Source organism: Yersinia vastinensis (assembly GCF_044905075.1).
Classification (GTDB): Bacteria; Pseudomonadota; Gammaproteobacteria; order Enterobacterales; family Enterobacteriaceae; genus Yersinia; species Yersinia vastinensis.
The window spans coordinates 4,549,541-4,607,211 of the sequence record NZ_CP173260.1; the positions used below are offsets into that span (position 1 = coordinate 4,549,541).

The following is a 57,671-nucleotide window of genomic DNA, read 5'->3' on the forward strand; positions in this document are numbered from 1 at the left end:
ACCCATCTTTTGGGCATCAGCTGTATCAATAGGGCGAATGGCCACACCATCTAAATAAACTTCACCAGCGGACCGCTTATAGACCCCAGTTAATGCTTTGATTAAAGTGGATTTCCCTGCGCCATTTTCTCCCAGCAAAGCCATAACCTCACCGCGATGCAGAGAAAAGTCCACAGAGTCCAATGCCTTAACACCAGGAAATTCAACCGACAAGCCACGGACTTTTAGCAGTGTTTCCATCAGATGTACCCACGTTCAAAAACGACTCAGATATTGTCCAAATACAGGTGACGAAAGCAGGCGGGGCAAGCCCCGCCCTTTGAATCAATAACCAAGGCTCTTCTTGGATTCATATTCCTGTTTAGCCGTATCTGGCTGTAGCAGGCGGGATTCTGTCTGGATAAATTTAGGAGGTTGGGTTCCATCTTTCTTCAGCGCAATTAAGGCATCAAAAGCAGGGCCAGCCATATTTGGCGTCAATTCAACAGTTGCATTTGCTTCGCCACTGCTCATTGCTTTGAAAATATCAGGTACACCATCTATGGAAACAATTTTGATTTCTGTACCCGGTTTTAGACCCGCTTCTTTGATTGCCTGGATGGCACCAATTGCCATGTCATCGTTATGCGCATAGACCGCACAGATATTTTTGCCATTTTGCTCCGCTTTAATGAAGCTCTCCATGACCTCTTTGCCTTTACTACGTGTGAAGTCCCCTGATTGTGAACGAATTATTTTTACATTAGGTGCAGAGGCAATCCCATCAGCGAAACCTTTTTTGCGGTTAATCGCCACACTGGAACCGACCGTGCCTTGTAGTTCAACAACATTACAAGGTTTGCCTGCGACATCTTTCAACAGCCATTCACCTGCAACTTTGCCTTCATACACGCTATCCGAAGCCACTGCTGCGGTATATAAAGAGGGATCATTCACCTCAATCATACGGTCCAGCAGAAACACCGGGATCTTGGCTTCTTTCGCTTCCTGCAAAACTGGCGTCCAACCAGTAGCAACCACGGGAGCAATAAAAATGGCATCAACGCCCTGAGCAATAAACGATCTCACCGCTTTGATTTGGTTTTCTTGTTTTTGTTGGGCATCCGCGATTTTTAGTGTTATTCCGCGTTTTTCAGCTTCTTGTTTAGAAACCTTGGTTTCCGCAGAACGCCAACCGGATTCTGAACCAATTTGAGAAAAACCCACGACTAACGGAGCCGCCTGGACTGCACTACACATTGCTGCTGTTACAGCTGCTGCTAACAGTAAACGCCTGTACATATTTCTCTCCTCACTTGCCATCGTCGAGCCGTTGACTCACTACCATTCCGAAGAACAGTTAAGATGATCATTCAGGCCATGTACTGCCCTGAACTTCGGCCAATTTGCAGATAATGTTGTTCTAAAAGCATATGATGTTTTTTAAGGTGAGCTTCCTGATAGCTAAAATGTTAATTAGTTTTAGTACATTTTGTGAAAGTAATAATGAGCAACATCACACCATAGAATAACAATCGTTTTGTACATAAATTCAGCTAAATAGGTATGAGTTGGGAACGTTACCTTTGAAAATTTTGTGGGGATTTAGAAGAAAGATAAGTAGTAGAGGTGGTTAATGAGACGAGGAATAATGTGTAAATTCACAAAATAGTTAGGAATATCCACACTATAAATATGTTCAAGAAGAGAGCAAAAGCTAGAGGAGGTTGGCTCAAAAGGATGGAGGGAAGAACAAAAAGCAGACTAAATGACTATTTTGAGCATAAAAAAAACCCTTCGCTTTAATGAAGGGTGTCTAATATGGCAGGGGCGGAGAGACTCGAACTCGCGACACCCGGTTTTGGAGACCGGTGCTCTACCAACTGAGCTACGCCCCTAAATTACGCTTAACATTATGCCTGCTAAAGTTAGCAGGCATAATTTAAATAAGTGGCGGAACGGACGGGGCTCGAACCCGCGACCCCCTGCGTGACAGGCAGGTATTCTAACCAACTGAACTACCGCTCCACCGATTCTTTTACGTGTATCTTCCTGATACTTACCCTTAACAGGGCCAGCGCTTCTCGCTGTGCAAAACCGCTTATCGCGATTTTGTCAGTTACCAGATGTCACTCTGATAACTCGTGTTTGATGCCTGGCAGTGTCCTACTCTCGCATGGGGAGACCCCACACTACCATCGGCGCTACGGCGTTTCACTTCTGAGTTCGGCATGGGATCAGGTGGGACCACCGCGCTATGGCCGCCAGGCAAATTCTGTTTTCATCAACTCGCTACACAATCACTCTCATGCAGCCAGCCAATTCAATCTGTAAACTTCGCTGAAAATCTCTCAAACACAAAACACCTTCGGTGTTGTAAGGTTAAGCCTCACGGATCATTAGTACTGGTTAGCTCAATGCATCGCTGCACTTACACACCCAGCCTATCAACGTCATAGTCTTTAACGTTCCTTCAGGGGGCTTAAAGCCCCAGGGAAGACTCATCTCGAGGCAAGTTTCCCGCTTAGATGCTTTCAGCGGTTATCTCTTCCGAATTTAGCTACCGGGCAGTGCCATTGGCATGACAACCCGAACACCAGTGATTCGTCCACTCCGGTCCTCTCGTACTAGGAGCAGCCCCTCTCAATCTTCCAACGCCCACGGCAGATAGGGACCGAACTGTCTCACGACGTTCTAAACCCAGCTCGCGTACCACTTTAAATGGCGAACAGCCATACCCTTGGGACCTACTTCAGCCCCAGGATGTGATGAGCCGACATCGAGGTGCCAAACACCGCCGTCGATATGAACTCTTGGGCGGTATCAGCCTGTTATCCCCGGAGTACCTTTTATCCGTTGAGCGATGGCCCTTCCATTCAGAACCACCGGATCACTAAGACCTACTTTCGTACCTGCTCGAGCCGTCACTCTCGCAGTCAAGCTAGCTTATGCCTTTGCACTAACCTCACGATGTCCGACCGTGATTAGCTAACCTTCGTGCTCCTCCGTTACTCTTTGGGAGGAGACCGCCCCAGTCAAACTACCCACCAGACACTGTCCTCACCCCAGATTATGGGGCCGAGTTAGAACATCAAACATTAAAGGGTGGTATTTCAAGGTTGGCTCCACGCAGACTGGCGTCCACGCTTCGATGCCTCCCACCTATCCTACACATCAAGGCTCAATGTTCAGTGTCAAGCTATAGTAAAGGTTCACGGGGTCTTTCCGTCTTGCCGCGGGTACACTGCATCTTCACAGCGAGTTCAATTTCACTGAGTCTCGGGTGGAGACAGCCTGGCCATCATTACGCCATTCGTGCAGGTCGGAACTTACCCGACAAGGAATTTCGCTACCTTAGGACCGTTATAGTTACGGCCGCCGTTTACTGGGGCTTCGATCAAGAGCTTCGCCTTGCGGCTGACCCCATCAATTAACCTTCCAGCACCGGGCAGGCGTCACACCGTATACGTCCACTTTCGTGTTTGCACAGTGCTGTGTTTTTATTAAACAGTTGCAGCCAGCTGGTATCTGCGACTGGCTTCGGCTACGAGAGCAAGTCTCTTCACCTAATGCCAGCGTGCCTTCTCCCGAAGTTACGGCACCATTTTGCCTAGTTCCTTCACCCGAGTTCTCTCAAGCGCCTGAGTATTCTCTACCTGACCACCTGTGTCGGTTTGGGGTACGATTTAATGTTACCTGATGCTTAGAGGCTTTTCCTGGAAGCTTGGCATCAACTACTTCTGCACCGTAGTGCATCGTCATCACACCTCAGCGTTGATAAGCAACCGGATTTGACCTGGTCACTCCGCCTACATGCTTAAACCGGGACAACCGTCGCCCGGCTAGCCTAGCCTTCTCCGTCCCCCCTTCGCAGTAACACCAAGTACAGGAATATTAACCTGTTTCCCATCGACTACGCTTTTCAGCCTCGCCTTAGGGGTCGACTCACCCTGCCCCGATTAACGTTGGACAGGAACCCTTGGTCTTCCGGCGTGCGGGCTTTTCACCCGCATTATCGTTACTTATGTCAGCATTCGCACTTCTGATACCTCCAGCAAACCTCACAGTTCACCTTCAACGGCTTACAGAACGCTCCCCTACCCAACAACACCTAAGTGTCGCTGCCGCAGCTTCGGTGCATGGTTTAGCCCCGTTACATCTTCCGCGCAGGCCGACTCGACCAGTGAGCTATTACGCTTTCTTTAAATGATGGCTGCTTCTAAGCCAACATCCTGGCTGTCTATGCCTTCCCACATCGTTTCCCACTTAACCATGACTTTGGGACCTTAGCTGGCGGTCTGGGTTGTTTCCCTCTTCACGACGGACGTTAGCACCCGCCGTGTGTCTCCCGTGATAACATTCTTCGGTATTCGGAGTTTGCATCGGTTTGGTAAGCCGGGGTGGCCCCCTAGCCGAAACAGTGCTCTACCCCCGAAGATGAGTTCACGAGGCGCTACCTAAATAGCTTTCGGGGAGAACCAGCTATCTCCCGGTTTGATTGGCCTTTCACCCCCAGCCACAAGTCATCCGCTAATTTTTCAACATTAGTCGGTTCGGTCCTCCAGTTAGTGTTACCCAACCTTCAACCTGCCCATGGCTAGATCACCGGGTTTCGGGTCTATACCTTGCAACTAGACGCCCAGTTAAGACTCGGTTTCCCTACGGCTCCCCTATTCGGTTAACCTTGCTACAAAATATAAGTCGCTGACCCATTATACAAAAGGTACGCAGTCACACCACGAAGGTGCTCCCACTGCTTGTACGTACACGGTTTCAGGTTCTATTTCACTCCCCTCGCCGGGGTTCTTTTCGCCTTTCCCTCACGGTACTGGTTCACTATCGGTCAGTCAGGAGTATTTAGCCTTGGAGGATGGTCCCCCCATATTCAGACAGGATGTCACGTGTCCCGCCCTACTCATCGAGTTCACAGCAAGTGTATTTTTGTGTACGGGACTATCACCCTGTACCGTGCGACTTTCCAGACGCTTCCACTAACACACAAACTGATTCAGACTCTGGGCTCCTCCCCGTTCGCTCGCCGCTACTGGGGGAATCTCGGTTGATTTCTTTTCCTCGGGGTACTTAGATGTTTCAGTTCCCCCGGTTCGCCTCGTTAGACTATGTATTCATCTAACGATAGTGCAACGAATTGCACTGGGTTTCCCCATTCGGGTATCGTCGGTTGTAACGCTTCATATCAGCTTACCGACGCTTTTCGCAGATTAGCACGCCCTTCATCGCCTCTGACTGCCTAGGCATCCACCGTGTACGCTTAGTCGCTTAACCTCACAACCCGAAGGTGTCTTTCGACCACTTGCGTTGTGATTATTTGAGAGACTCTAATACAGGTTACTTATTATCTCAGTACATCTACGGAGAGATAATGTTCAGCTGTATTGTTTCAATTTTCAGCTTGTTCCAGATTGTTAAAGAGCAATATTTCACAACCCACTGTGTCTTGCGACCTCAGTGCGTTTTGAAATAGTTTTTTTATATGGTGGAGCTAAGCGGGATCGAACCGCTGACCTCCTGCGTGCAAGGCAGGCGCTCTCCCAGCTGAGCTATAGCCCCATATAAAAAGCAAAATCACCTTATTGCTGCAACTCAACAGGGAATGGTGAGTTGGTGGGTCTGAGTGGACTTGAACCACCGACCTCACCCTTATCAGGGGTGCGCTCTAACCACCTGAGCTACAGACCCAACAAGGTACTAAAGCCCGACCAATTTCTCAGTCCGGCTTTATTTGCTCGTTACTTTCTATCAGACAATCTGTGTGGACACTGCGCAATGCGTATCGTTAGGTAAGGAGGTGATCCAACCGCAGGTTCCCCTACGGTTACCTTGTTACGACTTCACCCCAGTCATGAATCACAAAGTGGTAAGCGCCCTCCCGAAGGTTAAGCTACCTACTTCTTTTGCAACCCACTCCCATGGTGTGACGGGCGGTGTGTACAAGGCCCGGGAACGTATTCACCGTAGCATTCTGATCTACGATTACTAGCGATTCCGACTTCATGGAGTCGAGTTGCAGACTCCAATCCGGACTACGACAGACTTTATGTGGTCCGCTTGCTCTCGCGAGTTCGCTTCACTTTGTATCTGCCATTGTAGCACGTGTGTAGCCCTACTCGTAAGGGCCATGATGACTTGACGTCATCCCCACCTTCCTCCGGTTTATCACCGGCAGTCTCCTTTGAGTTCCCACCATTACGTGCTGGCAACAAAGGATAAGGGTTGCGCTCGTTGCGGGACTTAACCCAACATTTCACAACACGAGCTGACGACAGCCATGCAGCACCTGTCTCACAGTTCCCGAAGGCACCTAAGCATCTCTGCTCAGTTCTGTGGATGTCAAGAGTAGGTAAGGTTCTTCGCGTTGCATCGAATTAAACCACATGCTCCACCGCTTGTGCGGGCCCCCGTCAATTCATTTGAGTTTTAACCTTGCGGCCGTACTCCCCAGGCGGTCGACTTAACGCGTTAGCTCCGGAAGCCACGCCTCAAGGGCACAACCTCCAAGTCGACATCGTTTACAGCGTGGACTACCAGGGTATCTAATCCTGTTTGCTCCCCACGCTTTCGCACCTGAGCGTCAGTCTTTGTCCAGGGGGCCGCCTTCGCCACCGGTATTCCTCCAGATCTCTACGCATTTCACCGCTACACCTGGAATTCTACCCCCCTCTACAAGACTCTAGCTTGCCAGTTTCAAATGCAGTTCCCAAGTTAAGCTCGGGGATTTCACATCTGACTTAACAAACCGCCTGCGTGCGCTTTACGCCCAGTAATTCCGATTAACGCTTGCACCCTCCGTATTACCGCGGCTGCTGGCACGGAGTTAGCCGGTGCTTCTTCTGCGAGTAACGTCAATCACTTCACGTATTAAGTGAAATGCCTTCCTCCTCGCTGAAAGTGCTTTACAACCCGAAGGCCTTCTTCACACACGCGGCATGGCTGCATCAGGCTTGCGCCCATTGTGCAATATTCCCCACTGCTGCCTCCCGTAGGAGTCTGGACCGTGTCTCAGTTCCAGTGTGGCTGGTCATCCTCTCAGACCAGCTAGGGATCGTCGCCTAGGTGAGCCATTACCTCACCTACTAGCTAATCCCATCTGGGCACATCCGATGGCGTGAGGCCCGAAGGTCCCCCACTTTGCTCTTTCGAGGTCATGCGGTATTAGCTACCGTTTCCAGTAGTTATCCCCCTCCATCAGGCAGTTTCCCAGACATTACTCACCCGTCCGCCGCTCGCCGGCAAAGTAGCAAGCTACTTTCCGCTGCCGCTCGACTTGCATGTGTTAGGCCTGCCGCCAGCGTTCAATCTGAGCCATGATCAAACTCTTCAATTTAAGATTTGTTTGATTTGCTACCGAGGTAGCGATGCTCAAAGATTACTTTCTGCAAATATGCATTCGAACCGAAGTTCAAATGTTTACTGCTTTGGTCACTCTTCAAGACTTTGATATTTCTTCTGCCTGCCGAAACAGGCTTCGATATCGTCTTGCGAGTGCCCACACAGATTGTCTGATAAATTGTTAAAGAGCGTTCGTTACCTGTTTGCCTTGCGGCGAATCTTACGGTAACGCGGGAGGCAGATAATACGCTTTCCCGCTGAAGAGTCAAGGTTTTCTTTTGTTTCTTTCGAAGTCAAAATCATTCTTTTCTCTTCCTGACCCGGCGAAGTGTGTTTCGTTGTTCCCGGTCAGTGGAGGCGCATTATAGGGAGTTCCTGACAGCCTGCAACCCCTAATTTAAAAAAACTTTTCAACCGCTGAATCTTTAGTCAAAACGCTGCTAAATTGGCAGTTTTTCCAGTGTTGGGAAGCCATAACCCTGTAAAACGGGTAATAAAGCATCAGTGTCCGCATTCAAAGCCATGCAATACGCAATATTTTCATCCGAAGAAGAAACAACATTTTCCTGAGAAGAAATAAGCCAAGCGGTACGCCGCGCAATTGCAGCACCAGAATCAACCATCCGCGTTCCTTCCGGTAGCACTTGCGCTAATTCTTCTTCGAGCAGAGGGAAATGAGTGCAACCCAAGACAATGGTATCGGGGGGTTCACGCATCATTAACCATGGATGAAGGATTTTCTTTAATGCCTCTGCGGGAACCACACCGCCATGCAACTTAGTTTCTGCCAGTTCCACCAGCTCGGAGGAACCCAGTAACTCAATTTTGCAATCAGTGGCAAATCGCTCAATCAAATCCAAGGTATAAGAAGCATGAACTGTGCCGCGAGTCGCCAATAAGCCAACAACGCCATTACGGGTTAACCGCACTGCAGGTTTGATAGCAGGTACAACACCGACGACCGGGAAGGCAAAACGTTCACGTAAAGCAGTAAGACAGACCGTGCTGGCGGTGTTACAGGCGATGACCACTATTGCTAATGGATGACGCTGTTGTACCGCAGTGACAATTTCCAGCACGCGTTCAACAATAAACTCGCCTGATTTCTCCCCATAAGGGAAAGCGACGTTGTCGAAAGCATATATATAGTGGAGATCCGGCAACAATTGCCGAATCTCTTGATAGACAGATAGCCCGCCAACACCTGAATCAAAAATCAGCGCTGTCGGGCGAGGAGAAGAATCAGCCTTAGAAGTTATAACTTCCTGTGAGGTAATACTCTCGTCCAGCGGTTTTATAGCCATAAGCCGTTTCGTATTCTTTATCGAACAGGTTAGCAATTCTACCACGAACTGTTAGATGAGCAGTAACCGGATAAGCAGCAGAAACGTCAACAGTGCTGTAACTCGATAATTCACGCTGAGTCGAGTTATACATCGAGGTGCTATTATCATAGCGTTTGCTGTAATACTGATAAGAAACATCCATATCAACATTGAACATCGTCCAATCCAACTGGTACTTAGCCTGATGTTTCGAACGGCGAGCTAACACTTCATTATTCAGATCATTACGTGGGTCAATGTATTGCAATGTCACCTGGTGGTTAAATATGCCGGTATCAAAGTTTCCCGTCCATTCAACACCTTTTATGGTTGCAGAGTTCACATTGTAGTATTGACCTCTATACGTCACCGAGTCATAAGTGTAATCAATCAGGTTTTCAATTTTGTTGTGGTATGCAGATAAACGCCAGTCAATAGGCCCTGTCAGCCCTTCAAGGCCAGCTTCCCATTGGCGGGACTCCTCAGGTTTCAGATCACTATTTGATAAGATATCGAAGCGCTGCGAACCATATTGCTGACCCAATGACGGCGCCAAGAAGCCGGTGCCGTAAGATAAAGTCACACGGTAATCAGGAACAAACTCCCAACCCGCAGCGGTTTGCCAAGTTTCATGCCAGCCAAACTGCTCATCTTTATCTTCACGGCCAGAAGCTTCTAATGTCACATTACCGATTTTCTGCTGCCCACTTAGATATAAACCGGTGTTATCTCTTTTATAGGTATCAGAGATGATTTGGCTTGATGAAGTTAAACGCTGTTGCTGCCAGTCTACACCCGCGCTCAGCGTCGCACTTTCAAAGCTGTAGGTATTACCCCACTGCACATTGCGCTGATCCATATTGTCCAGCGTGGTTGCCACCCCATAGCGGCCATACTGGCTACTGAAGTTATAATCTTTATATTTCTGATAGCTCCCGATTAATTGGGAAGAATAGGCACCCGAGACATAGCGTAGCCCGGCATCATAAGTATGGTTATAAAGCCGTTCGACATCGCCACTGTATGCCGGAGAAGAGAGGCTACCCACATCGTAATCTGTGTTATTGGTATAACCATATCCCCTGACGAAGCCAGATATCTCTTGGTTGAATTGGTGCTCCAGACCCGCCCAGAAATTTTTATTACGGAAACCGTCGCGATCACTGTCGATTGGGTTAGGTGAGTTGGGTCTGATGTTATAGCCGTTCGTGGTTTGATATCCACCCGCCAGCGTTGCCAAAGTATCACCAAAACGTTGGCGAACACTGCCATCATATTGTTGGTAACCTTTAGAACCGACCCCGGCATTAATCTGCGCGCCTTCCTGATCAGATTGAGTAATCACGTTGATAACACCGCCAATCGCCCCAGAGCCATAGACGGCAGAGCGTGGTCCGCGGATATATTCCACACGTTGTACCAGAGATATTGGTATCTGATTAAAATCGACACTGTTGACAATCCCCGTGCGCGCAAGAGGAATGCCGTCAATTAATACCAGAACATGTCGGGCTTCAGTACCACGGATGTACATGGAAGAACCCTGACCTAACCCCCCAGTTTGCGAAATATCCACGCCTGGTAACCGGCGCATAACTTCATTGAGGCTTTTTGCTTGCCAACGCTCGATATCATCGCGAGTAACGACATCAGTAGGAGCCAAGACAGTGGAGACGGGTTGTTTGAAACGGCTGGCGGTGACAACCATTTCATCTTTATTACCTGTTGTGGTGTTGCCCTGCGCCCATCCAGAAAATGCCGTCACAGAAAGGGTTGTGAGCAGCGTATATTTTTTAATTGTCATGAAAAAGCATCCAAACTCAAATAGCGGATGCCGCAGTGCCATGGCCGGTAGTACGCGACGACCACGAATATTGCGACGTATACCGGCAGGTCTTCGGGCTTGGGATCTCTGATACTAAATTTAATAACCACAATAAATCATACTGAGGTGAATAAATGGCATGAAACAGAGCGGGCGATGACTTCCCATCCTTGCGGACAGTGTCTGGATGAAACCTATCGCCGTGACTTCCCCTTACCGCTGCGCGTCAGCTCCGGATTTACACCGGATTCCCTTTTAACTCTTAGGTGTTTAAGTAACAGCATGAGGCCGGACCGCAATGCTACGATCAAGTAAAATGGATGTCTAGACTTCTACTCATATCACGAGAGATATAACCAATAAATTTCATGGCGCAAGAAGAGGTTAAATACGACAAAACTGGACATCACTTCCACTTTCCCTACAATCCGCAGGAATAAACCTCTTTTATATTGTCCAGACGAGAAGAAACATGACTCCCGACATCCTGCCGACTGACGGCTATGACCACCAACTGGCGGAAAAATCTGCCCGCCTTCAGGCGATGATGTCGCCGTTTCAGGCACCCGCTCCAGAAATATTCCGTTCTCCTGCTGAACATTACCGCATGAGAGCTGAGTTTCGCGTTTGGCACGATGAAGACGACTTGTACCACATCATGTTTGACCAACAGACCAAGCAGCGCATCCGAGTTGAACAATTTCCGGTCGCCAGTCTGTTAATTAATCGATTGATGAGTGTGCTGATGACCGCCATCAGGGCCGAGCCAATTTTGCGGCGTAAGTTATTCCAAATTGATTATTTGTCTACTTTGAGTGGCAAGTTAATAGCTTCTTTGTTGTATCACCGCCCATTAGATGAAGAATGGCAACAGAAAGCGCTGGAGCTACGTGACCAGCTACGCGAGCAAGGTTTTGATCTGCAATTGATTGGACGAGCAGCGAAAACGAAAATCATGTTGGACCACGACTTTATTGACGAAGTCTTGCCTGTCGCTGGGCGCGAGATGATTTATCGTCAAGTTGAGAACAGTTTCACCCAACCGAATGCTGCGGTGAATATTCATATGTTGGAATGGGCCATTGATGTCACCCAACACGCCAGTGGTGATTTGCTGGAGCTGTACTGCGGCAATGGTAATTTCTCACTGGCGTTGGCGCGTAACTTCAATCGCGTGCTGGCAACAGAGATTGCCAAACCATCAGTGGCTGCCGCGCAATATAATATTGCCGCAAACAACATTGATAATGTGCAAATTATCCGTATGTCTGCAGAAGAGTTTACTCAGGCAATGCAAGGTGTGCGTGAATTTAATCGCCTGAAGGGCATTGATTTAAGCAGCTATAATTGCGAAACCATTTTTGTTGACCCGCCACGCAGTGGGCTAGATGATGAAACCGTCAAGCTGGTACAGGCTTACCCGCGTATCCTTTACATCTCTTGTAACCCGGAGACGCTGTGCGCCAATCTCGAACAGCTTAAGCATACTCATAAAATCAGTCGATTAGCGCTATTTGATCAATTCCCCTATACCCATCATATGGAGTGCGGGGTTCTACTGGAAAAACGCGGCTAACGAAAAACACAATTGATAGACAGACAAAAGGGCAACACAATGTTGCCCTTTCTCTATTTATTCCCGACAGCCTGACCGCTATTGCGGCTGCTGGTTATCATCGGTGTCGGTATCTGCTTCAGTCTGAGCCGACGACTTTCGTGTTTTCAGCTTGAATAAGATCCAGAACACCAACACCACACTCAGAATCGAAGGGACAAAATTAGAGCCAATCGACGGATGCTCAACTCGCACAATCGCGCTATACAATAAAATACCAAGTAAGAAACACGCGGAAGCCAACACTGGCAAACCTTGTGGCATAGCAAAATTAAGGTAGCGCTGGTGCAAACAATACACTGCCAAGATAAGCGTCAGTAGCGGAAAGACCGAAAAAGACACAAACGCGCTGAATACCGCGTTAAATGAACCATTTATTGCCAAACCTGTAATTAGTGCCAGCAGCAGGGTACCGGTTTCACGGTTGGTTTGTTTTTCACGGTGAAATTGTTCCATCATTTTCCTTACTTTTATTAAGCGCGGGACACTGCAAGCCTTTCCTGCTCACGACGATACCAATAATAAGCGCCCTTGGAGATCATCCGCAGCTGTAAGACCAAACGTTCTTCTAACTGTCGCCGCTGTTCAATATCTACGTCCAGCACTTCCGCACCTGCACTGAAGACAATTGTGACCATGGCCTCAGCTTGGGCTTCGGTGAAACTGCGCGGCATGTGATTTTCCAGCTCAAGATAATCGGCCAGCTCGGCAATAAAATGCTGAATTTCGCGCGCGACGGCGGCACGGAATGCCGCGGAAGTCCCGGAGCGCTCCCGCAATAATAAGCGGAATGCATTAGGGTTATTGCCGATGAATTCCATAAATGTAGAAACAGACGTGCGGATAACACTGCCGCCCTTGGCAATCCGCTGACGCGCCTGACGCATAAGTTGGCGCAACATCAGGCCGCTTTCATCGACCATGGTCAGGCCAAGTTCGTCTACATCACGGAAATGCCGGTAAAAAGAAGTCGGTGCGATACCAGCTTCACGGGAGACCTCCCGCAAACTCAGGCTCGCAAAACTCCGTTCAGCACTCAGTTGACTGAACGCCGCTTCGATAAGGGAACGACGAGTCCGCTCTTTTTGTTGTGCTCTGACGCCCATAATCGTACCCAAGGGATATCCAAATTCTCAATCTAAGACATATAGTCAGCAATATACCAAACTTTATAGTAACAGCTGTTATACAAACGTATCATCCCAATACGGAATTGCTGCTTTACAGCACACATCCCGATGATTTACCCATTGTTTATTGGGTTATACGCGGGATGATGTTAATGTAGCGTTGTAATTTTGTATAATAATAGGTCTCTCCTACATGCAACAGCACTTCCATTTTGATGCCATTGTTATTGGCTCGGGTCCTGGCGGTGAAGGTGCCGCTATGGGGTTGGTCAAGCAAGGCGCCCGAGTTGCCGTTATAGAACGGTACAACAATGTGGGCGGTGGATGTACCCATTGGGGCACTATCCCTTCCAAAGCTTTGCGCCACGCCGTTAGCCGTATTATCGAATTCAACCAAAATCCACTCTATAGCGACAATGCCAGAACCATCAGCTCTTCTTTTGCTGATATCTTAAACCATGCGGATCGCGTTATTAACCAGCAGACCCGTATGCGTCAAGGCTTTTATGATCGCAATCACTGTCAGATGTTTTCAGGTGATGCTAGTTTCATTGATGCCAATACTATCAATGTGCGTTATGCCGATGGCACTTCAGATCAATTGACGGCTGACAATATTGTCATTGCGACGGGCTCCCGCCCCTATCGCCCTGCAAACGTCGATTTTACCCATGAGCGTATTTACGACAGTGATACCATTTTACAGCTCAGTCATGAACCACAGCACGTCATTATCTATGGTGCCGGAGTTATTGGCTGCGAATATGCTTCAATCTTCCGTGGGTTGAGTGTCAAAGTTGATTTGATCAACACCCGCGACCGGCTGCTGGCTTTCCTTGATCAGGAAATGTCAGATGCCCTCTCTTACCACTTCTGGAATAACGGCGTGGTGATCCGCCACAACGAAGAGTTTGAGCAGATTGAGGGGACCGTGGATGGGGTTATCGTCCACCTGAAATCAGGCAAAAAAGTCAAAGCTGATTGTTTGCTGTATGCCAATGGCCGTACCGGTAATACCAGTGGTTTAGGGCTGGAAAACATTGGGCTGGAAGCTGATAGCCGTGGTCTGTTGAAGGTCAACAGCATGTATCAGACAGCGCTGCCTCATGTGTATGCGGTCGGGGATGTGATTGGTTATCCGAGTCTGGCCTCAGCGGCTTATGATCAGGGGCGAATTGCCGCGCAAGCGATGATCAAAGGTGAAGCACAGGTTCACCTGATCGAAGATATTCCCACCGGCATTTACACCATCCCAGAAATCAGCTCTGTGGGTAAAACTGAGCAAGATTTGACTGCGATGAAAGTCCCTTACGAAGTGGGGCGGGCGCAATTTAAGCACCTCGCCCGCGCACAAATCGTCGGGATGAACACAGGTAGCTTAAAAATCCTGTTCCATCGGGAAACCAAGCAAATTTTGGGAATCCATTGCTTTGGTGAACGTGCGGCTGAAATTATCCACATCGGTCAGGCCATCATGGAGCAGAAAGGAGAAGGCAATACTATCGAATATTTCGTTAATACAACCTTCAACTATCCAACCATGGCTGAAGCCTATCGCGTGGCAGCACTCAATGGTTTAAACCGCCTGTTCTGACTTTTCGTTTATCACTTCTGGGCTCATACGTGGTTGCATGTGCTCACGTATTGCCTCGGCAAGTTGCTCATAGCGGCCACGCAATGGGGAACCGGGGCGATACACCAACGCAATGGTGCGTTTGGGGACGGGTTTATAGCATTCGAGATAACATACGCCGTCACGATTTCTTTCATTTGGCACGGCCAGTGAAGGCAAGAGCGTAATGCCGCTACCCGCAGCGACCATGTTGCGCAGTGTTTCCAAACTGGTAGCACGGAAATGCGTATCTTCTTCGGCTCCCGCTTGGAAGCAAAAGCCCATCGCTTGATCACGTAAGCAGTGACCATCTTCTAGCATCAGCAATTTCTCACCTGCCAGTTCATGCATTTGAACTTTTTCACGTGAAGCCCACGGATGGTCGCTATAAATCGCCAATTGCATCGGCTCATCAAAAAGTGGGACTTCAATAAACGCTTCGGTTTCTTTGACCAACGCCAGAATCGCACAATCCAATTTGCCGCTATCCAATTGAGCCAAAAGATTTTGGGTCTGCGCTTCATGCAGGTACATTTCCAGTTTTGGGAATGTCTGATGCAACATCGGAATGATTTGTGGCAATAAATAAGGCCCAACAGTAGGAATAAGCCCAATATGTAACGGGCCAGACATACTTTCACCCTGCAAACTGGCCATCTCTTTGAGAACTTTGACTTCTCGCAATACTGTTCTGGCCTGCTCCACTAGCAATAACCCAGCCTGTGTAAACAGCACTTTACGGCTGGTGCGCTCCAACAACATCACGCCCAACTCATCTTCCAACTTACGAATCTGGCCACTTAACGTGGGTTGACTGACATGACAAGAGTCGGCGGCCCGCCTGAAATGCCTGAATTCAGCCAGCGCCACTAGGTATTCCAAATCACGAATATTCATCGGTGCTCCGCTTTATGATAGCCATTGACGATAGATAAGATAGCAACCAGTGATTAGAACTATCAAGTGATAAAATGAATAATGTGTCCCAACGAAAAGATACCTAGAAAAATTAAAATATTTCATTTTTTTATTAAGGAGTTACACATGTTTACTAGCCAAGAAGGTAAAAAAATTCCACAGGTGACTTTCCATACCCGTCAGGGTGACCAGTGGATTGATGTGACCACCGACGAGCTATTCAATAACAAAACCGTCATCGTATTTTCACTGCCGGGCGCGTTTACCCCGACATGTTCTTCAAGCCACCTGCCACGTTATAACGAATTAGCCAGTGTATTTAAACAACACGGTGTTGATAGCATTTTGTGTGTATCCGTCAATGACACCTTTGTCATGAATGCCTGGAAAGCTGATCAGAATGCCGAAAATATTACGTTCATTCCCGATGGTAACGGCGAATTTACCCAAGGCATGAATATGCTGGTTGAAAAGACCGATGTGGGCTTTGGGCCACGTTCATGGCGTTATTCCATGCTGGTGCGTAACGGCGTGGTAGAAAAAATGTTTGTCGAGCCAAACAAACCGGGCGACCCGTTTGAAGTGTCTGACGCCGACACCATGCTGAAGTATCTGGCTCCTGATTTTAAAGTCCAAGAGTCTGTTTCTGTCTTTACTAAACCGGGCTGCCCATTCTGCGCCAAAGCAAAACAAATGCTGCAAGAACGCGGTATTCAGTATGAAGAAATCGTACTGGGCAAAGATGCAACGACCGTTAGCCTGCGTGCTGTGACTGGCCGAGGGACAGTACCACAAGTGTTTATTGGTGGTCGTCATATCGGTGGCAGTGATGATTTAGAGAATTATCTGTCTGCTTAATGCCATGAAAAATATGTACATCAATAAAAATGAAGATCGTATGAAGTAACTTGGTAGGCTTCGGCCTACCCTTTTTTTCTGTTAGGAGCAGACATGAAAACCTTAAACGTTGATGTCGCCGTTATTGGCGGCGGTACTGCCGGGCTTGGCGCTTATCGCGCAGCCAAACTGTCGACCCCGAACGTGGTGATGATCGAAGGTGGTGAATACGGTACTACCTGTGCACGTGTCGGTTGCATGCCATCCAAACTGCTGATTGCGGCGGCTGAAGCTGTGCATCAGATTGAAAAAGCACCCGGATTTGGAATCCACCCACAAGGCGAGATTCTAATTAATGGTCGTGAAGTTATGGATCGCGTAAAACGTGAGCGTGACCGTTTTGTCGGTTTTGTTTTGGAAGGCGTAGAGAGTATTCCAGCAACGGATAAAATTCAGGGTTATGCACGTTTTATTGATGACAACACTCTTCAAGTTGATGATCATACTAGAATTATTGCACAACGCATCGTAATTGCCACAGGCTCTCGTCCAACTTGGCCTGCGCCTTGGAATGCTCTGGGTGACCGGCTGATTGTTAACGATGATGTTTTTAACTGGGATGATTTACCAGAATCAGTCGCGGTATTTGGCCCTGGCGTTATCGGGCTAGAACTTGGTCAGGCACTACACCGGTTGGGTGTTCAGGTCAAAATGTTTGGCGTTGGCGGCGGTGTCGGACCGCTAACTGACAGCATTGTGCGCAGTTACGCCGCGAAAACATTGGGTGAAGAGTTCTATCTGAATCCTGATGTGAAAGTTGAAGTGATGCAGCGTGAAGGGGATAAGGTCTTTATCCGCTATCTGGGCGAAGCCGGCAAACCACAAGAAATCATGGTGGATTATGTTTTAGCCGCCACAGGCCGTCGCCCTAATGTCGATAAACTGGGGCTAGAAAATACCTCACTCAAGCTTGACGATCGCGGTGTTCCATCGGCAGACAGACTCACAATGCAAACCAGCGTACCGCATATTTTTATCGCTGGTGACGCCAGTAACCAATTACCTTTGCTACACGAAGCCAGTGATCAGGCGCGGATTGCGGGTGTAAATGCGGGCGGGTTCCCTGAAGTGGTACCCGGTTTACGTCGCAGCCCAATTTCGGTGGTTTTCTCAGACCCACAAATCGCCATGGTTGGCTCTACCTTCCGCGAGTTGTCGCAAAAATTCAGTGCCTGCGGCTGTTTCGAGGTCGGTGAAGTTTCATTTGAGAATCAAGGGCGCTCACGCGTCATGCTGAAAAACAAGGGCATCTTAAGAGTCTACGGTGAGCAAGGCACTGGCCGTTTCTTGGGGGCAGAGATGATGGGGCCAAGTGCAGAACATATTGCACACCTATTGGCTTGGGCACACCAGCAGCAAATGACTATCGGCCAAATGCTGGATATGCCATTCTATCACCCGGTTATTGAAGAAGGTTTGCGTACTGCACTGCGTGACTTACAGTCTAAATTAAGACTGGGTGCTGATGAAGCCGAGCGGTGTTTGCGCTGCCCTGGTGAATAATACCTCTCACTAATACTCTCTCATTTATTAAGCCGAACTTTATGCTCGGCTTTTTTATCTTTTCTTTTTGCAAGCCGCTGCTACGGATTTCATCACTTTGCTTGGCAAATCAACCAGCCATGTTCACTGTTTGCCTACCTCGGCCACTTTTTAAGTCGGCTCGAGGGCGAGATTTGATATCAATAATGATAGTGAAATGGAGGCATTATGAAAGACATGGATAATCGGGTTGCACGAATGAAAACTAATCCTGGAGGAGTCAAATTCCGTGAATTAGTTAAAAAAAGAAGGGGGGCATTCTCAATAAAGCCGACAGGATGAGTACGCCTTCATCCTGTTCCTTAGCTGAGAACTCTACTTTTTTAGATTAAAGCCAATGGGCAGCGTCAATGTTATCTGCCCGTGCGATAACAGCTCCGCAGGGGGTTTAGGTAAGGGTTGAGCACGTTTAATCACGGCTAATGCCTCATTGTCTAAATCCATTACCCTGCTGCTATTTTTAAGATGGACCGATAATACATAGCCATCCTGATTGACCACAAAACGAATGGTCGTCGTTCCTTGTTGGCGTTTCTTTCTGGCGCTGGGTGGATAACGTTTAAAGTTATTAAGATGCCCCTGCACGAGTCCTTTCCAACTCACTTTAGTTTGTTGAATATGCGACGAATCACTGTTTGCAGCGGCGGCGACTTGGTGGCTTTCTCCCGACAAAGGGGTGCTCGTTGCAACTGCTGCGGGTGTTGGTTTGTTGTGGTTATCTGCCGTAGGTTCAGTGGTAGGCTGACGCTGCTCTTTGACTTTCGACCGTAACCGTTTCGTTTTAGCGGGATCTTTTTTGATGGCTTCCACTTGTTTTTCAACAACCAATGAAGCCACCGGTTGTTCAGGCAATATGATGAAATCATCCGCGCTTTCTGGTTGGCTTTCAGATTGTTCGACCACCGGTTCGTTAAAATCTTGAGTAATACCAACCGCCGATTTTTGCTCCCAAATAGGGGCAAACTCTGGCTCAGTCGACAGCGCTATCATCATCGAGACAGGGGAATCATCTGTATTTATCATGGGGATAAATGTTGTGCTCAATAACCACAGCAGATAAATATGGAAACTACTCGTCAATAAAGCACTTCCCCACCAAAGCACCACTTTGTCATTATTGTGTTGTATTCTCATGAATTAAATCACTATATCCATTTATTTTCAATGAGTTAATCCTAAGCAACTACTCTTCTGCAAAAGCGACATGCAAGCGATCAGTGAGAGGTTTAAACAGATAACTGAGTAGCGACCGTTCCCCAGTACGGATAAAAATATCAACAGACATACCGGGCCGGATTGCCAATTGCGTTTGCGCGGTATCAATCGCCACAGTGAGAGGATAATAAGGTTCTAAAGTATTCGGATGCTGTATACGGTCAGCCCCGACCTGTAATACAGAGCCTTGTAATCGCGGAGTATCACTTTGATTAAAAGCAGAGAAATTAAGATCTACGGGAAGCCCAACAGTAACCTTATCAATTAAAGATACTGGGAGCTGCGCTTCAGCTAATAGTGGCTGCCCATTAGGCACCACCTCCATTAATGTTTGCCCCGTACTTACCACCCCCCCAACCGTATGTTGAGCAAGTGCAATAACTGAACCACTGACTGGTGAAAAAATACGGGCATGATTTAATTCATACTCAGCAACCCCCAAACGCTGCTCCAAATCTTGAACAGTTTGCTGCACTTTGGCTAATTGCTCGCGATTCTCACTTTTAAACTGTTCGCGCCGTTGTGATATATGCTGTTCTGTTTCGCTCACTTGCTTATGTAACTCCAATATCTCACTGGTATTTTTTTCGACGCCAGCCCGCAGTGAAATAGACTGACGCTCCATATCGAGCAATTGGCTTTGGGCTGCATGACCATTTTTTGCCAAGAGTTGCACACCCTGTAGTTGCCGCTGGAATAGATCAAATTGACGCTGGTTATAACCCCGAAGCGCTTGTAACCCCTCCAATCGGCTCTCATGACGAGTCATTTGTGCTGATAGTCGGGCAATTTCGCTCAATTGAGCCTGACGGCGATGATGGAAAAGCTGCTGTTGTAAAGCGATATGACGCTCAACTAAAGATTGGTCGGAATATTCTCGTAAGGCTGGAGGGAAAATAATGGCGGGTAAATCATGTTGCTCGGCAGTCAAGCGGGATTCCTGAGCGAGAGCACTTAAATATTGGTGCTGTAAGTTATCGCGATGACTGCGCATCGCGGTATCATCCAGCGTCACCAGTAATTGCCCTTCGGTGACTTCGTCACCCTCAAGAACATGCAACTGCTGGATACGTCCACCTTGTAATGGCTGAATAACCTTACGATTTTCAGCAACAACAATATGCCCCATAACCGCAATCCCTTTATCCAAGGGCGCTAATCCAGCCCAAAGTAAAGAACCGATAAAACCGCCAAGAACCAATACCCCACCAAGACCAAGATATCTCCCACTATTGGTCTGAAGTGGAGGTAGGTTTTGTCGTCGGTGACTGATGTTTTTCATTGGGTAACGCTCTGATCCAGATAACATGGGTTATCTCTCCGTCCGTCCATTGGATGAGTCAAAAATTACGATTTTTGCGGTGCCGTGTGAGCGAGGGTGACGCCATATGACGTTCCACTCCCCCAAGGTTTTTTGTTATTCGGGGTTTTAACTTCAGTTTTAACGGGGGGCTTATCCTGGCACTGCGCCTTTTGCAAAACCGTCTGGGTACTATCAAATAACTCCACTCGCCCATTATTGAGAAATAACAGATAGTCGCTTCCAGACAAGAGCTCAGGTTTATGCGTAATCATCACGATAGTACAACCCTGCTGTTTGAGCTGGATAATGCTATCTAACAAAGCTCTTTCCCCTTCTTTATCTAAGCTGGCATTCGGCTCATCCAGCACAATAAGCCGGGGTACATCATACATGGCCCGTGCCAATGCAATACGTTGACGCTGGCCGCCAGACAACTCCTCGCCTCCATCCCCAAGCTGAGTATCGTAGCCCTGTGGCATATGCAGGATTAAGTCGTGGACCCCCGCCATCTGAGCGGCTGCAATCACTTTTGTAGTATCAATTGCGCCAAAGCGCGCAATATTTTCAGCAATCGACCCACGAAATAGCTGAATATCTTGTGGCAAATAGCCAATAAATTTCCCTAAACGGGCTTTATCCCATTGGCAAAGGTTTGCATTATCTAAACGTACCGAACCACTAAACGCAGGTTTACAAGCCACCAAGAGCTTTGCCAATGTGGATTTTCCACTACCTGATGGCCCTAAAACACCCAAGACATCACCGGGTTGCAGCTCAAAGCTGATGCCGGATAAAAGCGGAATATGCGTACCTGGTTTGCAAGCAGTCAGGTGCATTACACTTAATTTCCCTGTCGGGGCTGATAAAACCATGCCTTTCGATAAAGGGGGATATTGGGCCAACAGATGTGTTAGGCGCTGGTAGGAGAGCCGTGCATGACTCCACTGTTTCCAAACGGCAATTAATTGATCAATTGGACTCAAGACCCGGCCAATCAAAATTGATCCCGCGATCATCACTCCCGCCGTAATTGCCCCGTCGATAACCAACAATGCACCGAGCCCCAACATCATTGATTGCAGGGCTTGACGGCTGGATTTAGACACGGCGGTGACCTGACTGCTTTTGTCACTGGCGATATTTTGCTGATAAAGGAAATGTGAATGTTGTACTAACCAGCGTTCTCGCAAGGCATCTAGCATCCCCATCGCTTCGATAGCATCTGCATTACGTAAATTTGCATTAGCCTGTTGAGTGGCCTGTGAAGTGATGGTTGATGCTTCTTTCAACGGTTTTTTACATATCCATTGGTTAAACCAAGCCAGAAAAATAAGTACACACGCACCTACTGTGGCTAATACCCCCAACCAAGGATGGAGTAGAAATATCACCAATAAATAGAGTGGAAACCAAGGGGCATCAAAAAATGCAAATAGTGCATTGCCTGTAGCAAACTGACGCAAAGAGGTTAGATCATTTAATGCTTGAGCTGCTGGAGTTTTATTCCCCATGAGTTGAGAGGCAAATGCAGCATTAAACACCTGTTGATTAAGTTGCATATCAATACGAGTGCCTAAACGAATGACAACAGCACTACGGATCCATTCAAGCAAACCAATAAATATAAAGATTCCCAGTACCAGAATAGTGAGCATCAATAATGTCATGGTATTAGCTGAAGCAAGAACACGATCATAAACTTGCAGCATATAAATGGCAGGTGCTAACATCAAAATGTTAATTACCGCAGTAAATAGTCCAATCCCCCAAAGGTTTTTTTTGTGTCCAGCGATAACTGAAAGAACGGTTATCGCGGCCGACGCAGGATCTGAGTTTTCATATGATTTCATGGCATCCATTTCCATACTGAAAGTAGCATTATGACTTGAGTTCGTATTATTTTATTTCTCAAAGCAATACACCTTTTATCCACCGCCAATATAACTATTTAAGTTATCAACTCATTATGGCGGTGGTATTATCTGGCTAGCCAAAAATCATTTTTTAGCAGCCTTTATTAAGCTACTGACAATACTTCGTTTCCTTCAATCACCCCCACGGTTTCAATAACTGCCGATTCGACCATAACATCATCATTGGCGGTATAAAACTGATTAGCAATAGCCATATCTTTAAGTGGTGTATCAACATCAATACCCTGAGCTTTGAATTTTGCCAGTATAGGTTCAGCATCTCCCCTGAGTAAACCGTACACGCCAAGACTTTGCCCATCGGGACAATCGCGATGACGGGATAAATGAAGCAACATATTTAACGAACTTTCGGTATCACCAGCACTGTCTAATCCACTAATATCCAGTTGTACATCATCAATCTGAAAATAAACCTCATCTCCATTCTGGCACTCATCTAATAACTCAACATCAGCGATAGGTATTATGCTCTCACCAAATTCCAAACTACCACTAATGCCAGTGACGACTTGTTGATCGAATATATCGCCATTAATATCTTGAATTACCGCTCTATATCCCGCCGATAAGGCAACATTATTTTGTGGTTGATTAACTCGACCGAATGCATATAAGTTACCAGAATTAGAAGAGTACGTTCCCGTTTGAAACATGTAATCATCATCAATTGTGTGACTTGACATCATATTACCAAAATCTGCCGCCCATTTCCGTGTATAGGAAGAAAGCGTTTCATTCTCAATTTTCGCCTGATACCATATTTCTACCGCCATAATAATATCCTTTTAATTAATCGCTATTGGGTATCATTAGCTCACAGGATAAAAATAGATTTTTTTCATTCATTTTATATGGTTATTTTTATAGTGTGATATTAAACTGCTATCAGTATTTCGCTGCCATCACTTGAGCCGACGGCTTCAATGACTGGCGTGTTAACCAGCACGCTACTGGTAACGTCAAACTGACTGGCGATAGCCATATCTTTGAGTGGTTTATTCACATCAATACCTTGAGCTTTCAAAACTTCCAGCATAGGTTCTGCGTTACCTCTCAATAGATTGTACATTCCCTGATTTGTGCCTCCCTGATAGGGATTTCCTGGTTCTGCGTGCAGCGTCCGTGACATTGAACACATTGAGTTATAAAAATCACCTTTAATATCTAAACCACTCAGTTTCATCTGCGGATTATCTAGGTAGTGCGGTGCACCTGAATTATCGATATCAGGTTTTAATGATTCACCAAACTCTATACTTTCAATATGTCCTCTGTTAACGACTATCGGTTTTCCTGCACCAAATAGATTTCCTTGGAAAATTACCGCAGAATCACTCTCTGAGAGACTTCTAAAGCCCGCACTTTGGTTATTATAATCCTCAGCAGTAGGATTAATAATTGTTCCATGAGATGAGTAATAACTACCCGCATATTCATAATTTTTAGTTTCGTTAATGACTGCAACTATATCTCCATACTTTTCCGCCCATTGGTGAGCGTAGGAAGAAATAGTTTCATTTTCAATTTGTGCTTGATATTTTATTTTCACAGTCATAATAATCTCCTTTTAATTAACGATGACTCATCATTGAGTCATACTGAATAGTAAGATAAAGAATTTACTAATACCACCGCCAATCAATATGCCAGATATTAGAATGAATGGCGGTGGCGTAATTTCATTTATTATATAACTACAATGATATTGATTAATTGAGGTCTTAAGCAGCCATTAATATTTCAGCGCCATCATATGTACCAATAACATCAATGACCGGTGCATCAGATACCATTTCACCACTATTATCAAACTGGCTGGCAATAGCCATATCCTTCAGCGGTGTATCCACATCAATACCTTTGCTTTTCAAGATATCCAAGAATGGTGTCGCATCGCCACGCATAAAACCGTAGGTGCCTTTATGCATCTCACCTTGGTGATTCTCTTCCTTAGTCTTTAGGGGGTCAAACTCACCAGAAATATCTAATCCACTGAATTTAATGTGTAATTCTGCAAGCTGTTTACCCTCGCCATTGGTGTTATTCTCTAATACCTCACCTAGTGCCAAAGTGTCCATCTTGCCGAAGAAAGTATGTTGAGGCATAAAGGAGTATTTGAGATCACCTTCTACAATCATCGCAGTATCAGCGTTATGTGAGCTGGGTACGGCATATTGAATACCACTAAAACTGTCACCGCCAGCAAAAAAACCATATTTTTTGGCTGGTGATGTGGTTATATCTCCATTTTTTGTTGCCCATTGTTGAGTAACATTAGAGAGGGTGTCATTGGCGAATTGGACTTGATACTTTATCTCTATCGTCATAATAATATCCTTTTAATTAAAAATTACTCGATGACTCATCATGAGTCACAGTGACCACAGGTAAAATAATAATTTCACCTGAATTCTTTATCATTATCTTGATTGATATGTCAGCATATATCTAAAACCTATATTCAATGCTGCCCTGAACAGTACGACCACGATTAGGGGTAAGCGAAAGCGAATCACCATAATTAACAATATAAGCACGATTAGTTATATTTTCTATTGAACTCCTCAAGATTAAATTATTAGTCACCTTATAGCTGGCATAGATATCAAATAAAATATATTTTGGCCAGTCTGCTACATAAGCAGTATTAGCGTAACCATATCTATTCGTCACTGACCTATCTTGATATCCTTTGTTATAACGGATAATAGTACCGAAATCCAGTTTTTGATCAAATATTCTGCCACCTAAAACTAAACTCCCTCTATCACCCGGTAAATATGCTGAAGAACCGAATAAATTATTTGCTCTGCGGCATTCTATCTTATTATTCGAATCATTATCATCAATGGGATACCTAATAGTGTATGTGTAAGGATATCTAGGAGAGCGCCAATAACCTGTCCTAACAGATTTTTGTACTTCGCCTAACCAAGCATGCTTTGAGCAAACACTATTGATACCAATCATTCTGGTATAATTTATTGTGGTATAAAACAAACCGGAATCATAACTTAATTGATACTCTAGACCACGAAAATATGTAGCTAGTAAATTATTAATATAGGTCGCATTAGTAAAAGATTCACCACCAAACTTTGGTTTTTGTTTAGATAGCTCAAGATTGATATAATCTGCTACTCGGGTATCAAAGTAAGCTAATTTAGCAACCAGACGATCTTCATTAATAAATAGGCCGGTATGCTGAATATTAAAACCTGCTTCCCAAATTTTGGCATTCTCTGCCGCCAGAAAAGGATTCGGTAGAACCCAACCATGACCATGGGGACTACCGATAGCCAGCATTTCAGTCATTGCCGGCGGTCGCCAGGATTTACCGTAATTAGCAAAAAATTCCAGCCACTGTACACCTGGCTTAATGCCAATAGCTGCCGTGGGAGAGAGTTGCTGCTCACGGCGATTGACATCCCATGTCATCATTAAGAGTGCATTAGATGAACAGCGAGTATTTTCATCCTCGGACTGCTCATGCACTCTTGCGTCACAAGGGTTATCTTGTGTATAGAGGTGACGAAACCCATTCGTTGGCATCCAAGTATTACCTTGAATACGAAATTGGTCATGCCGCAGACCTCCTTCTAATCGCAACCAATCACTATAATCGTAATTAAGTTGAGCAAAGGTGCTGCTAACGGCACGCTGGCCCGATGGCGTCAGTCCATTCACCCTTTTATCCACTGGAGTTATAATATCTAAATAGTCATTAGTTGTTCGCCCTCTGGAACGGTCACTAAACCAATCAAGACCATATTTAATACGCAATTGGTGGTGATCAGCATAAGTTAACAAGCTAGTATTTTGTAATTGTAAACCGTGGGTGGTTAGACGGGTTTGGGTCCAATATTGTTTGCGGTAAACGGCATTGGCATTATGGGTATCAGTATGGTCATTGGTATCCACATAATAAATTTTAGCGGTTGCATCCAGCCAGGCAATATGTTCCGGCTTTAGACTATAATCCAACCCGATATTACGGTTTATCACATCACTGGTACTGTTACTTAACCAACCATACGTGAAAATGTGTGGTGTGTGTTTATCATATAAAAGGGTAAACATGCCGGCGTTGGGACTATGTACGTGTGTTTGTAAATAGCTTAATCCTATCCGCTGATCAGCGGATAAATTCCACCCGACTTTGGCTAACCGTGAATGCATTTTATAGTGAGTGAAAGCTATTTTGTTATTTTTAATATCATTGTCAAACTTACTCTCTTTTTTCCCCATGCGTATTTCACCAATATAGCCTTTATTCCCCGGCCAATAGTCTTTTAGATTACGTTCACTGGCAGCTATTAATATATCGCCATCTTCATTGCCCCATGCCAGTGCGGCACTACCAATAAACTGGGTGCCATTATCGCCGGTGGTAGCACGAATCTTGCCGCCAATGTCTTTTCCTGGCTCAAGAAACTCATTGGCATTAATTGTATTAAAGGTTGCAATACCCCCAATAACCCCCGCGCCACCTATTCCGCTGGAAGCCCCCTTTTCAATCACCACGTTATCTAATATTTCCGGATCAATATACATGACCCCATGGCGCTGACCATGACCACTTTTCATAAAGTTCTGCCGCATGCCATCAATATTCATATTGACGCGGCCATAATCTTGCATGCCCCGGATATTAATCGAAAGTGCTGGGTCGTTCTGGCTAACACTGGAGTAAACCCCCGGTGTTTGTTCCAAAATATCGGCCACATGGCGGGCTGGCCGGTTATCCAGTTGTTCGCGGGAAATCTCACTCACTGAGCGGGGTTCATCATAGATCCAGTCACCCTCATGGGCGTGGCTCGCTCCCTCTACTTTCAGTTCATCCAGTACGATATCACTCTCACCAGATGATTCTGCATTGGCCCTCTCGGAATACCCCTGTGCAGTAAGGGCTAAAAATAGACTTAATGCCATTTTATTTATAGGCTTTATTGCGGTATTTTCACCTCTAACGATATTATCCATTTATGATATTTCATCCTTATTAGTATAGAAATAATATATAAAATAATAATTAGCCATTATTTAATGGCGTTATACCCATATTTTGACAATAGGATTGTCGCCAAATAATAGAAAGTATTCGGTGGCTGATATTGGGTTATTTTCTTTGAGCTGAATAATTTACTGCATCAAATAAATGGGACGTTAAATTAGAAAATAAAGAACATGGCTTTATTAGTGGGCAAGGTAATAGGCTTCAATAATGTACATCGTTATTTCAGCCAAACTGAATTTTGTTAATTTCCTAATGCTAGTAGAACTTCTAACATAGTGCCATTATTTGATAATAATTATCATAATCATTTTTGGTTATAAACTCAACGCTATATTAAGAATAAAACAGCATGTTGTTGAGACTGTTGATTTTATAGAGAGGATAAATCGTAAAATAAATAGTGGTTGTCGTTAGACGAATTAAAACCTCTCCATAAAATATGTCACGAGAGGAATATCGTGGAGTACCTATAACGCAAAACGGGCCACGTTAATGTGGCCCGTCGTCAATATAAATATGCTGCGAATTAAAATAAACGCTTTTTAGCTTCCGTAATAGCTGATGCCACTTGCTGCGGTGACACACCACCTTTAGCAACGCGTTTATCCAAACAAGATTGCAATGCCAGAATCGGGTACACATCATCACCAATGACTGCACTGAATTTCTGCAAATCACTTAGCGATAAAGCCTCTAGCGCTTTACCCTGACGGATGGCCTCAACAACAGCTTCACCCACAATATGGTGAGCTTCACGGAAAGGCACACCTTTGGCAACCAGATAATCGGCCAATTCAGTGGCATTCGCATAACCTTGCTCGGCCGCTTCTTTACAGCGTGGGCGTTTGACTTGAATACCATCGAGCACCAGCGCCGCCATATGCAGACAATCCAGCCAAGTATCGAGGGCATCAAATAACCCCTCTTTATCTTCTTGCATGTCTTTGTTATATGCCAATGGCAAGCCTTTCAGCGTCATCATCATCCCGGTCAATGCGCCTTGAACCCGGCCACACTTCCCACGAATTAATTCCAATGCATCCGGATTTTTCTTTTGCGGCATCAGGGAAGAGCCAGACGTCACGCGATCAGATAAATCGACAAAAGCCGCTTCACCACTGTTGAAGAAGATCAGGTCTTCGGCAAAACGTGACAAATGCACCATCCCGATGCTGGCATCGGACAACAATTCCAGCACATGGTCGCGGTCAGAAACACTGTCCAGACTGTTACGTGTTGCGCAAGCAAAGCCTAACCAACCAGCTAATTGTTCGCGATCAATGGCATAAGCCGTCCCCGCCAATGCACCGCTGCCTAACGGGCTAACATCCAAGCGTTTCAGGGTATCTTGCAGGCGGCTTTCATCACGTGAAAGCATTTCTGCGTAAGCCAAGCACCAGTGGGCAAATGTCACCGGTTGTGCACGTTGTAAGTGAGTATAACCCGGCATAACGGCATCTTGGTTGGCTTGTGCGGTGATAACCAGAGCCTGTTGTAGCTGCCGTACCGCTGTTTTCAATTCGGTTATCTGGAATTTACACCAGAGTTTGAGGTCAGTCGCTACTTGGTCATTACGGCTGCGCCCGGTATGCAATTTTTTGCCTAAATCACCGACTTTATCAATCAGCTTGGTTTCAACCCAACTGTGGATATCTTCTGCGTCACTGGCCAAGATGGCTTGCGGATCAGCCTGCACTTCCTCTAGCAGCACAGAGAGAGCCTGCTCAAGTTGTTGCTGTTCACTGGCTGTCAAAACGTCCACGGTGACCAGTGCTTTCGACCAGGCAACAGAACCGATAATATCTTGTTCAGCCAATCGGTAATCAAACCGCAGGGAATCATTAAATTGCTTAAAACGCTGATCTGCTGCCTGACTGAACCGCCCGCCCCATAGTGCCATAATCTTACTTCCCTAAATTTTGAATATGCCCAGCATCTTAAAGGATGATGAGTATTGAAATTGTTTTGACATAGAAAATCATAATATACCCAAAGTTGTTGACGTTGCAGCAAGCCAGCAAACGAGTACATCTCGAATCACCGTGAACACGACTGCAATATCAAATATGAAGGGTATTAAGCCAGAATACGAGTGCCAATCGGCACGCCATTAAACAGTGCTGGTAGTTGATCTGCATGACGCCAACTGGCGATATCCACAGGACGACCCAACGAGCGAGCGGCATCCAACGCGGCATTCACTTTCACCACCATACCGTCAGTAATGATGCCTTGGGCAATTAATTGCTCTGCTTTTTGTGCGGTCATCTCGGCGATCCGCTGGCCCTTGCCATCCAGAATGCCACTCACATCGGATAATAAAATCAAGTCCGCGCCTAACGTGGCAGCCAATGCCGTCGCCGCCTGATCCGCATTCACATTCATCAATTTACCATCGTTGGTAATACCGATAGAACTGATGATTGGCATGTAATCCGCAGCCAGCAAGGTTTGCACCAATACTGGTGAACCCGATAATGCTTTCCCCACATGTCCCAATTCAGCATCCAATGGGGTAACTTCGACAGTATTGCCATCGCCCAGACACAAACCAACTGCGCTGATTTGGTGTTTTACTGCCCATGCCAGCAACGTTTTGTTGGCCGTACCGGCCAATGCACCGGTAATGATATCAATCTGATCGGCTGGGGTAACACGCAAGCCGTTTTTCTTCACCACCGGCAGAGCGAGTTTTTTCATCAAATCATCAACCAGACAGCCACCACCGTGCATAATCACAAGCGGGCGCTCATGTTTCTCACGATAGGTCACCAATGCAGTAAACAGGCGTTCCAGCGCTTCTTCGCTGTCCAGCAACACGCCACCTAATTTAATGACTAATGGGTTCATTATGTTTCGCCTCGATGTACCCGCCATCTTTCAAGATGTGGAGTTGTTGGCTGCCATCATTCACTCAACTCATTGAGTTCATTCTGTTGTCGCCTAACTGCAACTCGAAATCTATTGGGTATAATTAGATTATATTTCTGTATTTTCTGGTTCAGGCTCGGTGCTTTACCCTCTGGTCGCCTACAGCAGCGACTGGGTTTGTGCAAAACCAAAACGTATATTCATGCATTGGACAGCCTGCGCCGCCGCCCCTTTCAGCAAGTTATCTTCTGTTGCGACAATAATTAAATGTTCGCCCTGTACAGAGAAACCAATATCACAGAAAGGCAAACCCACGACAGCTTTTAGAGCCGGTACGCCTTGCTGATATAACCGCACCAGTGGTTTGTCCTGATAGGCATGGTGGTAGGCCTCCTCAATATCCTGCGCGGTGACCCCTGCTTTTAAACGGCAGGTAATTGTCGCCAAAATACCCCGGGCAAAATTCCCCAAATGCGGTGTAAAAATCACCGGTGTGCCGAGGTGAGCAACAATTTCTGGCTGATGACGATGATTAAATAAACCATACGGTTGCAAACTGACTTCACAAAAGCTGTTGCCAATACTGGCTTTGCGCCCCGCACCGCTCACACCACTAACCGCATTAATTACCGGCCATTGTGCATCATTGAGCAAACCGCCATCGACCAATGGCTTAAGTGCAAGCTGCGATGCTGTTGGGTAGCAGCCCGGTACGGCAATCAATTGCGCTTGCTTAATATCTTCGCCACGCCATTCAGCTAACCCATAGACCGCTTTATCTAGCCAATCGGTATGCTTATGCTCAAAACCATAATATTGGCTGTAAAACGCCGCATCCTGAACGCGGAATGCGCCAGAGAGATCAAACACCACACAACCCGCCGCCAGAAATTGTGGCGCTAAATCATGGCTAACTTCATGGGCGGTGGCGAGGAAGACAACATCCACACCTTCTGCCGCCTGAGCCACATCCACCAAGGGTTGCAGTGGAAGATCAATAATGCCTTTTAGTTGCGGATGCAGATCAGAAAGTAATTTTCCTGCATCTGCACTTTGCGCTGAAACCGTTAAACCGGTTATGTTCATATGTGGGTGACGATTCAGGTAAGCCGTAAGCTCCGCTCCGGCATAGCCACTGGCACCAACAATCAGCGTATTCAACATGGGTTTAGTTTACCTTCTGACTTAATTGTATTTATGCGTTTAACGACATAAATACTCAAAACCGTTATCCGGGTTCTCAGCAAGGTTTTACTGTTCCCCCACGTGATTGAGCATTGACATTTTCGTAAATTTAAGGGTGATTATAGGTTCCCTTACGCTCAAGCTTAATGTATTTTTATTCATAATTACTGCATGAATATTGATACTATCCTAACCAAAGGCTGTCAACAGTGAAGATGAAATTACCTCCATTTATTGAGCTGTATCGGGCGTTAATCGCGACGCCATCGATCAGCGCAACCGATAGCGCCCTTGATCAAAGTAATGAGGCGCTAATCAACTTGTTGGCCGGATGGTTTGCCGATTTGGGTTTTCGTGTCGAGATCCAGCCAGTGCCAGATACCCGCCACAAATTTAATCTACTTGCCTCTATTGGCGAGGGGAACGGGGGGTTATTGCTGGCAGGCCATACCGATACCGTACCTTATGATGAAGGCCGTTGGACACGCGATCCATTTACCCTGACCGAGCATGACAATAAGTTGTATGGTTTGGGAACCGCTGACATGAAAGGATTCTTTGCTTTTATTCTGGATGCCGTGCGCGATATTGATGCCAGTAAATTGAGCAAGCCACTGTATATTCTGGCCACCGCTGATGAAGAAACCACCATGGCGGGCGCACGCTACTTCGCAGCTTCCACTCAATTGCGCCCCGATTTTGCCATTATTGGTGAGCCAACATCACTGCAACCCGTGCGGGCGCACAAAGGGCATATTTCCAATGCCATCCGTATCACTGGTCAGTCCGGCCATTCCAGTGATCCCGCTCGCGGTGTGAATGCCATTGATTTGATGCATGAATCTATCACTCAGTTGATGAAACTGCGTACTACACTGCAAGAGCGTTACCACAATCCAGCATTTGCCATTCCTTACCCAACGATGAATTTTGGTCATATCAATGGCGGTGATGCGGCGAATCGTATCTGTGCTTGTTGTGAATTACATATGGATATCCGCCCATTGCCGGGCCTGACATTAAGTGAGTTAGATGAATTAATGACTGAAGCGCTGGCACCGGTCAGTGAGCGCTGGCCAGGCCGCTTGAGTATTGATGAGTTGCACCCGCCAATTCCGGGCTATGAATGTCCAACCGATCACCATATGGTGGGGGTTATCGAGAAATTACTGGGCGAGCGCACGGCGGTGGTTAACTACTGTACCGAAGCACCGTTTATTCAAAAAGTATGCCCAACGTTAGTCTTGGGGCCAGGGTCTATCAATCAAGCTCATCAGCCGGATGAATTTATCGATATGGCCTTTATCGAGCCGACCCGTGAACTGATTGGTCAGCTCGTTGATCATTTTTGTCAACAAAAATAACCCTAATGGGGTAGAGGGATCAAAGTTACCGATAAGCCAGACTGATAATCTGGCCGTGGTAATTAAATTTCAACAATATCCCTAAAATTGATGTTTTTTTGCTAAAAATAGTGTCAATTGGGGTATGAAATTGAACGCGGCGAGTGGAAATATCCATCTCAGCCTTTTGGATGAAAGTAATTTACAAAAAGAAACCATAATAATTTATACCCAACGTCATTGGAGTGCAGGAAAGGCAGCACGCGAGCGCAGCTAACATCCCTGTGGCTTCATGTCCAAGGGGTATGGGCTTAGGGATCATATGAACGAACAATATTCCGCAATGCGAAGTAACGTCAGTATGCTCGGCAAACTACTCGGGGACACCATCAAGGAAGCCTTAGGCGAGCACATCCTTGATCGAGTAGAAACCATCCGTAAATTATCTAAATCTTCGCGTGCTGGTAATGAAGCAAGCCGTCAGGAACTGCTGACGACGCTGCAAAATCTGTCCAACGACGAACTGCTGCCAGTGGCCCGTGCTTTTAGCCAATTCCTCAATCTGACGAATACGGCAGAGCAATACCACAGTATTTCGCCACACGGCGAAGCCGCAAGTAATCCGGAAGCCCTGGCCCAACTGTTTACCCGCTTAAAAGAGAAAAATTTGAGCGAGAAGGACATGCGCAGCGCAGTTGATGAGTTATCCATTGAGCTGGTACTGACCGCTCATCCAACGGAAATCACTCGCCGCACTCTGATTCATAAACTGGTTGAAGTAAATTCCTGCCTGAGCCAGTTGGATCACAATGATTTGGCCGACTACGAACGCAACAAGATCATGCGTCGTTTGCGCCAGTTAGTTGCACAATCTTGGCATACTGACGAAATTCGTAAAATTCGCCCTTCCCCAGTTGATGAAGCCAAATGGGGCTTTGCTGTGGTTGAAAACAGCCTATGGGAAGGTGTGCCTGCATTCCTGCGTGAATTTAACGAGCAGTTGCAGGACTCCCTTGATTACCGCTTACCTGTCGAGGCGGTACCCATTCGTTTCACCTCATGGATGGGTGGCGACCGCGACGGTAACCCGAACGTCACTGCCGAAATTACTCGTCATGTGCTGCTACTGAGCCGTTGGAAAGCGACCGATTTATTCCTGCGTGATATTCAGGTGTTGGTCTCTGAACTTTCCATGTCGGAATGTACGCCAGAACTGCACGAGCTGGCTGGCGGTGAAGAAGTTGTTGAGCCTTATCGTGAGTTGATGAAGCGTGTACGCACGCAGTTGACCAATACTCAAGCCTATTTAGAAAGCCGTTTGAAAGGCGAGCGCGTATTGCCACCAACGGATTTACTGGTTAGTAATGATCAATTATGGGATCCGCTCTACGCGTGCTATCAGTCCCTGAAAGCCTGTGGCATGGAAATTATCGCCAACGGCCAATTGCTGGACACCTTACGCCGCGTGCGCTGCTTTGGCGTGCCATTGGTGCGTATCGATGTGCGTCAGGAAAGTACTCGTCACACCGATGCCATTGCTGAACTGACCCGCTATTTGGGCCTCGGTGACTATGAAAGCTGGTCTGAAGCAGATAAACAAGCCTTCCTGATTCGCGAACTGAACTCCAAGCGCCCATTGGTTCCACTGAAGTGGGAGCCAAGCGCCGATACGCAGGAAGTGCTGGAAACCTGCCGAGTGATTGCCGAAGCGCCACAAGGCTCTATCGCCGCTTACGTCATCTCCATGGCAAAAGTGCCATCGGACGTGCTGGCGGTACATTTGCTGCTGAAAGAAGCAGGTTGCCCATTCACGCTGCCGGTCGCGCCACTGTTTGAAACTCTGGATGACCTGAATAACGCCGACGATGTGATGACCCAGTTGTTGAATATCGACTGGTATCGTGGCCTGATTCAAGGCAAGCAAATGGTGATGATTGGCTATTCTGACTCAGCAAAAGATGCTGGTGTGATGGCTGCCTCTTGGGCGCAATATCGGGCGCAAGATGCATTAATCAAAACCTGTGAGAAAGCAGGCATTTCTTTGACACTGTTCCATGGCCGTGGTGGTTCTATTGGCCGCGGTGGTGCTCCTGCTCACGCAGCCCTACTCTCTCAGCCTCCGGGTAGTCTGAAAGGGGGGTTACGCGTCACAGAACAAGGCGAGATGATCCGCTTTAAGTTTGGTCTGCCAGAAGTCACTATCAGCAGCTTGGCGCTGTACGCCGGTGCGATTCTGGAAGCCAATTTATTGCCCCCACCGGAACCGAAGAAAGAATGGGTTGAGGTGATGGATCTGCTGTCGGATGCATCTTGCGATATGTATCGCGGTTACGTGCGTGAAAATCCACAGTTTGTCCCTTACTTCCGTGCAGCAACGCCAGAACTGGAATTAGGTAAATTACCTCTGGGTTCACGCCCGGCTAAACGCCGTCCGAACGGTGGTGTCGAGAGCCTGCGTGCCATACCATGGATTTTTGCCTGGACACAAAACCGCTTGATGCTCCCAGCTTGGTTGGGCGCCGGTGCCGGGTTGCAAAAAGCAATTGATGCCGGTAAGAAAGAAGTATTGGCGACGATGTGCCGTGACTGGCCGTTCTTCTCAACGCGCATTGGCATGCTGGAGATGGTATTCGCTAAAGCCGATTTGTGGCTGGCTGAATATTACGATCAGCGTCTGGTGGATAAATCGCTATGGCCGTTAGGTCAGCAATTACGCGACCAATTGGAAGCTGACATTAAAGTGGTGCTGGCCATTGCCAACGATGACCACTTAATGGCTGATTTACCGTGGATTGCGGAGTCTATCGCGTTACGTAACGTATATACCGACCCACTAAACGTCTTGCAAGCCGAGTTGTTGCATCGTTCGCGCCAGCAAGAACACCCAGATGCCCGTGTTGAGCAGGCATTGATGGTGACGATAGCCGGTGTGGCCGCGGGAATGCGCAATACAGGTTAGAGAGAGGCAGGGGGAGGAGACTCCCCCTTTAAAAATCTACGGTCTTACCCCGAGGGTATGGCAAATTGCATAACTTAATTCTGCGCGGTTCAGGGTGTAGAAATGGAAATCTTTCACCCCTTCGCGGCTCAAAATCTTCACCATGTCCATCGCAACAGATGCGCCCACCATTTTACGAGTCTCAGGGTCATCATCTAGCCCATCAAAAATAGTGTTCATCCAATTTGGCACTCGCACATTGGTCATCGTGGCAAAGCGCTTAAGCTGCTTAAAATTGGAAACGGGCAAAATGCCAGGAACTATCTCAACATCAATCCCTGTAGCAACACAGCGGTCACGAAAACGCAGATAACTTTCGACATCAAAGAAGAATTGAGTGATCGCTCGGTTGGCACCTGCATCAATCTTACGTTTTAAGTTAATGAGGTCTGCCTGTGCGCTCTTCGCTTCTGGATGTACTTCCGGATAAGCTGCAACAGAGATATCAAAATCGCCCACATCCTTCAGTAATGTCACTAAATCAGAGGCATACATTTCCGGCTTGCCACTGTCTGGGGGTAAATCACCACGTAAAGCAACAATATGGCGAATACCACTATTCCAATAATCCGTCGCAATATCACGTAACTCGGTTGGGGAAGCATCAATGCAGGTCAAATGTGGCGCAGCTTCAAGACCGGTGCGCTCTTTAATGCCTTTGATAATGCTATGGGTGCGATCACGCTCACCGGAGTTAGCACCATAAGTCACTGAGACAAATTTTGGCTTTAGGGTGCTCAAGCGGTCAATTGAGCTCCACAGAGTATCTTCCATCTCGCTGGTACGCGGCGGGAAAAATTCAAAAGAAACATTAATCTGGCCTTGCAGCTCTGCCAGACTTTGATTTAGCGCTTCCCGCTGGTTTGCGTGAAAAAAACTCATACCCTGTTACTCCATTGCCTATGATTGTCGCTTTGACGACTTATGTTATCTGTCACTGTCCATTTATGAGCGTCTATACGTTTAGACGTCTAAATAGAAAATGACCGAAGTTGGCGAAAGAGTCAACTTTTAAATAAGTTTAGGGCGATGATTAATCTTCACACGCAACACGCAGAAAATTCATGTAGGGGATCACGTGATGTTTTGCCTCCCCGACGCAAAAAGTAGAGGAGGCAATTTAATGCAGGTTTATAGCAGTTGAGACAAGCGATTTAAATCTGACTGAATGGCTCCTGCGGTAACATCACGTCCCGCCCCCGGGCCACGAATCACTAACGGGTTATCGCGATACCAACGGCTCTCAATGGCAAACACGTTATCGCACGGCAGCAAGGACGCCAGTGGATGGTCAGTACGTACCGCTTCAACGCCCACGCGCGCCTTACCATTGGCATCAAAACGCGCAACGTAACGCAATACCAGCCCCATTTCATTTGCGGCCTCTAAGCGTTGAATCATTTGCTGATTCAATGCTTCACCATTTTCAAAGAATTGATCCACGGACCCAACATCCGCCCCTGCGGGCACCAATGACTCCACTCGCACCTGATTTGGTTCGATGTCGTAACCCGCTTCACGGGCTAAAATCACCAGTTTGCGCATGACATCCTGGCCTGAAAGATCCACCCGAGGGTCAGGCTCGGTCAACCCTTGTTGCCAAGCTTGATCCACCAGATCAGTAAAGGGCACAGTGCCGTCAAATTGCAGGAATAACCAAGACAGCGTACCGGAGAAAATACCGCTGATCGCCAAAATGCTGTCGCCACTATCACGCAGATCACGCACGGTGTGGTTCACGGGTAACCCCGCACCGACAGTCGCGTTATACAGCCAATGGCGACCTGTTTTCGCAAAAGCGTCGCGGATTTGGCGGTAGTTATTGCTGCTCGAAGCTCCGGCTAATTTATTGGCACTGATCACGTGGAAACCATAGCTGGCAAAATCCAGATACTGCTCGGCGAGTGACTCGCTCGCCGTCACGTCCAGCACCACCAAGTCATCAAACGGATGCGCCCGCATCCACAAAAATAGTGATTCTTCGTCCTGTTCTTTGGCTTCATCATCATAAAATGCCAGTGTCCGGCTCGCATCCAACCCGTCATAACTCAACAGGCTACGGCGGCTGTCGACAACACCAGCCAACACGAACTCAAAACCACTGCGGGCTGAAATGTTTTTTTGCTCACGGGCAAACAACTCCAACCAGCGCGCACCGATATTGCCTTTACCGAACAGCATCAGACCAATACGCTTCTCCGCACGGAACAACGACTGGTGTAAACCCTGAATCAAGTGTTCAGTTGGCCCAAGACGCAAAACAGCAACCATGCTGATTCCGTCTTCGGCCTGCCAGATAAACTCAACCGGCTGATCTTTAAGTTGCTGGTAAAAACGATGGCTGTGCAGTGGGTTTTTGCTCACTCCCGCACCGACTAATGCCACCAGTGCCAGCCCTTCACGCAGCGATAATTTCCCCGGCAGGGTGGCATCTTCCAGCACTCTGAGTGCGCTGTTGACCACTTCGGAGGTATAGCAAAGTTGCAATAGATTGCGATCAGGATGGATACCTGTCGCTAACGGTTTGATTTGCGCACGTTTCAGGAGCAAATCAATTTCTTTCTGTGCCAGCGAAAAATCGTGATGGCTGGCAATCTGTAGTTCGATCAGGCAAACATCATCATGGCTGGTAACAATCTTGGCACCAGATCCCGAAGCCAGTACGCGCTCAATACGAGTTGAACCTTGCTCCGGCTGATAGCTACAGCGCAGTTGCAAATCGATATCGCTGCCTGAAACTGGCTGCAACGTGCGGGTATGTAGTACAGGTGCTGCCAGACGAGCCAGTTCACTGGCTTCATCCAAACGCAGTAAAGGTAGCAAGCAGGCATCTTTCACTTTGCGCGGGTCAGCGCTGTATACCCCGGCGACATCACTCCAGATGGTAACGCGCTCAACACCTGCCAACGCCCCAACTTGGGTCGCAGAGTAGTCACTGCCATTACGCCCCAACAACACGGTTTCACCGGCATTATTACGCGAGATAAAACCGGTCACTACCAAGCGCTGATGCGGATGTTGCGCCATCAATTGTTGCAACAACGGATAAGAACGACCTTCATCAATTTGTGGCTGTGCCGCACGTTCCGCACGCAGGAAGCTACGGGCATCAAGCCAAGTAGCATCCATATCCAACTTATTCAGTACTGCAGCCATTAAGCGGGCCGACCAAATCTCACCGTGCCCGACCACTTCAGCATAAATTGCATCATCAACTTTGTTATCCAGCAGGCCGGCCAGGCGCTCCAAATCATGGATAAACTCACTGATCAGCCGCTCGGCTATTTCTGGTGGCAATAAGCCACTAATCAGATCGTGTTGATAACGGCGTAAATTCTGCTGTACCTGATGAGCAGAAAGACGATCACTTTGACTCAGTTTCAACCAACTTATCAGCTGGTTAGTTGTACTACCTGCCGCAGACACCACCATGAGATCGCCGGGATGACTGTAGTTGGCCATAATATTGGCCACTCGCAAGTAACACTTCACATCTGCAAGGCTACTACCACCAAATTTATGCAGTTGACGACCCGTCACCGCCGCTGCTACCGCTGTTGCATTCATGCTTACCTCGTTCCCGCCAACTGGAAGGCATTTTCCAAATCGGCAATCAAATCTTCGCTATCTTCAATACCCACGGAAATACGCAATAAGCTGTCGGTAATACCTGCGGCAGTGCGCGCTTCTGGCGCCATACCCGCATGAGTCATGGTTGCTGCATGGGAAATCAGGCTTTCGACGCCACCTAACGATTCTGCCAAGGTAAAAAGTTCAAGGGCAGAGAGGAAACGACGCAGTACCTGTTCATCACCATCAAGCTCAAAACTGAGCATCGCACCAAAACCTGACTGCTGACGGCAAGCAATTTCGTGGCCGGGATGTTGTGGCAGAGAAGGATGATACAGCTTTTTCACTAAAGGCTGCTGCTGTAAATAGCGAACAATGTCATCTGCGTTACGTTGCTGTTGAGCCATACGCGGTGACAAGGTACGTAAACCACGTAATAACAAGTAACTATCAAATGCAGCCCCCGTTACGCCGATATTATTCGCCCACCATGCCAGCTCAACCGCCAGTTCAGGATCTTTGGCAATCACCGCCCCCGCAACCACATCTGAATGCCCATTGAGATACTTAGTGCAGGAATGCACGACCAAATCCGCGCCTAAAGAGAGAGGTTGCTGCAATGCCGGGCTGAGGAAAGTATTATCGCAAACCGTTAACGCACCAACCGCATGTGCCGCTTCACAAATTGCTGCGATATCAACGACACGTAACAAGGGGTTGCTTGGGGTTTCAATCAACACCAGCTTAGGCTTCTCAGCCAAGGCTTGACTCAACGCCTCTTTATTACCTTGATCAACAAACAACACTCGATATGCGCCGCGCTGACTTAAGCTATTAAATAAACGGTAACTCCCGCCGTAGCAGTCATGTGGCGCCACCAATAGATCGCCCGGTTTGAGAAATGTGGTGCAAACCAAATGAATCGCTGACATCCCGCTGCTGGTCATAACAGCACCCGCGCCCCCTTCCAGTTCAGCCAATGCCCGCTGTACTACATCGCGTGTTGGATTACCACGACGTGAATAGTCATGGGCGCGAGGCTGATTAAAGTCGATAAAATTATAGGTACTGGAGAGGTGAATCGGGGGGACGACGCAGCCATATTGCTCGTCATCGTTCAACCCGCTACGGACTGCTATTGTTGCTTGTTTACGCGTCATAAGGATTTCCACCAGCCGGGATCGAGAAAATGTTATGCCAGAGTAGACGCACAAATTACGGACGTCAATACATCTGGACATCTAAACTTCTTTGCGTATAGATTGAGCAATGGAATAATAACCGCTAAAATTATGTAGGTTTTAGATATCTTAATGATGTCAGCCAGATTTCGGTGGGGATCTTGTTTTAATCGCAAAAAATGGCTTATACCCAATAGTTTTCAAGTTGCAGGTCGGCAACAACAGAATAAACTCAAGGAGTTTAGCTAACTCAATGACTTGAGTGAATGATGGCAGTCATCCCCCAGCAGCTTGAAAGATGATAGGTATAGAAGGTAATAGCTATCAATAAATAGCAAAAAGGGTTATTTCAGTGACCTTAGTCTAGTAAAATCGACATTTATTTAGTGAGAACAGCGAAGATCGGGCATAATTGGCCGGTTTTCAGAATTTTGTATTTTCCGACAAATTTAAGGTGTCCCATGGCTGAGTGGAACGGCGAGTATGTCAGCCCTTACGCTGAACACGGTAAGAAAAGCGAGCAGGTCAAAAAAATTACGGTATCCATTCCGCTGAAGGTATTAAAAATCCTCACCGATGAGCGGACCCGCCGTCAGGTGAACAACCTGCGCCACGCGACTAACAGTGAATTGTTATGCGAGGCTTTTTTGCATGCATTTACCGGACAACCGCTGCCGAATGATGAAGACCTGCGTAAAGAGCGCAGTGATGAAATCCCGGAAGCCGCGAAGATTTTAATGCGTGAGTTGGGTGTTGATCCCGATACCTGGGAATATTGATTTCCGGCAGCAGCCCGGTTCATAAGTCAAATGAACCGGGCTGCTGAAATGAAAAAAGGCGCCCAAGGCGCCTTTTTCGTCTGACGGGCAATAATTACTTCTTAGCACCCGGCACGCTGAAACGCTTGTTGAAGCGGTCAACACGGCCACCGGTAGCAACATCACGCTGCTTGCCAGTGTAGAACGGGTGGCATTCGCCGCACACGTCCAGATTCAGGTCATGACCAACAGTTGAGTTGATCTTGATAACGTTACCGCAAGAGCAAGAAGCAGTAACTTCTTCGTATTTAGGGTGGATACCTTGTTTCATGGAAAACCTCTATATTTAGGCCGTGTCGCTATCCAGCCCTGTTCCGCCAGACACCACACGATTGATAAATAACAATCGTCGATAAAATAAACAACGCTTGTTAACAGGATTTGATATCGAATTCTATCAAAGGCGGCGAATCATACAGAATTTGACCAAACCGCGCAATCGAATCCGCACATTCTGAAGCACTCAGTGTAAACTATTCAATCTTTTTTTATTCAAGCCCGTTTTTTATTCAGGATGGCAATACATGTTCGTTGTCCAAGTGGCCTTACCCGTCCCACTGAGCCGTACCTTTGACTACCGTTTAGACAGTGCCATGGCCTGCCCGGTGGTGGGTGCACGCGTCAGTGTGCCATTTGGTAAACGCAAAGCCATTGGGATTGTCGTGGGTATCAGTGATACCAGCGCCTTCCCCCTCGAACAACTCAAAACCGTTGATGCCGTGTTGGATAGTGACAGCCTATTTCCCCCCAGTCTGTGGCGCATACTCTGTTGGGCGACCGAGTATTATCATTACCCCATTGGTGAAGTCTTGTTTCATGCCCTACCCATCTTGCTGCGCCAAGGGAAACCGGCACAATCCGCCCCTTTGTGGCAATGGTTCGCTACTGAACTTGGGCGAGCCACTCCGCCGGAAAGTTTAAAACGTGCGCCGAAACAGCAGCAGGCCCTCGCTGCATTATTACAAAAACCAGTCTATCGCCATCAAGTTAATGACATGGCACTCACGGAAAGTGCGCTGCAAGCCTTGCGCAGCAAAGGGTTAGTTGACCTACGCGCTCAGGAAGCCGCTACCATCGACTGGCGTGTTGGCTTTTCGGTGTTAGGCGAGCGCCTGCGGCTCAATACCGAACAGGCCACTGCCGTTGGGGCGATCCGCAGTGAAGATACCCAGTTTTCTGCCTGGTTATTGGCGGGGGTGACCGGTTCTGGCAAAACCGAAGTGTATCTCAGTGTACTGGAAAACATTCTGGCGCAGGGCCGTCAGGCGCTAGTTTTAGTACCTGAAATTGGCTTGACACCGCAGACCATTGCGCGTTTTCGCGAACGGTTCACGGCACCGGTTGAGGTACTCCATTCCGGCTTAAATGACAGCGAGCGTTTGTCTGTCTGGCTGCGGGCGCGCAACGGCGAGGCCGCCATCGTGATTGGTACTCGCTCCGCCCTGTTTACCCCTTTCTCGCGGCTAGGGGTCATCATTATCGATGAAGAACATGATAGCTCTTATAAACAGCAGGAAGGCTGGCGCTACCATGCCAGAGATTTAGCCGTATTCCGTGCACGCGAAGAAAATATTCCCATCGTGATGGGCACGGCGACCCCCGCGTTGGAAACATTACATAACGTGCAGATGGGGAAATATCGCCAGCTCACACTGTCGAAACGGGCGGGTAATGCAAAACCCGCAGTACAACACTTATTGGATCTCAAAGGGCTACCGTTAAAAGTTGGCCTTTCTCAGCCACTGCTAAAGCGCATGAAAGCCCATTTGCAAGCTGACAATCAAGTGATTTTATTCCTCAACCGCCGGGGTTATGCACCCGCCCTGTTGTGCCATGAATGCGGCTGGATTGCCGAGTGCCAGCGCTGTGACCACTATTACACGCTCCATCAGAATCACCGCCAGTTGCGTTGCCATCATTGCGATAGCCAACGGCCCGTGCCGCAACAGTGCCCCAAATGCGGCTCAACTCACTTAGTCTCGGTTGGCGTTGGTACAGAACAGTTAGAAAATGAGCTTGCGCCGCTATTCCCTGATACCCCAATTACCCGAATTGATCGCGATACCACCAGCCGTAAAGGCTCACTGGAACAGCATCTGGCTGATGTTCATCAGGGAGGCGCGCGCATCTTGATTGGTACCCAAATGCTGGCGAAGGGCCACCACTTTCCTGATGTCACGCTGGTCGCATTACTGGATGTTGACGGAGCGCTGTTTTCCGCCGATTTTCGCTCGGCGGAGCGTTTTGCACAGCTTTATACCCAAGTATCTGGCCGCGCAGGCCGTGCGGGTAAACAAGGTGAAGTCATTTTACAAACGCACCATCCTGAGCATCCACTACTGCAAATTCTACTCCAGCAAGGCTATGACGCTTTTGCCAAACAGGCTTTGGCCGAACGTAAAAGCGTATTTTTACCGCCTTATACCAGTCATATCATCGTGCGCAGTGAAGACCACGATAACCAGCAATCAGCACTGTTCCTGCAACAGCTACGTAATTTGCTGGAGGCTAGCCCACTGAAAGATGATGCGCTATGGATTATGGGGCCAGTTCCGGCATTGCAAGCTAAACGTGGTGGCCGCTTCCGCTGGCAATTATTGTTACAGCACCCTTCACGGCAATTATTGCAACGGCTGATTAAAACCTCTCAGCCGTTGATCAACACGCTACCGCAAGCGCGAAAAGTTAAGTGGACGTTAGATGTGGATCCAATCGACAGCTAAATCACCTGCTTACTCGAAGTTGTAACGCTGGTTATTTACGTAATTTATTGTTTGATTTGCCACTCTAAGCAATCGTTTACCCTGCTTTGTGCGAGCCAGTTCGAAAAAACCTACTTATGTCACACTTTTAATGCAAATTAGGTAACAAATTGCCCTCACTATCTGTATAGAATGACGGAAAGTCAGTATTTAACCGAAACCACACTGCCATGAAAGGATATGAGCGCGCTAACCGGGCATACCGGTTTACGTGTGACAACCCGTTAATATTCTGAGCCACGGGCCACAGGATATCTCAAGCATTCGTGCTGGCTCGGAGCCAGAGCAAGGAGAAAGGCGTTGGAACAGAAGAAAGAATTCACGATGGCCACCATGAAAGACGTTGCCGAAATGGCAGGTGTTTCAACTGCGACGGTATCGCGTGCACTAATGAACCCCGAGAAGGTTTCTACCGTGACCCGGCAAAAAGTGGAACAAGCCGTACTGGCTGTGGGTTACTCTCCTCATGCTTTATCTCGCAATATTAAACGCAATGAGTCACGCACTATTCTGGTGATTGTCCCCGATATCAGTGACCCATTTTTTGCTGATATCATTCAAGGCATTGAGCATGCTGCCGCCCAGCAAGGATATCTGATATTAATTGGCGATTGCGCGCAACAGACACAGCAAGAGCGCACCTTTGTTAATTTAATCATCACCAAACAAATTGATGGCATGTTGTTGCTAGGCTCCAATCTGCCGTTTGATGCCAGCAAAGAAGAGCAACGCAATTTGCCGCCCATGGTCATGGCAAACGAATTTACACCAGAACTGGAACTACCAACGGTGCATATCGATAACCTGACCGCAGCCTATGAAGCCGTAAACTATCTGCACGAGTTAGGTCACAAACGTATTGCCTGTGTGGCTGGGCCTGAGAGTTTTCCGCTGTGTCAGTATCGGCTACAGGGCTATATTCAGGCTCTACGCCGTAACGGTATTGCGGTCGACAGCGACTATATTCTGCGGGGTGACTTTAGTTACGAGGCTGGTGCTGAGGCTTTTGCCACACTCATGGCGCTACCACAACCACCTACTGCAATATTTTGTCACAATGATGTAATGGCGATAGGGGCAATGTGGCAAGCCAAGAAAATGGGGTTGCACGTCCCGCAGGATATCTCAGTGGTTGGCTTTGACGACCTGAAGCTGTCACAGTATTGTGATCCTCCCTTGACCACCGTAGCGCAACCACGCTATCAAATTGGTCAGCAAGCCATGTTACTATTACTTGAGCAGTTACAAGGGCATTCAGTACAAAGTGGCTCCCGCTTGTTAGACACCGAATTAATCATCAGGGAAAGTACTGCTGCGCCTAAACGCTAGGCAAATATTCAGGGGTTCAGTAACATGACGGACTTATTCCATCATCACGACGCAGCGAAACGACAGTGGCACAAAGAGATTATGTAAGCCGAGGGCGCTCAGGAGCGCGGCGCAAAAGCACCAGCCGAAAAAAACGCAGTGCTCCAGCAGTATCTAAAACCGTGATGGCACTGGCTGTCGCGCTATTAGTAGTATTTGTTGGTGGACTTTATTTCATTACCCACAACAAGCCGGGTGATCTTCCGCTACTGCCTAGCCATGACCCTCGTGCGGGCAATGGGCTACCGCCGAAACCGGAAGAGCGCTGGCGCTATATTAAAGAGCTGGAAAATCGCCAGATTGGCGTCCCTACACCAACAGAACCCTCTGCCGGTGGTGAAGTGAATTCCAAGACACAACTGACCAATGAGCAGCGCCAATTGCTTGAGCAAATGCAGGCGGACATGCGTCAGCAACCAACACAGCTGTCAGAGGTGCCTTATAACCAAGGCGTACAAGTGCCCCGCTCTTCGGTGACCATCACACCACCGGCAACCAATGTGCAGCAGCAACCGTTAACACCGCCGCGTCAAACGACTGCGCCAGTACAGCAGCAAGTACCGGTACAGCCGCCGCGAGCACAACAGCCAACGGCACCGGTTACACAGGCCGCAACACCACCGAAGCCGGAAAAAGAGAAAGAGAAAGAGAAAGAGAAAGCACAGCGCTGGATGGTGCAATGTGGTTCATTCAAAGCCGCCGATCAGGCCGAATCTATTCGTGCTCAATTAGCATTTGAAGGTATTGAAAGCCGTATAACCGCCGGTGGTGGTTGGAATCGTGTGGTGCTCGGCCCATACAGCACCAAGGCTGCCGCAGATAATGCCTTGCAGCGTTTGAAAAGCGCAGGTCAATCAGGATGCATTCCCCTCGCTGTTGGGGGTTGAAAAGCAGTAATCCTCCCCCATTTATAATCTCAATATACCCCATACTGTTTTTCTGAAAGGCAGTATGGGGACTCATTCAGTCTGCAACGAGGGTCCGCTCGTGACAACAATTGTAAGTGTACGCCGTGATGGTCATGTCGTTATCGGTGGCGATGGCCAGGTCACTCTGGGTAATACCGTAATGAAAGGTAACGCCAAAAAAGTACGTCGCCTTTATAACAATAAAGTGATTGCCGGTTTTGCTGGCGGTACGGCTGATGCCTTTACGCTGTTTGAGCTGTTCGAGCGCAAACTAGAGATGCATCAAGGCCACCTGACGAAAGCAGCTGTCGAGTTAGCCAAAGATTGGCGAACCGACCGTATGCTACGCAAGCTTGAAGCACTGCTAGCCGTCGCTGATGAAACCGCGTCACTGATCATCACAGGCAATGGCGATGTAGTTCAGCCTGAAGATGATTTGATTGCTATCGGTTCTGGTGGGCCTTATGCCCAGTCAGCGGCACGCGCTCTGCTGGAAAACACCGAATTGGGTGCTCGAGATATCGTTGAGAAATCTCTGAGCATTGCGGGGGATATTTGTATCTATACCAACCGCTTCCAAACCATCGAAGAATTAACGTACTAAACGTTATTAACATACAAAGCGTAAGGATAGAGTGACATGTCTGAAATGACCCCACGCGAAATCGTCAGCGAACTTGATAGCTACATTATCGGCCAGGATAAAGCTAAACGTGCAGTGGCCATTGCCCTGCGTAACCGCTGGCGTCGGATGCAACTTAATGAAGAGTTGCGCCATGAAGTTACTCCAAAAAACATTCTGATGATCGGCCCAACCGGTGTGGGTAAAACCGAAATTGCCCGCCGTCTGGCAAAACTGGCTAATGCACCGTTCATCAAAGTTGAAGCGACTAAATTCACCGAAGTGGGCTATGTGGGTAAAGAGGTGGATTCGATTATCCGCGATCTGACCGATGCAGCCGTGAAAATGGTTCGCCATCAATCAATTGAAAAAATGCGCTATCGGGCTGAGGAATTAGCCGAAGAGCGCATTCTGGATGTGCTCATTCCGCCGGCCAAGAATAACTGGGGCCAACCGGATGAAACCCAAGAGCCATCTGCGACTCGTCAGGCTTTCCGCAAAAAACTGCGCGAAGGTCAACTGGATGACAAAGAGATTGAAATCGATTTGGCAGCCGCTCCGGTTGGAGTTGAAATTATGGCACCTCCGGGCATGGAAGAGATGACTAATCAGTTACAATCCATGTTCCAGAACATTGCTGGTCAGAAACAAAAGCCGCGTAAAATCAAAATCAAAGATGCATTCAAACTGCTGATTGAGGAAGAAGGCGCGAAGCTGGTTAATCCTGAAGAGCTAAAACAACAAGCGATTGATGCGGTTGAGCAACACGGGATCGTATTCATCGATGAAATCGATAAAATCTGTAAACGCGGCCAGACTTCAGGCCCGGATGTGTCTCGCGAAGGGGTACAGCGTGACTTGCTGCCACTGGTAGAAGGCTGCACCGTATCGACTAAACACGGTATGGTGAAAACAGATCATATTCTGTTTATTGCCTCCGGTGCATTCCAGGTCTCAAGCCCGTCTGACCTGATTCCGGAATTGCAAGGTCGCTTGCCAATCCGTGTAGAATTGCAAGCACTGACTACAGATGATTTCGAGCGCATTCTGACTGAACCGAGTGCATCGCTGACCGAACAGTACAAAGCACTGATGGCGACCGAAGGAGTGACTGTTGAGTTCTCCCGCGAAGGTATCCGCAAAATCGCTGAAGCAGCCTGGCAGGTTAACGAGCGTACCGAGAATATTGGTGCTCGCCGTTTGCATACCGTGCTGGAACGTCTGATGGAGGATATCTCTTATGACGCTAGTGAAAGCAATGGCCAGTCCATTACTATTGATGCGGAATATGTCGGTAAGCATCTGGATGAGCTGGTAGCAGATGAAGATCTGAGTCGTTTTATCCTATAATTCGCTTTATAAGCCTATGCTGGATAAAATGGTTCGCCAAAATAATATTGAGTGGGAGGCATCGCCTCCCACTCTTATTTTTATCGAATGATTTTTTTAACTCGCCGATAATAGGCGGACCAGACTCCTAATACCCGACGTTAGTGGCGTTGCAGGTAGGCGGCCAATGAACTTAGCTAACCCCTGCGGCTTCAATAATGGAAGGTAAATAATAAAATGAAGCGGAAAATGAGCCTATCAACCAACACCAGCCAGACTCAGGCTTGGCTGGAAAGCCTACGGCCACGAACACTACCACTGGCTTTTGCCTCTATCGTTACCGGTTCAGCGCTTGCTGTCTGGCTCGATAGTTTTAAACCCGCAGTCGCATTGCTTGCTTTGCTAACAGCTGGCCTGCTGCAAATTCTGTCTAATCTGGCCAATGATTATGGCGATGCTATTAAGGGCAGTGATACCGAAGAGCGCATCGGGCCACTGCGCGGCATGCAAAAAGGGATGATTACTCGTCACCAGATGAAAGTGGCGCTGATCATTACTGTAAGCCTGACCATTATTTCTGGTATTGCACTTATCGCTGTGGCCTGTGAAAAACCCAGTGATATTTTAGGCTTTTTACTGCTTGGGTTGATGGCCATTGTGGCGGCGATTACCTATACCGTAGGTAACAAACCCTATGGTTATATGGGGTTAGGTGATATTTCCGTCTTAGTATTCTTCGGCTGGTTGAGTGTTGCCGGGACTTACTATCTTCAGGCTGGGCACTTTGACAGCATCGTCATGCTTCCCGCCACGGCTTGTGGTTTACTGGCCACCGCAGTTCTCAATATTAATAATTTGCGCGATATCGAAAATGACAAGGCCAATGGTAAAAATACACTGGCGGTGCGTTTAGGCCCAGTCATCGCACGCTATTACCATGCTCTATTGATCACTGCCGCTATCTTCTGTCTGGCCTTATTTAGCCTATTAAATCTGCACACTTGGAAGGGTTGGATCTTTATTCTGGCTGTTCCATTGTTGGTCAAACACGCCCTATTTGTCTTGCGCGAACCTACGGCTGCGGGAATGCGCCCCATGCTTGAGCATATGGTTAAAGCCGCGCTATTGACCAATATCCTATTTGCCGTCGGCCTAGTACTCAGCTAATCTCGCCGCTTTCTTTCTCCGGGTGGCGGCTAATAAAGTCTACTCGGAGAAATTTAACAATTGATGATTTTGCCAACAGTAGCCAGAAAGGGATATACTTAACATCCCAGCCGCAACCAGACGTTAATCCTATGAAATATGATACTTCCGATCTCTGTGATATCTATCATGAAGAGGTAAATGTGGTAGAACCACTGTTCTCCAATTTTGGCGGACGTACTTCATTTGGTGGCAAGATAACCACTGTAAAATGTTTCGAAGATAACGGCTTATTATTTGACCTACTTGAAGAAAATGGTCTGGGCCGTGTCCTGGTTGTTGATGGCGGTGGCTCAGTTCGCCGTGCATTAATTAATGCTGAATTAGCTGACCTGGCGCTGAAAAACGAGTGGGAAGGTATTGTTGTTTACGGTGCAGTTCGTCAGGTTGATGAACTGGCTGAGTTGGATATTGGTATCCAAGCGATGGCAGCCATCCCGGTGGGTGCTGCAGATGAAGGTATCGGCGAGAGTGATATCCGCGTGAACTTTGGCGGTGTGACGTTCTTCTCCGGCGACCATTTGTACGCAGACAACACCGGTATTATTCTGTCAGAAGAACCGTTGGATATTGAGTAATATCCCACTGATTTCATAAGAAAGGGCGATGTCGATATCGCCCTTTACCCTTCTCATTTGACGCCGGTTATTGTTTACACTTTAACCGCCAAAATCAAACTTCTTCCATCTTTCCCAGCAAAGCCCGCAGACGATCCTGCCAAACATGCTGTTCTTGTTTCAGTTGCTCATTTTCGCGCACTAGCGCTTCACGGCCACCAGCCGCTTCCTGAACTTCTTGGGACAGGGTGTTATTCTTCTCTTTCAGCTCTTCAATTTCCATCTGTAACAAAGTGATGGTATCAATCGCCTGCTGAACTTTAACTTCCAATTTCTCAAATACTTCAAATGACATTCTTCGGTCCCCTTATGGTAGCAAGGCGTACATCTCTTGGTCGCAGTCATCATTTTTAGCTTGAGTTGCTGCTCTAACTAAAACAACAACTAGCAGATGAAACTGCTGTGAATACTTATCGCGCTATATGGCTATCGAACTCGTGTAACAAGCGCTGGTTTAACGCGTTCCTCATCAAAGCAACGCCGCTTGATAAAAACGATGACCCTGTGAAACGATTGTATGTAGCCAGCCCCCCCCTGTCTAGCGCCATACCCGTACAAACCACACTCTGTAGCAATTTCGTTTCAGGAACCATCAGCAAAAACTGAAAAACCCTTATGACCAATCCTGTAAAGTTATACATGCCCTTAACAACTGAAAACAAAAGTACTGGTCTGATCACACTTTCAAAGTACCTTAACGTCCGTGAATAACGCGAAATCGCTCATTTTTATGACGCACCACACACATTTTGATTTCGCTATTTCTCGTTTATGCTCGTTAACGATAAATTTACATCACTCCCTTCGTTGTCTGAAGGGCAAAAATAAGAAATACCCTATAAATCTCTGTCTCTAGGACATCTACTATGAGCCAAACCGCTAGTTCGACCTTGAAGGGCCAATGTATCGCGGAGTTTCTCGGTACTGCTCTACTCATCTTTTTTGGTGTGGGCTGTGTTGCTGCAATGAAATTGGCAGGCGCCAGTTTTGGGCAGTGGGAAATCAGTATCATTTGGGGCCTGGGTGTTGCCATGGCCATCTACCTAACAGCAGCAATTTCTGGCGCTCATCTTAACCCGGCGGTAACCATTGCATTGTGGTTATTTGCCTGCTTCGATCGCCGTAAAGTCATTCCCTACATTGTGGCGCAAATTGCAGGGGCATTTTGTGCAGCGGCATTAGTGTATGGTCTCTACTACAACCTGTTTGTCGATTTTGAACAAACCCATCAGATAGCTCGTGGCAGTGTTGAAAGCCTGAACTTGGCCGGTATCTTCTCTACTTATCCAAATCCGCACATTTCTGTTTTCCAGGCTTTCCTGGTTGAAACCGTCATTACTGCTATTTTGATGTGCCTGATTTTGGCACTGACTGACGATGGTAATGGTATTCCTCGCGGCCCACTGGCACCGTTACTCATTGGTATTCTGATTGCTGTTATCGGTGGTTCAATGGGGCCGCTGACAGGCTTCGCATTAAACCCAGCACGTGATTTTGGTCCAAAACTATTTGCTTATTTTGCCGGCTGGGGTGAAGTCGCCTTCACTGGCGGGCGTGACATTCCTTACTTCCTAGTCCCTATCTTAGGGCCTATCGTCGGCGCTTTGGTCGGTGCTTTTGGCTATCGTGCTCTGATTGGCCGCCACTTACCTTGCGATGTGTGTGCCATTGATGATGAAGAAACCACGGTGACGACCACAGAACGCAAAGCGTAATTAATAGATAATCTAATATACCCGGTAGATTTCATGGCACAGCCAACGTACCAACGCCATGAAAGATAACGGGTATAAACGGCAACTTAAAAGTAGGCTAACTATGACAACTGAAAACACTACTCAAAAGAAATACATTGTCGCGCTTGATCAGGGAACGACCAGTTCCAGAGCTGTGGTACTGGACCACGATGCTAATATCGTGAGTGTTTCTCAGCGCGAATTCACCCAAATTTACCCGAAAGCGGGCTGGGTTGAGCATGACCCAATGGAAATCTGGGCAACTCAAAGCTCAACACTGGTCGAAGTACTGGCTAAAGCCGGTATCAGTTCTGATGAAATCGCCGGTATCGGCATTACTAACCAGCGTGAAACCACCATTGTTTGGGATAAAGCGACCGGTAAACCGGTGTACAACGCGATTGTTTGGCAATGCCGTCGTACTGCCGAAATTTGTGAGAAACTCAAAAAAGAAGGGCTGGAAGAGTATATCCGCCATAACACCGGTTTAGTGGTCGACCCTTACTTCTCTGGCACCAAGGTCAAATGGATCCTCGATAACGTAGAAGGCGCACGTGATCGTGCTGAACGTGGCGAGTTACTGTTTGGTACTGTAGACACTTGGCTAGTGTGGAACATGACGCAGGGCCGCGTACACGTGACGGATTACACCAACGCATCACGCACCATGATGTTTAATATCCGCACCAAAGAGTGGGATGAGCGCATGTTGAAAGCGCTGAATATTCCACGTGCCATGCTGCCTGAAGTTCGCCCATCATCTGAAATTTACGGCCAAACCAACATTGGTGGTAAAGGCGGCACTCGTATTCCAATCGCAGGTATTGCTGGCGACCAACAAGCTGCACTGTTCGGCCAGTTATGTGTACAACCGGGTATGGCGAAAAATACTTACGGTACAGGCTGCTTCTTGCTGATGAACACCGGTACTGAAGTGGTTGAATCCAAAAATGGTCTATTAACCACTATCGCTTGTGGCCCTCGAGGCGAAGTGAACTATGCGCTGGAAGGTGCTGTGTTTATTGGTGGCGCCTCTATCCAATGGCTGCGTGATGAGCTGAAATTGATTAGTGACTCATTCGATTCTGAATATTTTGCTACGAAAGTTAAAGACAGCAATGGGGTCTATGTGGTGCCTGCCTTCACCGGCCTAGGTGCACCTTATTGGGACCCGTATGCCCGTGGCGCTATTTTTGGCCTGACCCGTGGTGTGAACAGCAACCATATTATCCGCGCAACACTGGAATCAATTGCTTACCAAACTCGCGATGTGCTGGATGCGATGCAAGCCGATTCTGGCGAACGTCTGAAATCACTGCGTGTTGATGGTGGTGCAGTAGCCAACAACTTCTTGATGCAGTTCCAAGCCGATATTCTGGGCACCCGTGTTGAACGTCCTGTTGTGCGTGAAAGTACCGCGTTGGGTGCCGCATTCCTGGCAGGTCTGGCAACAGGCTTCTGGAATGACTTAGACGAAGTGCGGAGCAAAGCGACTATTGACCGCGAATTCCGCCCTGGGATCGAAACTACTGAGCGTGACTTCCGCTACAAAGGCTGGAAGAAAGCTGTAGCACGCGCTCAGGCATGGGAAGAGCACGACGAGTAACGATTCGCCTGTTTTATACTGAACGTCTCTTCTATTGCTAACGCGCCATCACTCCCCCGGTGGCGCGTTTTTTATTCATGCCTACCTCGGCTTATTCTTCAATGTGATAGAATTCTCGCCCTATATCCGTTCTCCCATATCGCAATCAACAGGTCGAACCATGAAACGTGAATTAGCCATCGAGTTTTCCCGTGTCACTGAAGCTGCCGCACTGGCGGGCTATAAGTGGCTGGGTCGGGGCGATAAAAATGCTGCCGACGGCGCTGCTGTACGGGCCATGCGTATTATGCTCAATCAGGTCAATATTGATGGGCAAATTGTTATTGGTGAAGGTGAAATCGATGAGGCACCGATGCTGTTTATCGGCGAGCGCGTCGGCTCCGGCCAAGGTGATGCCGTGGATATCGCTGTTGACCCCATTGAAGGTACTCGCATGACGGCGATGGGTCAGGCTAATGCACTGGCTGTGTTGGCAGTGGGAGATAAAGGCACATTCTTGCATGCGCCGGATATGTATATGGAAAAGTTGGTAGTTGGCCCCGGTGCAAAAGGCGCTATCGACCTTAACCTGCCGTTGGAACTCAATCTGCGCAACATCGCCATCAAGCTCAATAAACCCTTGACCGATTTAACCGTTATCACGCTGGCTAAACCGCGCCATGATGGGATTATCGCCGAAATGCAGCAACTCGGTGTGAAAGTGTTCGCCATTCCAGACGGTGATGTTGCAGCCTCTATTTTGACCTGCATGCCAGAAAGTGAAGTGGATGTGATGTATTGCATCGGCGGCGCGCCTGAAGGGGTCATTTCAGCGGCAGTGATCCGGGCACTCGACGGCGACATGCAAGGCCGTTTACTGCCGCGCCATCAAGTTAAGGGTGATAACGAAGACAACCGCCGTATCGGTGAACAAGAATTAGCACGCTGTAAATCCATGGGTATTGAGGCAGGTAAAGTGTTGTTGCTAGGTGATATGGCCCGCAATGACAATGTGATTTTCTCTGCTACCGGGATTACCAAAGGTGATTTGCTAGAAGGTATTTACCGCAAAGGGAACATGGCGACCACCGAGACACTGCTAATTCGTGGTAAATCCCGCACTATCCGCCGTATTCGCTCGACCCATTTTCTGGATCGCAAAGATCCCGCGCTGCATGAATTCTTACTATAATTCGGTTCACCGATATTGCGGGCATTAATTAAAAACAGGCATCACATTCAAGCGATGCCCGTTTTTAGTCTTCGTGTATTCTATTGATTAAACGCGGTGTTCTTGTGGTTGCATCCGATGGGATAATGGCCACCAGCACAGCAAAATCAGTACCGCCATTGCAAACATTAGCAACCCCAGACTGAACTGCCCGGTTTGTGGCAGCATGGCGGACAGCCAAGTGGCTAAACCTGACCCAACATTCTGCAACCCGCCCACTAAAGCCCCAGCAGCGCCCGCTAAATAAGGAAAAGGTTCCATCGCACCGGTGGTGGCCAATGGAAACAGCATCCCAGCGCCAAAGAAAAACAGCGCCGCCGGTATCACCAACGTCCAAATGTTCATCACGCCAAACCAGCCGGGTATCCACATCATCAACCCTGCCAACAGGCAGCTAATGACCGAGTGCCACATCAAACTATGGAAAGTTTTACCATCACGGCCCGCATACCAAGCACCAAAAAATGCGGCAGGAATCGGCAAGATAAATAGAATACTGACGGTTACCCCACTCAACCCCAATACTCCGCCCATCAGCACACCAGCACTGGCCTCAAAGACAGCAATCCCTGCCAACGCTCCAATGAGCATCACCAAATAGCCGCTAAAAGAACGATCAGATAACAGCAAGCGGAAGCTCGCTAACATACGCCGTTTTTCGGTTTGCAGTGGGCGGGTTTCCGGCAACCAACGGAACATGCAAAAGGCTACCCCACCACACAAAAAGAGCAAGAAAGCATAGCAAGCACGCCAGCCAAACAGGCTCGCCAGCACTCCACCAATGACTGGAGCCATCAGTGGACTAACCAAAATACCCATATTTAACATGCTATTAGCGTAGCGCAGTGCCGTACCTGCATATAAATCCCGAGGCATGGTTCGCGCCATCACGCCCGCAACCCCAGTCCCCATCCCCTGCAAAGCACTGGCGGCCACCAACATCGTCAAGCTACCAGCCAGCCAAGCCCCCAATGCACCGAGCATAAATATCATCATGCCCGCCAAAATAACGGGCCGACGCCCAACGCGGTCGGAGAGTGGGCCATAAATCAATTGCGAGAAGCCGTAGGTCAACAAATAAGCCGCCATGACGCGCTGTACCACACCAGTACGAACCGATAAATCACGGGCAATATCCGCAATAACCGGTACATAAATGGTTTGTGCCATTTGACCGACAGCGACCAACAGAATCAACATCACCAGCAGGTGGAAATTCTCTATTTTTCTCATTATCTTAACTAATCGTTAGCCGGACATCGTGCCACAACAGACAGCTAAAAAACCGTATTTTGGGGCACACCTCACTATTGGCGCATAAGCTAACAAATTCAGATTTTTTAGCGAGCCAGCATGACATATTGCCAAATGGGTAACTGGCAGATAAAAACACCAGCGACGTAAACTAAAGTGTCCAGATTAGTGAGTGAAGCCAAGGATCGACGGGATAACATTTAATCGATAATACTTTTCAACGAGATCCCCTAAAATAGCGCCTGCGCTTTGAGCATCATTGAATAACAGGGACCATAAATATGGCTGAATGGGTTAGTGGTAAGATTACTCACGTCGAACACTGGACAGACGCTTTGTTTAGTATTCGGGTCAATGCGCCCGTCGATCCCTTTACCGCCGGTCAATTTGCCAAGCTGGCATTAGATATTAATGGCGAGCGGGTGCAACGGGCCTACTCCTACGTCAACGCCCCGAGCGACGATAATCTGGAGTTTTATCTGGTGACGGTACCAGAGGGGAAACTCAGCCCACGGCTGGACCAACTGGCGGTGGGTAGCGAAGTGATGGTGACCAAGCAAGCCGCTGGCTTCTTTGTGCTGGAAGAAATCCCAGATTGCGATACTTTATGGATGCTGGCAACCGGTACCGCGATTGGGCCTTATCTGTCTATCTTACAAGAGGGGCGCGATTTAGAGCGCTTCAAAAATATCGTGTTGGTTCATGCTGCCCGCTTTGCCCGTGACCTCAGTTATTTGCCGCTGATGCAACAACTTGAGCAACGTTATAACGGCAAATTACGTATTCAGACAGTAGTGAGCCGTGAAGAATCCCCCGGTTCATTAACCGGTAGAGTCCCCGCGTTGATTGAAAATGGATCTCTGGAAGCCGCAGTTGGCTTGAAGATTGATGCTGAAGATAGCCATGTAATGCTGTGTGGTAACCCGCAAATGGTGCGTGATACTCAGCAATTGCTGAAGGATCAGCGGGGGATGCGTAAACATTTACGCCGTAAACCGGGGCATATGACCAGTGAGCAGTATTGGTAAGAAGTAATATTGATAATCTAAATATCTAGGGGCGCGATTGCGCCCTTTTGCTTTACCCACATTCTCTACTGTGCTTTATCTGCGAGGAACTTCACTGGCACCGCTTCCGGGCCAAAACGGTTATCCCCTTGCGTACCAAGAAATGCGCCGCAGTCGATAAACATCATGACAATAATAAGTGTGGGAATAAATCGCCCAACGCCCCACTGCCAAATTGGGGCCAACATCTGCCAATTACCCGCCATCAGTATCCAGGCCAGTACAACCAACAATGCCCACCAACCCGCTTTATTGCGGTCATGAAGCCGCTTAACCACCACCGCTGCCGTCGGCCACAACAGAAAAACAATAGCGAAAGCGGCAGTCTGAATCGGTATCCAATCTTTCCCTGCCAGAG

General features: G+C 47.7%; 42 protein-coding genes, 4 tRNA genes, 3 rRNA genes and 1 riboswitch (2 of these 50 running past the window's edge). Of the genes, 18 read left to right on the plus strand and 31 right to left on the minus strand.

From position 1 onward, the window contains the following. From ytfR to btuB, 11 genes are all read right to left on the minus strand, one after another. On the minus strand, positions 1-240 hold the beginning of the coding sequence (gene ytfR / locus ACIOG0_RS21070; protein ID WP_050101936.1) for a galactofuranose ABC transporter, ATP-binding protein YtfR. Its footprint begins 1,251 nt before the window's first position; the window shows 240 of its 1,491 coding nt (coding positions 1-240); the start codon lies at positions 238-240; its stop codon lies off the left edge, out of view. Between the two features lie 84 nt (positions 241-324). Further along, the gene (ytfQ, locus tag ACIOG0_RS21075) at positions 325-1,281 is read right to left on the minus strand and encodes a galactofuranose ABC transporter, galactofuranose-binding protein YtfQ (RefSeq protein ID WP_019213113.1); all 957 of its coding nucleotides are present in this window, start codon (positions 1,279-1,281) and stop codon (positions 325-327) included. A 520-nt stretch (positions 1,282-1,801) separates the two neighbouring features. Further along, a tRNA-Trp gene (locus ACIOG0_RS21080) sits at positions 1,802-1,877 on the minus strand. A gap of 53 nt (positions 1,878-1,930) precedes the next feature. Next, a tRNA-Asp gene (locus tag ACIOG0_RS21085) sits at positions 1,931-2,007 on the minus strand. Between the two features lie 125 nt (positions 2,008-2,132). Then, positions 2,133-2,248: ribosomal RNA gene (gene rrf, locus ACIOG0_RS21090) — 5S ribosomal RNA — on the minus strand. 109 nt (positions 2,249-2,357) lie between these two features. Beyond that, positions 2,358-5,265: ribosomal RNA gene (locus tag ACIOG0_RS21095) — 23S ribosomal RNA — on the minus strand. Positions 5,266-5,474: 209 nt separating this feature from the next. Then, a tRNA-Ala gene (locus ACIOG0_RS21100) sits at positions 5,475-5,550 on the minus strand. Between the two features lie 52 nt (positions 5,551-5,602). Further along, positions 5,603-5,679, minus strand: a tRNA-Ile gene (locus tag ACIOG0_RS21105). A 102-nt stretch (positions 5,680-5,781) separates the two neighbouring features. After that, positions 5,782-7,324 (minus strand): 16S ribosomal RNA (locus ACIOG0_RS21110). Together the 16S, 23S and 5S rRNA genes with 4 tRNA genes alongside form the textbook arrangement of a ribosomal RNA operon. Positions 7,325-7,769: 445 nt before the next feature. Continuing rightward, a complete protein-coding gene (gene murI / locus ACIOG0_RS21115; RefSeq protein ID WP_050101039.1) occupies positions 7,770-8,633 on the minus strand; it encodes a glutamate racemase in 864 nt (287 codons plus the stop codon). Next, positions 8,578-10,458 (minus strand): TonB-dependent vitamin B12 receptor BtuB, encoded by a 1,881-nt coding sequence (gene btuB / locus ACIOG0_RS21120; RefSeq protein WP_050101040.1) that lies wholly within the window; start codon positions 10,456-10,458, stop codon positions 8,578-8,580. The genes murI and btuB overlap by 56 nt, the downstream gene beginning before the upstream one ends. Before the next feature lie 66 nt (positions 10,459-10,524). Further along, a riboswitch (cobalamin riboswitch) is annotated at positions 10,525-10,787 on the minus strand. A gap of 164 nt (positions 10,788-10,951) precedes the next feature. On the opposite strand from btuB, the gene trmA reads away from it, so the two are divergent. Further along, on the plus strand, positions 10,952-12,055 hold the full coding sequence (trmA, locus tag ACIOG0_RS21125) for a tRNA (uridine(54)-C5)-methyltransferase TrmA (protein ID WP_050101041.1): 1,104 nt from the start codon (positions 10,952-10,954) through the stop codon (positions 12,053-12,055). A 78-nt stretch (positions 12,056-12,133) separates the two neighbouring features. Here trmA and ACIOG0_RS21130 read toward each other — a convergent pair whose 3' ends face one another. Both ACIOG0_RS21130 and fabR read right to left on the minus strand, forming a co-directional pair. Further along, entirely contained in the window at positions 12,134-12,550 is a 417-nt protein-coding gene (locus ACIOG0_RS21130) for a YijD family membrane protein (protein ID WP_072086721.1), read from the minus strand. Between the two features lie 17 nt (positions 12,551-12,567). Next, positions 12,568-13,200: an HTH-type transcriptional repressor FabR gene (gene fabR, locus ACIOG0_RS21135; protein WP_050101043.1), complete on the minus strand. Its 633-nt coding sequence runs from the start codon at positions 13,198-13,200 to the stop codon at positions 12,568-12,570. Positions 13,201-13,417: 217 nt separating this feature from the next. Between fabR and sthA the strand changes: the two genes are divergently transcribed. Next, a complete protein-coding gene (gene sthA, locus ACIOG0_RS21140) occupies positions 13,418-14,818 on the plus strand; it encodes a Si-specific NAD(P)(+) transhydrogenase (RefSeq protein ID WP_050101044.1) in 1,401 nt (466 codons plus the stop codon). Here the strand turns inward: sthA and oxyR are convergent. Beyond that, on the minus strand, positions 14,801-15,733 hold the full coding sequence (gene oxyR / locus ACIOG0_RS21145) for a DNA-binding transcriptional regulator OxyR (protein WP_050101045.1): 933 nt from the start codon (positions 15,731-15,733) through the stop codon (positions 14,801-14,803). The two genes, sthA and oxyR, sit on opposite strands and share 18 nt — an antisense overlap. A gap of 147 nt (positions 15,734-15,880) precedes the next feature. Between oxyR and ACIOG0_RS21150 the strand changes: the two genes are divergently transcribed. Together ACIOG0_RS21150 and ACIOG0_RS21155 are read left to right on the plus strand one after the other, a co-directional pair. Then, positions 15,881-16,612 carry a glutathione peroxidase gene (locus tag ACIOG0_RS21150; RefSeq protein WP_050101046.1) on the plus strand — a complete coding sequence of 244 codons (732 nt, stop codon included), beginning with the start codon at positions 15,881-15,883 and terminating at the stop codon, positions 16,610-16,612. 93 nt (positions 16,613-16,705) lie between these two features. Beyond that, entirely contained in the window at positions 16,706-18,154 is a 1,449-nt protein-coding gene (locus tag ACIOG0_RS21155) for a dihydrolipoyl dehydrogenase (protein ID WP_128451831.1), read from the plus strand. A gap of 354 nt (positions 18,155-18,508) precedes the next feature. Here ACIOG0_RS21155 and ACIOG0_RS21160 read toward each other — a convergent pair whose 3' ends face one another. From ACIOG0_RS21160 to argC, 10 genes are all read right to left on the minus strand, one after another. Then, positions 18,509-19,327: an energy transducer TonB gene (locus tag ACIOG0_RS21160; RefSeq protein ID WP_050101048.1), complete on the minus strand. Its 819-nt coding sequence runs from the start codon at positions 19,325-19,327 to the stop codon at positions 18,509-18,511. A gap of 49 nt (positions 19,328-19,376) precedes the next feature. Further along, complete coding sequence (locus ACIOG0_RS21165; protein WP_050101049.1) at positions 19,377-20,717, minus strand: HlyD family type I secretion periplasmic adaptor subunit; 1,341 nt, start codon at positions 20,715-20,717, stop codon at positions 19,377-19,379. 38 nt (positions 20,718-20,755) lie between these two features. Beyond that, positions 20,756-22,576: a type I secretion system permease/ATPase gene (locus tag ACIOG0_RS21170; RefSeq protein WP_186372045.1), complete on the minus strand. Its 1,821-nt coding sequence runs from the start codon at positions 22,574-22,576 to the stop codon at positions 20,756-20,758. 152 nt (positions 22,577-22,728) lie between these two features. Then, positions 22,729-23,418: a heme acquisition protein HasA gene (locus ACIOG0_RS21175; protein ID WP_128451833.1), complete on the minus strand. Its 690-nt coding sequence runs from the start codon at positions 23,416-23,418 to the stop codon at positions 22,729-22,731. 101 nt (positions 23,419-23,519) lie between these two features. Beyond that, the gene (locus ACIOG0_RS21180; RefSeq protein WP_128451834.1) at positions 23,520-24,200 is read right to left on the minus strand and encodes a heme acquisition protein HasA; all 681 of its coding nucleotides are present in this window, start codon (positions 24,198-24,200) and stop codon (positions 23,520-23,522) included. Positions 24,201-24,366: 166 nt separating this feature from the next. Continuing rightward, entirely contained in the window at positions 24,367-24,972 is a 606-nt protein-coding gene (locus tag ACIOG0_RS21185; RefSeq protein WP_050101053.1) for a heme acquisition protein HasA, read from the minus strand. 121 nt (positions 24,973-25,093) lie between these two features. Then, positions 25,094-27,628, minus strand: a complete 2,535-nt coding sequence (locus ACIOG0_RS21190) for a TonB-dependent hemoglobin/transferrin/lactoferrin family receptor (RefSeq protein ID WP_050101054.1) — start codon at positions 27,626-27,628, stop codon at positions 25,094-25,096. A gap of 560 nt (positions 27,629-28,188) precedes the next feature. Next, the gene (gene argH / locus ACIOG0_RS21195) at positions 28,189-29,562 is read right to left on the minus strand and encodes an argininosuccinate lyase (protein ID WP_050101055.1); all 1,374 of its coding nucleotides are present in this window, start codon (positions 29,560-29,562) and stop codon (positions 28,189-28,191) included. 176 nt (positions 29,563-29,738) lie between these two features. Continuing rightward, positions 29,739-30,512, minus strand: a complete 774-nt coding sequence (gene argB / locus ACIOG0_RS21200) for an acetylglutamate kinase (RefSeq protein WP_050101056.1) — start codon at positions 30,510-30,512, stop codon at positions 29,739-29,741. A 180-nt stretch (positions 30,513-30,692) separates the two neighbouring features. Beyond that, on the minus strand, positions 30,693-31,697 hold the full coding sequence (gene argC, locus ACIOG0_RS21205; protein WP_050101057.1) for an N-acetyl-gamma-glutamyl-phosphate reductase: 1,005 nt from the start codon (positions 31,695-31,697) through the stop codon (positions 30,693-30,695). Positions 31,698-31,933: 236 nt separating this feature from the next. On the opposite strand from argC, the gene argE reads away from it, so the two are divergent. Together argE and ppc are read left to right on the plus strand one after the other, a co-directional pair. Next, entirely contained in the window at positions 31,934-33,082 is a 1,149-nt protein-coding gene (argE, locus tag ACIOG0_RS21210) for an acetylornithine deacetylase (protein ID WP_050296338.1), read from the plus strand. A gap of 301 nt (positions 33,083-33,383) precedes the next feature. Further along, positions 33,384-36,020 carry a phosphoenolpyruvate carboxylase gene (gene ppc, locus ACIOG0_RS21215; protein ID WP_050101059.1) on the plus strand — a complete coding sequence of 879 codons (2,637 nt, stop codon included), beginning with the start codon at positions 33,384-33,386 and terminating at the stop codon, positions 36,018-36,020. 36 nt (positions 36,021-36,056) lie between these two features. Here ppc and metF read toward each other — a convergent pair whose 3' ends face one another. The 3 genes from metF to metB form a co-directional block, all read right to left on the minus strand. Beyond that, a complete protein-coding gene (gene metF, locus ACIOG0_RS21220; RefSeq protein ID WP_050141095.1) occupies positions 36,057-36,941 on the minus strand; it encodes a methylenetetrahydrofolate reductase in 885 nt (294 codons plus the stop codon). 249 nt (positions 36,942-37,190) lie between these two features. Beyond that, positions 37,191-39,626 (minus strand): bifunctional aspartate kinase/homoserine dehydrogenase II, encoded by a 2,436-nt coding sequence (locus ACIOG0_RS21225; protein WP_050101061.1) that lies wholly within the window; start codon positions 39,624-39,626, stop codon positions 37,191-37,193. A 2-nt stretch (positions 39,627-39,628) separates the two neighbouring features. Next, on the minus strand, positions 39,629-40,789 hold the full coding sequence (gene metB, locus ACIOG0_RS21230) for a cystathionine gamma-synthase (protein ID WP_050101062.1): 1,161 nt from the start codon (positions 40,787-40,789) through the stop codon (positions 39,629-39,631). 482 nt (positions 40,790-41,271) lie between these two features. Between metB and metJ the strand changes: the two genes are divergently transcribed. Next, positions 41,272-41,589, plus strand: a complete 318-nt coding sequence (gene metJ / locus ACIOG0_RS21235) for a met regulon transcriptional regulator MetJ (protein WP_004392248.1) — start codon at positions 41,272-41,274, stop codon at positions 41,587-41,589. Between the two features lie 94 nt (positions 41,590-41,683). On the opposite strand, the gene rpmE is transcribed toward metJ, so the two are convergent. Continuing rightward, complete coding sequence (rpmE, locus tag ACIOG0_RS21240; RefSeq protein WP_050101063.1) at positions 41,684-41,899, minus strand: 50S ribosomal protein L31; 216 nt, start codon at positions 41,897-41,899, stop codon at positions 41,684-41,686. 253 nt (positions 41,900-42,152) lie between these two features. On the opposite strand from rpmE, the gene priA reads away from it, so the two are divergent. From priA to rraA, 7 genes are all read left to right on the plus strand, one after another. Further along, positions 42,153-44,351: a primosomal protein N' gene (gene priA, locus ACIOG0_RS21245; protein ID WP_050101064.1), complete on the plus strand. Its 2,199-nt coding sequence runs from the start codon at positions 42,153-42,155 to the stop codon at positions 44,349-44,351. Between the two features lie 339 nt (positions 44,352-44,690). After that, positions 44,691-45,719, plus strand: coding sequence for a DNA-binding transcriptional regulator CytR (gene cytR / locus ACIOG0_RS21250; RefSeq protein ID WP_050101065.1), 1,029 nt, complete (start codon positions 44,691-44,693; stop codon positions 45,717-45,719). Positions 45,720-45,784: 65 nt separating this feature from the next. After that, positions 45,785-46,645, plus strand: coding sequence for a cell division protein FtsN (ftsN, locus tag ACIOG0_RS21255; protein ID WP_128451836.1), 861 nt, complete (start codon positions 45,785-45,787; stop codon positions 46,643-46,645). A 100-nt stretch (positions 46,646-46,745) separates the two neighbouring features. Continuing rightward, a complete protein-coding gene (gene hslV, locus ACIOG0_RS21260) occupies positions 46,746-47,270 on the plus strand; it encodes an ATP-dependent protease subunit HslV (protein WP_002208942.1) in 525 nt (174 codons plus the stop codon). 36 nt (positions 47,271-47,306) lie between these two features. After that, the gene (gene hslU / locus ACIOG0_RS21265) at positions 47,307-48,638 is read left to right on the plus strand and encodes an HslU--HslV peptidase ATPase subunit (RefSeq protein WP_004710539.1); all 1,332 of its coding nucleotides are present in this window, start codon (positions 47,307-47,309) and stop codon (positions 48,636-48,638) included. Positions 48,639-48,866: 228 nt separating this feature from the next. Further along, on the plus strand, positions 48,867-49,784 hold the full coding sequence (locus tag ACIOG0_RS21270; protein ID WP_050101067.1) for a 1,4-dihydroxy-2-naphthoate polyprenyltransferase: 918 nt from the start codon (positions 48,867-48,869) through the stop codon (positions 49,782-49,784). A 131-nt stretch (positions 49,785-49,915) separates the two neighbouring features. Beyond that, positions 49,916-50,401 (plus strand): ribonuclease E activity regulator RraA, encoded by a 486-nt coding sequence (gene rraA, locus ACIOG0_RS21275; protein WP_004714419.1) that lies wholly within the window; start codon positions 49,916-49,918, stop codon positions 50,399-50,401. A 94-nt stretch (positions 50,402-50,495) separates the two neighbouring features. Here the strand turns inward: rraA and zapB are convergent, their stop codons facing one another. Then, on the minus strand, positions 50,496-50,735 hold the full coding sequence (gene zapB, locus ACIOG0_RS21280) for a septal ring assembly protein ZapB (protein ID WP_004392238.1): 240 nt from the start codon (positions 50,733-50,735) through the stop codon (positions 50,496-50,498). A gap of 571 nt (positions 50,736-51,306) precedes the next feature. Here zapB and ACIOG0_RS21285 point away from each other — a divergent pair. The 3 genes from ACIOG0_RS21285 to glpX all read left to right on the plus strand — a co-directional run bounded on the left by ACIOG0_RS21285 (position 51,307) and on the right by glpX (position 54,953). Next, on the plus strand, positions 51,307-52,155 hold the full coding sequence (locus ACIOG0_RS21285) for an MIP/aquaporin family protein (RefSeq protein ID WP_050101068.1): 849 nt from the start codon (positions 51,307-51,309) through the stop codon (positions 52,153-52,155). A gap of 103 nt (positions 52,156-52,258) precedes the next feature. Beyond that, positions 52,259-53,782, plus strand: a complete 1,524-nt coding sequence (gene glpK / locus ACIOG0_RS21290) for a glycerol kinase GlpK (protein ID WP_050101069.1) — start codon at positions 52,259-52,261, stop codon at positions 53,780-53,782. Between the two features lie 160 nt (positions 53,783-53,942). Then, positions 53,943-54,953, plus strand: a complete 1,011-nt coding sequence (gene glpX, locus ACIOG0_RS21295; RefSeq protein WP_050101070.1) for a class II fructose-bisphosphatase — start codon at positions 53,943-53,945, stop codon at positions 54,951-54,953. Positions 54,954-55,040: 87 nt separating this feature from the next. Here glpX and emrD read toward each other — a convergent pair whose 3' ends face one another. Then, complete coding sequence (gene emrD / locus ACIOG0_RS21300) at positions 55,041-56,225, minus strand: multidrug efflux MFS transporter EmrD (RefSeq protein ID WP_050101071.1); 1,185 nt, start codon at positions 56,223-56,225, stop codon at positions 55,041-55,043. A 302-nt stretch (positions 56,226-56,527) separates the two neighbouring features. On the opposite strand from emrD, the gene fpr reads away from it, so the two are divergent. Further along, on the plus strand, positions 56,528-57,274 hold the full coding sequence (gene fpr, locus ACIOG0_RS21305; protein WP_050101072.1) for a ferredoxin--NADP(+) reductase: 747 nt from the start codon (positions 56,528-56,530) through the stop codon (positions 57,272-57,274). A gap of 65 nt (positions 57,275-57,339) precedes the next feature. Here fpr and ACIOG0_RS21310 read toward each other — a convergent pair whose 3' ends face one another. Next, positions 57,340-57,671, minus strand: the 3' portion of a protein-coding gene (locus tag ACIOG0_RS21310) for a DUF805 domain-containing protein (protein WP_050101073.1). Its footprint extends 103 nt past the window's final position; 332 of the gene's 435 nt are visible here — the last part of the coding sequence; the start codon falls outside the window, past its right edge; the stop codon is at positions 57,340-57,342.

Coding starts and splice junctions, on each gene's coding strand:
- ytfQ (WP_019213113.1), bottom strand. CDS start 1,281: ATGTACAGGCGTTTACTGTTAGCAGCAGCTGTAACAGCAGCAATGTGT.
- murI (WP_050101039.1), bottom strand. CDS start 8,633: ATGGCTATAAAACCGCTGGACGAGAGTATTACCTCACAGGAAGTTATA.
- btuB (WP_050101040.1), bottom strand. CDS start 10,458: ATGACAATTAAAAAATATACGCTGCTCACAACCCTTTCTGTGACGGCA.
- trmA (WP_050101041.1), top strand. CDS start 10,952: ATGACTCCCGACATCCTGCCGACTGACGGCTATGACCACCAACTGGCG.
- ACIOG0_RS21130 (WP_072086721.1), bottom strand. CDS start 12,550: ATGGAACAATTTCACCGTGAAAAACAAACCAACCGTGAAACCGGTACC.
- fabR (WP_050101043.1), bottom strand. CDS start 13,200: ATGGGCGTCAGAGCACAACAAAAAGAGCGGACTCGTCGTTCCCTTATC.
- sthA (WP_050101044.1), top strand. CDS start 13,418: ATGCAACAGCACTTCCATTTTGATGCCATTGTTATTGGCTCGGGTCCT.
- oxyR (WP_050101045.1), bottom strand. CDS start 15,733: ATGAATATTCGTGATTTGGAATACCTAGTGGCGCTGGCTGAATTCAGG.
- ACIOG0_RS21150 (WP_050101046.1), top strand. CDS start 15,881: ATGTTTACTAGCCAAGAAGGTAAAAAAATTCCACAGGTGACTTTCCAT.
- ACIOG0_RS21155 (WP_128451831.1), top strand. CDS start 16,706: ATGAAAACCTTAAACGTTGATGTCGCCGTTATTGGCGGCGGTACTGCC.
- ACIOG0_RS21160 (WP_050101048.1), bottom strand. CDS start 19,327: ATGAGAATACAACACAATAATGACAAAGTGGTGCTTTGGTGGGGAAGT.
- ACIOG0_RS21165 (WP_050101049.1), bottom strand. CDS start 20,717: ATGTTATCTGGATCAGAGCGTTACCCAATGAAAAACATCAGTCACCGA.
- ACIOG0_RS21170 (WP_186372045.1), bottom strand. CDS start 22,576: ATGGAAATGGATGCCATGAAATCATATGAAAACTCAGATCCTGCGTCG.
- ACIOG0_RS21175 (WP_128451833.1), bottom strand. CDS start 23,418: ATGGCGGTAGAAATATGGTATCAGGCGAAAATTGAGAATGAAACGCTT.
- ACIOG0_RS21180 (WP_128451834.1), bottom strand. CDS start 24,200: ATGACTGTGAAAATAAAATATCAAGCACAAATTGAAAATGAAACTATT.
- ACIOG0_RS21185 (WP_050101053.1), bottom strand. CDS start 24,972: ATGACGATAGAGATAAAGTATCAAGTCCAATTCGCCAATGACACCCTC.
- ACIOG0_RS21190 (WP_050101054.1), bottom strand. CDS start 27,628: ATGGATAATATCGTTAGAGGTGAAAATACCGCAATAAAGCCTATAAAT.
- argH (WP_050101055.1), bottom strand. CDS start 29,562: ATGGCACTATGGGGCGGGCGGTTCAGTCAGGCAGCAGATCAGCGTTTT.
- argB (WP_050101056.1), bottom strand. CDS start 30,512: ATGAACCCATTAGTCATTAAATTAGGTGGCGTGTTGCTGGACAGCGAA.
- argC (WP_050101057.1), bottom strand. CDS start 31,697: ATGTTGAATACGCTGATTGTTGGTGCCAGTGGCTATGCCGGAGCGGAG.
- argE (WP_050296338.1), top strand. CDS start 31,934: ATGAAATTACCTCCATTTATTGAGCTGTATCGGGCGTTAATCGCGACG.
- ppc (WP_050101059.1), top strand. CDS start 33,384: ATGAACGAACAATATTCCGCAATGCGAAGTAACGTCAGTATGCTCGGC.
- metF (WP_050141095.1), bottom strand. CDS start 36,941: ATGAGTTTTTTTCACGCAAACCAGCGGGAAGCGCTAAATCAAAGTCTG.
- ACIOG0_RS21225 (WP_050101061.1), bottom strand. CDS start 39,626: ATGAATGCAACAGCGGTAGCAGCGGCGGTGACGGGTCGTCAACTGCAT.
- metB (WP_050101062.1), bottom strand. CDS start 40,789: ATGACGCGTAAACAAGCAACAATAGCAGTCCGTAGCGGGTTGAACGAT.
- metJ (WP_004392248.1), top strand. CDS start 41,272: ATGGCTGAGTGGAACGGCGAGTATGTCAGCCCTTACGCTGAACACGGT.
- rpmE (WP_050101063.1), bottom strand. CDS start 41,899: ATGAAACAAGGTATCCACCCTAAATACGAAGAAGTTACTGCTTCTTGC.
- priA (WP_050101064.1), top strand. CDS start 42,153: ATGTTCGTTGTCCAAGTGGCCTTACCCGTCCCACTGAGCCGTACCTTT.
- hslU (WP_004710539.1), top strand. CDS start 47,307: ATGTCTGAAATGACCCCACGCGAAATCGTCAGCGAACTTGATAGCTAC.
- ACIOG0_RS21270 (WP_050101067.1), top strand. CDS start 48,867: ATGAGCCTATCAACCAACACCAGCCAGACTCAGGCTTGGCTGGAAAGC.
- rraA (WP_004714419.1), top strand. CDS start 49,916: ATGAAATATGATACTTCCGATCTCTGTGATATCTATCATGAAGAGGTA.
- zapB (WP_004392238.1), bottom strand. CDS start 50,735: ATGTCATTTGAAGTATTTGAGAAATTGGAAGTTAAAGTTCAGCAGGCG.
- ACIOG0_RS21285 (WP_050101068.1), top strand. CDS start 51,307: ATGAGCCAAACCGCTAGTTCGACCTTGAAGGGCCAATGTATCGCGGAG.
- glpK (WP_050101069.1), top strand. CDS start 52,259: ATGACAACTGAAAACACTACTCAAAAGAAATACATTGTCGCGCTTGAT.
- glpX (WP_050101070.1), top strand. CDS start 53,943: ATGAAACGTGAATTAGCCATCGAGTTTTCCCGTGTCACTGAAGCTGCC.
- emrD (WP_050101071.1), bottom strand. CDS start 56,225: ATGAGAAAAATAGAGAATTTCCACCTGCTGGTGATGTTGATTCTGTTG.
- fpr (WP_050101072.1), top strand. CDS start 56,528: ATGGCTGAATGGGTTAGTGGTAAGATTACTCACGTCGAACACTGGACA.